The sequence below is a fragment of the Klebsiella sp. GG_Kp175 genome, from assembly GCF_040062325.1.
In the GTDB taxonomy this organism is placed as follows: domain Bacteria; phylum Pseudomonadota; class Gammaproteobacteria; order Enterobacterales; family Enterobacteriaceae; genus Klebsiella; species Klebsiella quasipneumoniae.
Genome location: NZ_JBEAFX010000036.1, coordinates 57,672 through 107,291, shown reverse-complemented (window position 1 = coordinate 107,291; position 49,620 = coordinate 57,672). Strand labels below are relative to the sequence as shown.

General features: G+C 57.7%; 50 protein-coding genes and 1 pseudogene (1 of these 51 cut by a window edge). 17 read left to right on the top strand and 34 right to left on the bottom strand.

The window, feature by feature from the left end; translation table 11 throughout:
• The 9 genes from ABLU73_RS25015 to fkpA all read right to left on the bottom strand — a co-directional run.
• The coding region (locus ABLU73_RS25015; RefSeq protein ID WP_074437493.1) for a GTP-binding protein at positions 1-142 on the bottom strand (142 nt) is incomplete at its 3' end.
• 69 nt (positions 143-211) lie between these two features.
• Positions 212-2,326: an elongation factor G gene (gene fusA, locus ABLU73_RS25010; protein ID WP_004202222.1), complete on the bottom strand. Its 2,115-nt coding sequence runs from the start codon at positions 2,324-2,326 to the stop codon at positions 212-214.
• A gap of 96 nt (positions 2,327-2,422) precedes the next feature.
• A complete protein-coding gene (rpsG, locus tag ABLU73_RS25005; protein ID WP_002920113.1) occupies positions 2,423-2,893 on the bottom strand; it encodes a 30S ribosomal protein S7 in 471 nt (156 codons plus the stop codon).
• Between the two features lie 96 nt (positions 2,894-2,989).
• Complete coding sequence (rpsL, locus tag ABLU73_RS25000; protein WP_002920115.1) at positions 2,990-3,364, bottom strand: 30S ribosomal protein S12; 375 nt, start codon at positions 3,362-3,364, stop codon at positions 2,990-2,992.
• Between the two features lie 124 nt (positions 3,365-3,488).
• Positions 3,489-3,776, bottom strand: coding sequence for a sulfurtransferase complex subunit TusB (tusB, locus tag ABLU73_RS24995; RefSeq protein WP_004202221.1), 288 nt, complete (start codon positions 3,774-3,776; stop codon positions 3,489-3,491).
• Positions 3,777-3,783: 7 nt separating this feature from the next.
• Positions 3,784-4,143, bottom strand: coding sequence for a sulfurtransferase complex subunit TusC (tusC, locus tag ABLU73_RS24990; RefSeq protein WP_004202220.1), 360 nt, complete (start codon positions 4,141-4,143; stop codon positions 3,784-3,786).
• The gene (gene tusD / locus ABLU73_RS24985) at positions 4,143-4,529 is read right to left on the bottom strand and encodes a sulfurtransferase complex subunit TusD (protein ID WP_004202218.1); all 387 of its coding nucleotides are present in this window, start codon (positions 4,527-4,529) and stop codon (positions 4,143-4,145) included. Before tusD ends, tusC begins: the two co-directional genes overlap by 1 nt.
• Positions 4,529-5,251, bottom strand: a complete 723-nt coding sequence (locus tag ABLU73_RS24980) for a transcriptional regulator (protein ID WP_002920130.1) — start codon at positions 5,249-5,251, stop codon at positions 4,529-4,531. The genes tusD and ABLU73_RS24980 overlap by 1 nt, the downstream gene beginning before the upstream one ends.
• A 168-nt stretch (positions 5,252-5,419) precedes the next feature.
• Positions 5,420-6,250 (bottom strand): FKBP-type peptidyl-prolyl cis-trans isomerase, encoded by an 831-nt coding sequence (gene fkpA / locus ABLU73_RS24975; protein WP_004202215.1) that lies wholly within the window; start codon positions 6,248-6,250, stop codon positions 5,420-5,422.
• A 222-nt stretch (positions 6,251-6,472) separates the two neighbouring features.
• Between fkpA and ABLU73_RS24970 the strand changes: the two genes are divergently transcribed.
• Entirely contained in the window at positions 6,473-6,691 is a 219-nt protein-coding gene (locus tag ABLU73_RS24970; RefSeq protein WP_002920136.1) for a protein SlyX, read from the top strand.
• Positions 6,692-6,748: 57 nt separating this feature from the next.
• On the opposite strand, the gene slyD is transcribed toward ABLU73_RS24970, so the two are convergent.
• The 4 genes from slyD to kefG all read right to left on the bottom strand — a co-directional run bounded on the left by slyD (position 6,749) and on the right by kefG (position 10,003).
• Positions 6,749-7,342 (bottom strand): peptidylprolyl isomerase, encoded by a 594-nt coding sequence (gene slyD / locus ABLU73_RS24965; RefSeq protein WP_004202213.1) that lies wholly within the window; start codon positions 7,340-7,342, stop codon positions 6,749-6,751.
• Between the two features lie 93 nt (positions 7,343-7,435).
• A complete protein-coding gene (locus ABLU73_RS24960; protein ID WP_002920143.1) occupies positions 7,436-7,636 on the bottom strand; it encodes a YheV family putative zinc ribbon protein in 201 nt (66 codons plus the stop codon).
• An 11-nt stretch (positions 7,637-7,647) separates the two neighbouring features.
• The gene (gene kefB / locus ABLU73_RS24955) at positions 7,648-9,453 is read right to left on the bottom strand and encodes a glutathione-regulated potassium-efflux system protein KefB (protein ID WP_004202210.1); all 1,806 of its coding nucleotides are present in this window, start codon (positions 9,451-9,453) and stop codon (positions 7,648-7,650) included.
• Entirely contained in the window at positions 9,440-10,003 is a 564-nt protein-coding gene (gene kefG, locus ABLU73_RS24950; protein WP_004202208.1) for a glutathione-regulated potassium-efflux system ancillary protein KefG, read from the bottom strand. The genes kefB and kefG overlap by 14 nt, the downstream gene beginning before the upstream one ends.
• A 173-nt stretch (positions 10,004-10,176) precedes the next feature.
• Between kefG and ABLU73_RS24945 the strand changes: the two genes are divergently transcribed.
• The 4 genes from ABLU73_RS24945 to ABLU73_RS24930 all read left to right on the top strand — a co-directional run bounded on the left by ABLU73_RS24945 (position 10,177) and on the right by ABLU73_RS24930 (position 14,427).
• Positions 10,177-12,081 carry an ABC transporter ATP-binding protein gene (locus tag ABLU73_RS24945; protein ID WP_017899944.1) on the top strand — a complete coding sequence of 635 codons (1,905 nt, stop codon included), beginning with the start codon at positions 10,177-10,179 and terminating at the stop codon, positions 12,079-12,081.
• A gap of 226 nt (positions 12,082-12,307) precedes the next feature.
• Positions 12,308-13,306 carry a hydrolase gene (locus tag ABLU73_RS24940; protein WP_072206932.1) on the top strand — a complete coding sequence of 333 codons (999 nt, stop codon included), beginning with the start codon at positions 12,308-12,310 and terminating at the stop codon, positions 13,304-13,306.
• Complete coding sequence (locus ABLU73_RS24935) at positions 13,303-13,521, top strand: YheU family protein (protein WP_002920151.1); 219 nt, start codon at positions 13,303-13,305, stop codon at positions 13,519-13,521. The genes ABLU73_RS24940 and ABLU73_RS24935 overlap by 4 nt, the downstream gene beginning before the upstream one ends.
• 36 nt (positions 13,522-13,557) lie before the next feature.
• On the top strand, positions 13,558-14,427 hold the full coding sequence (locus ABLU73_RS24930; protein ID WP_004202201.1) for a phosphoribulokinase: 870 nt from the start codon (positions 13,558-13,560) through the stop codon (positions 14,425-14,427).
• 55 nt (positions 14,428-14,482) lie between these two features.
• On the opposite strand, the gene ABLU73_RS24925 is transcribed toward ABLU73_RS24930, so the two are convergent.
• Positions 14,483-14,887 carry an OsmC family protein gene (locus tag ABLU73_RS24925; protein ID WP_004202200.1) on the bottom strand — a complete coding sequence of 135 codons (405 nt, stop codon included), beginning with the start codon at positions 14,885-14,887 and terminating at the stop codon, positions 14,483-14,485.
• Between the two features lie 306 nt (positions 14,888-15,193).
• On the opposite strand from ABLU73_RS24925, the gene crp reads away from it, so the two are divergent.
• Both crp and ABLU73_RS24915 read left to right on the top strand, forming a co-directional pair.
• On the top strand, positions 15,194-15,826 hold the full coding sequence (crp, locus tag ABLU73_RS24920) for a cAMP-activated global transcriptional regulator CRP (protein ID WP_000242758.1): 633 nt from the start codon (positions 15,194-15,196) through the stop codon (positions 15,824-15,826).
• A 51-nt stretch (positions 15,827-15,877) separates the two neighbouring features.
• The gene (locus ABLU73_RS24915) at positions 15,878-17,956 is read left to right on the top strand and encodes a YccS/YhfK family putative transporter (protein WP_032456678.1); all 2,079 of its coding nucleotides are present in this window, start codon (positions 15,878-15,880) and stop codon (positions 17,954-17,956) included.
• Here ABLU73_RS24915 and ABLU73_RS24910 read toward each other — a convergent pair.
• From ABLU73_RS24910 to ppiA, 5 genes are all read right to left on the bottom strand, one after another.
• Complete coding sequence (locus ABLU73_RS24910; protein ID WP_004202198.1) at positions 17,946-19,166, bottom strand: aspartate aminotransferase family protein; 1,221 nt, start codon at positions 19,164-19,166, stop codon at positions 17,946-17,948. The genes ABLU73_RS24915 and ABLU73_RS24910 overlap by 11 nt on opposite strands.
• Before the next feature lie 89 nt (positions 19,167-19,255).
• Positions 19,256-19,819, bottom strand: a complete 564-nt coding sequence (pabA, locus tag ABLU73_RS24905; RefSeq protein WP_065878821.1) for an aminodeoxychorismate synthase component 2 — start codon at positions 19,817-19,819, stop codon at positions 19,256-19,258.
• 31 nt (positions 19,820-19,850) lie between these two features.
• Positions 19,851-20,453 (bottom strand): putative adenosine monophosphate-protein transferase Fic, encoded by a 603-nt coding sequence (locus tag ABLU73_RS24900; RefSeq protein WP_049116368.1) that lies wholly within the window; start codon positions 20,451-20,453, stop codon positions 19,851-19,853.
• Entirely contained in the window at positions 20,443-20,610 is a 168-nt protein-coding gene (locus tag ABLU73_RS24895; protein WP_004202194.1) for a YhfG family protein, read from the bottom strand. The genes ABLU73_RS24900 and ABLU73_RS24895 overlap by 11 nt, the downstream gene beginning before the upstream one ends.
• 104 nt (positions 20,611-20,714) lie before the next feature.
• On the bottom strand, positions 20,715-21,284 hold the full coding sequence (ppiA, locus tag ABLU73_RS24890) for a peptidylprolyl isomerase A (RefSeq protein ID WP_002920238.1): 570 nt from the start codon (positions 21,282-21,284) through the stop codon (positions 20,715-20,717).
• 276 nt (positions 21,285-21,560) lie between these two features.
• Here ppiA and tsgA point away from each other — a divergent pair, with 276 nt between their 5' ends.
• On the top strand, positions 21,561-22,748 hold the full coding sequence (gene tsgA, locus ABLU73_RS24885; protein ID WP_004202192.1) for an MFS transporter TsgA: 1,188 nt from the start codon (positions 21,561-21,563) through the stop codon (positions 22,746-22,748).
• On the opposite strand, the gene ABLU73_RS24880 is transcribed toward tsgA, so the two are convergent.
• Positions 22,745-24,067, bottom strand: coding sequence for a cytosine deaminase (locus tag ABLU73_RS24880; RefSeq protein ID WP_264923654.1), 1,323 nt, complete (start codon positions 24,065-24,067; stop codon positions 22,745-22,747). The genes tsgA and ABLU73_RS24880 overlap by 4 nt on opposite strands.
• Positions 24,068-24,305: 238 nt before the next feature.
• Between ABLU73_RS24880 and nirB the strand changes: the two genes are divergently transcribed.
• The 3 genes from nirB (at position 24,306) to cysG (ending at position 28,699) form a co-directional block, all read left to right on the top strand.
• Entirely contained in the window at positions 24,306-26,849 is a 2,544-nt protein-coding gene (nirB, locus tag ABLU73_RS24875) for a nitrite reductase large subunit NirB (RefSeq protein WP_264923655.1), read from the top strand.
• Entirely contained in the window at positions 26,846-27,172 is a 327-nt protein-coding gene (gene nirD, locus ABLU73_RS24870) for a nitrite reductase small subunit NirD (protein WP_048295657.1), read from the top strand. Before nirB ends, nirD begins: the two co-directional genes overlap by 4 nt.
• Positions 27,173-27,325: 153 nt before the next feature.
• The gene (gene cysG, locus ABLU73_RS24865; protein WP_004202185.1) at positions 27,326-28,699 is read left to right on the top strand and encodes a siroheme synthase CysG; all 1,374 of its coding nucleotides are present in this window, start codon (positions 27,326-27,328) and stop codon (positions 28,697-28,699) included.
• A 74-nt stretch (positions 28,700-28,773) separates the two neighbouring features.
• Here cysG and trpS read toward each other — a convergent pair whose 3' ends face one another.
• The 12 genes and pseudogenes from trpS to ABLU73_RS24805 form a co-directional block, all read right to left on the bottom strand.
• Positions 28,774-29,778, bottom strand: coding sequence for a tryptophan--tRNA ligase (gene trpS / locus ABLU73_RS24860; protein WP_023319242.1), 1,005 nt, complete (start codon positions 29,776-29,778; stop codon positions 28,774-28,776).
• Positions 29,771-30,532, bottom strand: a complete 762-nt coding sequence (gph, locus tag ABLU73_RS24855) for a phosphoglycolate phosphatase (protein ID WP_004202180.1) — start codon at positions 30,530-30,532, stop codon at positions 29,771-29,773. The genes trpS and gph overlap by 8 nt, the downstream gene beginning before the upstream one ends.
• On the bottom strand, positions 30,525-31,202 hold the full coding sequence (gene rpe / locus ABLU73_RS24850; RefSeq protein ID WP_004202179.1) for a ribulose-phosphate 3-epimerase: 678 nt from the start codon (positions 31,200-31,202) through the stop codon (positions 30,525-30,527). Before rpe ends, gph begins: the two co-directional genes overlap by 8 nt.
• A gap of 17 nt (positions 31,203-31,219) precedes the next feature.
• A complete protein-coding gene (dam, locus tag ABLU73_RS24845) occupies positions 31,220-32,047 on the bottom strand; it encodes an adenine-specific DNA-methyltransferase (RefSeq protein WP_004202178.1) in 828 nt (275 codons plus the stop codon).
• Positions 32,048-32,125: 78 nt separating this feature from the next.
• Complete coding sequence (gene damX / locus ABLU73_RS24840) at positions 32,126-33,421, bottom strand: cell division protein DamX (protein WP_080841253.1); 1,296 nt, start codon at positions 33,419-33,421, stop codon at positions 32,126-32,128.
• An 84-nt stretch (positions 33,422-33,505) separates the two neighbouring features.
• Positions 33,506-34,600, bottom strand: coding sequence for a 3-dehydroquinate synthase (gene aroB / locus ABLU73_RS24835; protein ID WP_264923657.1), 1,095 nt, complete (start codon positions 34,598-34,600; stop codon positions 33,506-33,508).
• A 55-nt stretch (positions 34,601-34,655) separates the two neighbouring features.
• Entirely contained in the window at positions 34,656-35,177 is a 522-nt protein-coding gene (aroK, locus tag ABLU73_RS24830) for a shikimate kinase AroK (protein ID WP_002920267.1), read from the bottom strand.
• A 270-nt stretch (positions 35,178-35,447) separates the two neighbouring features.
• Positions 35,448-36,686 (bottom strand): DNA uptake porin HofQ, encoded by a 1,239-nt coding sequence (gene hofQ, locus ABLU73_RS24825; RefSeq protein ID WP_126494058.1) that lies wholly within the window; start codon positions 36,684-36,686, stop codon positions 35,448-35,450.
• Positions 36,625-37,002, bottom strand: a complete 378-nt coding sequence (locus tag ABLU73_RS24820; RefSeq protein WP_032456681.1) for a HofP DNA utilization family protein — start codon at positions 37,000-37,002, stop codon at positions 36,625-36,627. Before ABLU73_RS24820 ends, hofQ begins: the two co-directional genes overlap by 62 nt.
• Positions 36,992-37,420 (bottom strand): hypothetical protein, encoded by a 429-nt coding sequence (locus ABLU73_RS24815; RefSeq protein ID WP_064178584.1) that lies wholly within the window; start codon positions 37,418-37,420, stop codon positions 36,992-36,994. The genes ABLU73_RS24820 and ABLU73_RS24815 overlap by 11 nt, the downstream gene beginning before the upstream one ends.
• Positions 37,410-37,943 (bottom strand): PilN domain-containing protein, encoded by a 534-nt coding sequence (locus ABLU73_RS24810; protein WP_049004049.1) that lies wholly within the window; start codon positions 37,941-37,943, stop codon positions 37,410-37,412. Before ABLU73_RS24810 ends, ABLU73_RS24815 begins: the two co-directional genes overlap by 11 nt.
• Positions 37,927-38,728 (bottom strand): annotated as a pseudogene (locus tag ABLU73_RS24805) (pilus assembly protein). Before ABLU73_RS24805 ends, ABLU73_RS24810 begins: the two are co-directional and overlap by 17 nt.
• Before the next feature lie 118 nt (positions 38,729-38,846).
• On the opposite strand from ABLU73_RS24805, the gene mrcA reads away from it, so the two are divergent.
• A complete protein-coding gene (gene mrcA, locus ABLU73_RS24800) occupies positions 38,847-41,405 on the top strand; it encodes a peptidoglycan glycosyltransferase/peptidoglycan DD-transpeptidase MrcA (protein WP_023319249.1) in 2,559 nt (852 codons plus the stop codon).
• Between the two features lie 53 nt (positions 41,406-41,458).
• Here mrcA and nudE read toward each other — a convergent pair whose 3' ends face one another.
• Positions 41,459-42,019, bottom strand: coding sequence for an ADP compounds hydrolase NudE (gene nudE, locus ABLU73_RS24795; RefSeq protein WP_004202164.1), 561 nt, complete (start codon positions 42,017-42,019; stop codon positions 41,459-41,461).
• A 320-nt stretch (positions 42,020-42,339) separates the two neighbouring features.
• Between nudE and ABLU73_RS24790 the strand changes: the two genes are divergently transcribed.
• From ABLU73_RS24790 to pckA, 5 genes are all read left to right on the top strand, one after another.
• Complete coding sequence (locus ABLU73_RS24790; RefSeq protein WP_135730253.1) at positions 42,340-44,472, top strand: intracellular growth attenuator family protein; 2,133 nt, start codon at positions 42,340-42,342, stop codon at positions 44,470-44,472.
• Positions 44,473-44,532: 60 nt separating this feature from the next.
• A complete protein-coding gene (gene yrfG, locus ABLU73_RS24785; protein WP_004202162.1) occupies positions 44,533-45,216 on the top strand; it encodes a GMP/IMP nucleotidase in 684 nt (227 codons plus the stop codon).
• Positions 45,213-45,614 carry a ribosome-associated heat shock protein Hsp15 gene (gene hslR, locus ABLU73_RS24780; protein ID WP_017899959.1) on the top strand — a complete coding sequence of 134 codons (402 nt, stop codon included), beginning with the start codon at positions 45,213-45,215 and terminating at the stop codon, positions 45,612-45,614. Before yrfG ends, hslR begins: the two co-directional genes overlap by 4 nt.
• A gap of 18 nt (positions 45,615-45,632) precedes the next feature.
• Entirely contained in the window at positions 45,633-46,517 is an 885-nt protein-coding gene (gene hslO, locus ABLU73_RS24775; protein ID WP_017899960.1) for an Hsp33 family molecular chaperone HslO, read from the top strand.
• A gap of 359 nt (positions 46,518-46,876) precedes the next feature.
• The gene (gene pckA / locus ABLU73_RS24770; protein WP_004202159.1) at positions 46,877-48,499 is read left to right on the top strand and encodes a phosphoenolpyruvate carboxykinase (ATP); all 1,623 of its coding nucleotides are present in this window, start codon (positions 46,877-46,879) and stop codon (positions 48,497-48,499) included.
• 77 nt (positions 48,500-48,576) lie between these two features.
• On the opposite strand, the gene envZ is transcribed toward pckA, so the two are convergent.
• A protein-coding gene (gene envZ, locus ABLU73_RS24765; protein ID WP_004202158.1) for a two-component system sensor histidine kinase EnvZ crosses the window boundary here: on the bottom strand, positions 48,577-49,620 show its 3' portion. 312 nt of this gene lie beyond the right edge of the window; only the last 1,044 of its 1,356 coding nucleotides appear in the window; its start codon lies off the right edge, out of view; its stop codon occupies positions 48,577-48,579.

Sequence of the window (49,620 nt, the reverse complement as noted above, 5' to 3'; positions counted from 1 at the left end):
CGAATGCGCGAGCGGAACCACCGTAGGTTTTAGCCAGAACGGTAGTGATGGCAGCAGTCAGGGTAGTTTTACCATGGTCAACGTGGCCGATAGTACCAACGTTGACGTGCGGTTTTGTACGTTCAAATTTTTCTTTAGACACGGCTATATTCCTTACTATAGTGCTCTCCCCTTCGGAGAGAGCACGGGACTTAGGTTTTAATCCTGTGGATTATTTACCACGGGCTTCAATAACGGCCTGAGCAACGTTGTTCGGCGCATCATCATACTTCAGGAATTCCATGGTGTATGATGCACGACCTTTGGTCAGAGAACGCAGCTGAGTTGCATAACCGAACATTTCGGACAGCGGTACTTCAGCGTGGATCTTAACGCCGGTTACTTCGGATTCCTGACCGCGCAGCATACCGCGACGACGGCTCAAGTCACCGATAACGTCACCAGTGTTCTCTTCCGGAGTTTCTACTTCAACCTTCATGATCGGCTCAAGCAGAACTGGTTTTGCTTTCTTAAAGCCTTCTTTAAAGGCAATAGACGCAGCCAGTTTAAACGCCAGCTCAGAGGAGTCAACGTCGTGGTAAGAACCGAAGTGCAGACGGATACCCATATCAACTACCGGGTAACCTGCCAGCGGACCAGCTTTCAGCTGTTCCTGGATGCCTTTATCAACGGCCGGGATGTATTCGCCAGGAATTACACCACCTTTGATGTCGTTGATGAACTCGTAACCTTTCGGGTTAGAGCCCGGCTCCAGCGGGTACATGTCGATCACAACGTGACCGTACTGACCACGACCACCAGACTGCTTGGCGTGTTTACCTTCGATATCGGTAACTTTCGCGCGAATCGCTTCACGGTAAGCAACCTGAGGTTTACCGACGTTCGCTTCAACGTTGAACTCACGCTTCATACGGTCAACGATGATGTCGAGGTGCAGCTCACCCATACCGGCGATAATGGTCTGGTTAGACTCTTCGTCAGTCCATACGCGGAAAGACGGGTCTTCTTTAGCCAGACGACCCAGAGCCAGACCCATTTTTTCCTGGTCAGCTTTGGTTTTCGGCTCAACGGCGATGGAGATTACCGGCTCAGGGAATTCCATACGCTCCAGAATGATCGGCGCATCCGGGTCACACAGGGTGTCACCAGTAGTTACGTCTTTCAGACCGATTGCAGCAGCGATGTCGCCCGCGCGAACTTCTTTGATCTCTTCACGTTTGTTAGCGTGCATCTGTACGATACGACCGAAACGCTCACGTGCAGCTTTCACGGAGTTCAGTACGGTATCACCAGAGTTAACCACACCGGAGTACACGCGGAAGAAGGTCAGGTTGCCCACGAACGGGTCGGTAGCGATTTTGAACGCCAGTGCAGAGAACGGCTCGTCGTCGCTTGCGTGACGCTCAGCCGGAGTATCTTTACCGTCGTCCAGGATGCCGTTGATCGCCGGAACGTCAACCGGGGATGGCAGGTAGTCAACTACCGCATCCAGCATCGCCTGAACACCTTTGTTCTTGAACGCAGAACCACAGGTTACCAGGATGATTTCGTTGTTCAGAACGCGCTGACGCAGAGCTTTTTTGATCTCTTCTTCAGTCAGTTCTTCACCACCCAGGTATTTTTCCATCAGCTCTTCAGAAGCTTCAGCTGCGGACTCGATCAGGTTCTGGTGCCATTCGTCAGCCAGGTCCTGCATGTCAGCCGGGATATCTTCGTATTCGAAGGTTACGCCCTGGTCTGCATCGTTCCAGTTGATGGCTTTCATTTTCACCAGGTCAACAACGCCGGTGAAACCTTCTTCAGCACCAATTGCCAGCTGCAGCGGAACCGGGTTCGCGCCCAGACGGGTTTTGATCTGACCAACAACTTTCAGGAAGTTAGCGCCCATGCGGTCCATTTTGTTAACGAACGCGATGCGCGGAACTTTATATTTGTTTGCCTGACGCCATACGGTTTCAGACTGCGGCTGAACACCACCAACTGCGCAGTAAACCATTACCGCACCATCAAGAACACGCATGGAACGTTCTACTTCGATAGTGAAGTCAACGTGCCCCGGGGTGTCGATGATGTTTACACGGTGCGGTTCATACTGCTTAGCCATACCAGACCAGAATGCAGTAGTCGCAGCGGAAGTGATGGTGATACCACGTTCCTGCTCCTGCTCCATCCAGTCCATGGTAGCGGCGCCGTCATGAACTTCACCGATTTTGTGGTTTACACCGGTGTAGAACAGAATACGTTCGGTAGTAGTGGTTTTACCGGCGTCGATGTGCGCACTGATACCGATGTTACGGTAGCGTGCGATGGGTGTTGTACGAGCCATTTGATTCCTCGTTTATTTCTTTAGGCGTTCAGTTAAGTTATCCAGAGCGGGCGACTCATCTGAAGCGCCCGCCTGGTGACTATGACTCCGAAGGGATTACCAACGGTAGTGAGCGAACGCCTTGTTGGCTTCGGCCATACGGTGAACGTCTTCACGTTTCTTAACTGCAGTACCTTTGTTGTCTGCAGCATCAGTGAGTTCGTTCGCCAGGCGCAGAGCCATGGATTTATCACCGCGTTTACGAGCAGCTTCAACGATCCAACGCATTGCTAGGGCATTACGACGGACCGGACGAACTTCAACTGGAACCTGATAAGTAGAACCACCTACGCGGCGGGACTTAACTTCGACAGTCGGGCGCACGTTTTCGAGCGCAACTTCGAAGGCTTCCAGTTCAGATTTACCAGAACGCTGAGCCAGGGTCTCCAGCGCGCTGTATACGATAGTTTCTGCAGTAGATTTTTTACCATCTACCATCAGGATATTGACAAATTTAGCCAGCAGTTCTGATCCGAACTTCGGATCCGGCAGAATTTTACGCTGACCAATGACGCGACGACGTGGCATGGAAATACTCCGTTGTTAATTCAGGATTGTCCAAAACTCTAAGAGTTTAGTATGACATTAAGATAAATCAGTTTGGCCTTACTTAACGGAGAACCATTAAGCCTTAGGACGCTTCACGCCGTACTTGGAGCGAGCCTGCTTACGGTCTTTAACGCCGGAGCAGTCAAGCGCACCACGAACGGTGTGGTAACGAACACCCGGAAGGTCTTTAACACGACCGCCACGGATCAGGATCACGGAGTGCTCCTGCAGGTTGTGACCTTCACCACCGATGTAGGAGGTGACTTCGAAACCGTTAGTCAGACGCACACGGCAAACTTTACGCAGTGCGGAGTTCGGTTTCTTAGGAGTGGTGGTATATACGCGAGTACATACGCCACGTTTCTGCGGGCAGGCTTCCAGCGCTGGCACGTTGCTCTTTGCAACTTTGCGCGCGCGTGGTTTGCGTACCAGCTGGTTAATTGTTGCCATTAAATAGCTCCTGGTTTTAGCTTTTGCTTCGTAAACACGTAATAAATCGCCTCATATATTATGAGGACGCAGAATTTTAGGGCGGTGCCGAAAAGGTGTCAAGAAATATACAACGATCCCGCCATCACCAGGCCAACTGACCGGCATGTTTGACTGTGAGTCTGACGAAATCAGTATAGCTAACCCTGCCGACACTGTCCGCAATTTGACCAGTTAGCCCGCGGGCGTCAACGTCGTCTTGCAGCACGTAAAGGGTTATGGGGGCGGATTGCAGGATCTCAAGGAAGCGGCCGCCGGCGATAGCCGCCGCGACGCCATCAGACAGCAGTAACAGATCGTCACCTTGCTCCATCAAGCGAAGCATTGCTGCGATATCGGCATGCCAGGGAGAAACACTGAGCGTATGGAGCATGGGGGCCTCAGAAACGCAAAATCACATCAAATTCATGCAGACGGGCGCGCAGGGCATCCGGCGCCAGGCATTCGGCATCCACCACCCACGGGGTCGCGGGATCCAGGCCGCGCTCTCGCGCCGACTCGGCGCACAGCCAGCACTGGTCGATATCGTATAGCGACAGCAGTTTAAAGGTGGCGATGTAGTCGCGGGCCAGCACAGCACCAGGCCGCTGGGCGGGCAACAGCTGAAACACGCCGTCGCCTACGAAAAACACGCCAATCTCGTCGGTGAGGGCGGAGGTGGCTAATAAGGCATCGAGGCCTTCCCTGCCGGCGGCGCTGCCGTGCGGTGCGGAAGAAAAAACGAAAGCCACACGTTTCATCAGAACTGTACCATCCGATCGCAAGTGAGCGCCGCTTCCGCCAGCGCGCCAAGTCCGCTTAACGTAAAACCCGGCTGCAGATTATGGCCAGGCAGAGCGAGCTGTTGCGCTTCGCGTTCGTCCGTTACGCCACGACGCAGGGCGGCCGCCACGCAGATATGCAGCGCGACGCCGTGCTCATTGTGGAGGGATTGCCACCCGCGCACCAGATCGAACTCATCGCTGGCGGGCGCCGTCAACTGGTTAGCGTTAAGCACGCCTTCGCGATAGAAAAAAACGCACGCCAGCTCATGGCCTTCCTGCAGCACGGCCTGAGCAAATTGCCAGGCGCTGCTCGCCTGCTGCGTGCCATAGGCAGGTCCGGTCACCGTGAGGGCAAAACGCATTACTTATCCAGCCCCTGGAAATCACCGCTTTTGAACTGGCGAATATAGAGGTAGACGGTGTGCTTGGAGATATTCAGACGATCGGCCACCTGGTTAATGGCGTCTTTAATATCGAAGATCCCTTTCTCGTAGAGATTCAGCACGATTTGACGGTTTTTAGCATTGTTCGACACGCTGCGATCGGCATTCACCTCTTCGATGGTGAATTCCAGAGTCTGGGCGACCAGATCGTCAACCGAGGAAGCAAAGTTCACCGGCGAGTTAACCTCAGGCGTTTCTGGTGGAATAAAGGTGCTCATGATCTGCGAAAACGGCACATCCAGATTCATGTTGATGCACAACAGACCAATCACCCGGTGATCGCGGTTGCGGATGGCAATCGTCACCGACTTCATCAGGACGCCGCTTTTGGCGCGGGTAAAGTAGCATTTGGAAACGCTGCTATCGGCGCCCGTCATATCGTGCAGCATGCGCAGCGCAAGATCGGTAATCGGTGAACCGATTTGGCGGCCGGTATGTTCACCATTGGCGATACGGATGGCAGAGCATTTCAGATCCTGCAAAGAATGCAGCACGATTTCACAGTGCGAACCGATGAGCATCGCCAACCCGTCCACCACCGCTTCATAAGATTTAAGAATATCGAAATCGGTCTGGTCAAAGGGACGTTGATCCAGCAGGTCAAGCTCGCTGGTTTCGTTGGTTAAAAGCGACCTGGACATGAAAAAAAGCACTCCTTTTCAGGAGCCTGTCGTTATTGTCAGGGCAGGCTCATCATCATTATTAAGCTATCTAAAGTAATACAGCGCCTGAGGATCTTTCCAGTTTTAATTATATCTGCGCGCAATAAAAAAGCCGCCGCCTCTGACGAGACGGCGGCCTGAACCCGATTACTTCTTAGCGTCAGCTTTCGCGTCTGCGGCTTTCGCATCGCCAGCGGCTTCCGGCTGAGCATCTGCTTTCGGCGCCGGTTTGATATCCAGCAGCTCTACATCAAAGACCAGCGTGGAGTTGGCCGGGATCCCCGGGACGCCGGTTTTGCCGTAGGCCAGATCTGGCGGAATGACCAGCTTGATTTTGCCGCCTTTCTTGATGTTCTTCAGGCCTTCAGTCCAGCCCGGGATCACCCCGTCGAGACGGAAAGAGAGCGGCTCGCCGCGGGTATAAGAGTTATCAAACTCTTTGCCGTCGATCAGCGTACCTTTGTAGTTAACCACCACGGTGTCGCTGTCTTTAGGCGCATCGCCAGTGCCTTCTTTCTCGACTTTATACAGCAGGCCAGTCTTCGACGTTTTCACGCCCTTCTCTTTGGCAAAGCTGTCACGGAAAGCTTTACCTTTGGTTTCGTTCTCAGTAGCGTCTTTTTCCATTTTCTGCTGAGCTGCGGTCTTCACGCGCGTTTCAAAGGCCTGCAGAGTCTGTTCGATCTCCTGGTCGGACAGTTTGCTCTTATCGGCAAACGCGTCCTGTACGCCGGCGATCAGCTGGGCTTTATCCAGCTTAATGCCCAGTTTTTCTTGTTCTTTCAGGGAGTTTTCCATGTAACGCCCCAGGGACGCGCCCAGCGCATAGGCTGATTTCTGATCGTCATTTTTAAATGCCGATTTACTCTCAGCCGCCGGGGCTGCTTTCGCCGCGGTATCTGCAGCAAAGGTCAGCGGTGCATTCAGGGCGACGGCCATTGTGGTCGCCAGCAGCGTTACTTTAAACAGTGATTTCATCCATTTCTCCAGGGCCGGGGCCTCTCACCCCAGGGTTATCGTAAAAAGCAAAAAACGTACTATAGAACGTCGCCGTTAAAATCTACATACGGACGTTCCTGAATATCGCCTCTTTTAGGACTATTTTTGTATGAATAAGTTTCCTGTAGGACGCAGCGATGCTGCGCGCCGGGGGAAACTTAAGTAGAATCCGCCCGCAGGATCAGACTAAAGAGGTTACCCATGCACGATAGCACATTAGAAACGCGCCTTGCGGAGCTGGAAAGCCGGCTGGCGTTTCAGGAAATCACCATCGAAGACCTCAACAAAACCGTGACCGCCCACGAGATCGAGATGGCGAAGATGCGGGAGCATATGCGTCTGATGATCGAGAAGCTGAAGGCGACCCAACCCTCCCATATCGCCTCCCAGGCCGAAGAGACGCCACCGCCGCACTATTGAGGCGTAAAAAAAGCGGGTTTCCCCGCTTTTTGTCGTCTTCGTGCCGAGGCGCAAAGATTAGTGGCAGCCGCAGCCACCGTGGCCGCCGCAGCCGCCTTTACCATGGTCGTGGCCATGATCGTGGTCGTGACCGTGACCGCCGCAGCAGCCATCGTGACCATGATCGTGGTCGTGATCGTGACCATGCGCGCCGTGCACGTGACCGTGCTCCAGCTCTTCAGCGGTCGCTTCGCGGATGGCGACAACTTCCACATTGAATTTCAGGTTCTGGCCTGCCAGCATGTGGTTGCCATCAACCACAACGTGGTCGTCTTCAACTTCAGTGATTTCTACTGGTACCGGACCCTGATCGGTTTCCGCCAGGAAGCGCATGCCAACCTGCAGTTCATCAACGCCCATGAAGACGTCTTTCGGTACACGCTGCACCAGGTTTTCGTCATACTGACCGTAAGCGTCGTTAGCGCCGACGGCTACGTCAAATTTGTCGCCCACTTCGTGGCCATCCAGCGCGTTTTCCAGGCCGGAAATCAGGGAGCCGTGACCGTGCAGGTAATCCAGCGGCGCGCTTACCGGAGACTCATCAACCAACACACCGTCTTCTGTACGTACCTGATAGGCCAGGCTGACCACCAGGTCTTTTGCTACTTTCATGATATCTCCTGAGATGGGAAGAATAGTGGCGCAGATTGTAGCGGAATTCTGCTGCCGTGTACCCTTTAGCTTAAAAAAAGCCGACGGATAACGCTAGTCGGGATGAAAAATGCCAATCACCTGCTCCTCTTTGCGTACATGCTCACGGGCCTCTTTATCCGCCTCACGCATCTGATGACCGCACTTAACGCATTCAACAACATCGACATTATTCTCACGCCACATCGCCAGTGAATCCTGCGCCTGGCACGCCGGACATTTCGCCCCGGCAATAAAACGTTTACGCACTGCCATATGATTTACCTTTATTCAAACTCGTCCCAGCCGTCCAGCTGCCGGCTCTCTTTCTGCATTTCGCGCTGAAAAATCTCTTCCAGTTCGCGCCGGGCTTCCCGCACGCGTGATATCTGTACCGTATCAGTATGCACCGGCATTAACTCACGCAGCATTCGCATATCGAGGCGTCGGAAGTGCAGCTGCGCGCGCTGGGCCTGGTGAGGATGCATCCCCAGGGTAATGAGGGCTTTACGCCCCAGCTCAAGCGCACTGGAGAAAGTCTCACGAGAAAACTGCGTCACGCCGGCCTGCAGCAGCTCATGCGCCTCGACGCGCCCGCGAGCGCGGGCCAGGATGTGCAGATGTGGAAAGTGTTGTTGACACATCTCCACCAGCCGCATGGTGTCTTCCGGCTCATTACAGGTAATGACGATCGACTGCGCCTCCTCCGCCCCTGCCGAGCGCAGCAGCTCCAGCTGGGTAGCGTCGCCAAAATAGACTTTATAGCCATAGTTGCGCATCAGATTTACCGCGCTGATGTCTCGCTCCAGCACCGTAATACGCATCTTATTAGCCATCAGCAGGCGACCGATGACCTGGCCGAAACGGCCAAAGCCAACAATAATCACCTGCGGTTTATCGTCCTCTACCCACGGCGCTTCATCGGTATCCTCCGCTGGATTCAGGCGTCGCGACAGTATCTTATCGATCCCTTTCATCAGCAGCGGCGTGGTCATCATCGACAAGGTGACGGCCACCAGCAGCAGCGCCATCTGGTCGTGCTGGAACAACCGCTGCGAGGCGGGCAGCGAAAAGAGGACAAACGCGAACTCGCCGCCCTGGCTTAATACGCCCGCAAACTGCATACGTTCGGAACTCCGCAGGCCATAGAGACGGGCCAGCAGATAAAGCACCAGCATTTTTACCGCCACCAGCACCGCCACGCTCACCGCCACCCACAGCAGATGGGTGTACAGCACGCCAAGGTTAAGCGCCATCCCGACGGAGATAAAGAACAACCCAAGCAGCAGCCCCTTGAACGGATCGATGGCGATCTCCAGTTCATGGCGATACTCGCTTTCCGCCAGCAGCACGCCGGCGATAAAGGTACCCAGCGCCATCGACAGCCCCAGCGCCTCCATAAACAGGGCGGATCCGAGAACCAGCAGCAGCGTGGCGGCAGTGAACACTTCCCTGACCCCGGAGCTGGCGATAAAGCGGAATACCGGCCGCAGCAGATAGCGACCGCCAATCAGCATCCCGGCAAACGCCAGGACCTTCATGCCGACCGTCAGCCAGTTCACATGCTCATCCGCGGAACCAGCCAGCAGAGGCACCAGCGCCAGCGCCGGGATCACCGCCAGATCCTGAAACAGCAGGACCGAAAAGCCTAACTGCCCTGATTCGCTGCGGCTCATTCCCTTCTCGCGCATCAGCTGCAGTGCCATCGCGGTAGAGGACATCGCCAGGCCAATCCCGCCGACCACCGCCGCCTGCCATGAAAACCCTGTCGTCATCAACAGACCGCCGAGGATCGCCGCGCTGAGCATCACTTGCGCCGCGCCAACGCCGAAGATGGAGCTTCGCAGCCGCCATAGCTTAGCGGGATTGAGCTCCAGGCCGATGATAAACATCAGAAACACCACGCCGAGTTCAGAGAAATGGAGAATTTCATCCACATCGCTGATAAACCCGAGCCCCCAAGGGCCAATGGCGATCCCAGCCAGCAGATAGCCCAGCACCGCGCCAATCCCCAGTCTTGAAGCCAGAGGGACGGCGATGACGGCCGCGAACAAAAACAGCACCCCCGCCAGCAGCAGATCAAATCCCGCCATGGACACCTCCGGCGGCTAGGGGGTTGGCCAGCCAGTCCCGATAGGCCAGGGCGCGGCTGCGCAGCTCCTCTGGCTGCTGCCGCCGGGCCCAGTAGACGATAATGGGGCTCATCCAGTGCATACGGCACATACCGGCGGTCAGTTCAAAAGGACGCAGAATATCGTTCATCGGATAGCGATTTGCATCGCGACGGTAAGCGCTCTCTGGTTCGCCGGTGGTGATCACGCTGCGCCAGTACTTTCCCGCCAGTTCGTTCCCTCCGGCGCCGCTGGCGAAGCCGCGGCTTAAGACACGATCCAGCCATTCTTTGAGCAGCGCAGGACAGCTCCAGGTATATAAAGGATGCTGGAAAACAATCACCTCATGCTGGCGCAGCAGGTCCTGTTCGTGAGCAATATCGATAAAAAAATCCGGATAGTGCGCGTAGAGATCGTGCACGGTGACGTTCGGCAACTGTAAGGCGGGTTGTAATAAAACCCGGTTGGCCACGGAATCCTGAGATTCTGGGTGGGCATACAGCAGCAACACTTTCGCTGTCTGAGACATCATTCCCCTCCCGTAGGTCTTCTGGCGGCCTGCACAGCCCCGGCTTTTTGACACAGCCAGAATGACTTTGTGTATCGTCTTCGTTTTGGGCTACCATGGCGGCCCGGTGAAGCGATTCGCTTCCAAACTACATTATCATAATGACAAATTAACATAGTCTGAACATACGGCGCCTTATGATTGTTTTCTCCTCGTTACAAATTCGTCGCGGCGTACGCGTCCTGCTGGACAACGCCACCGCTACCATCAACCCTGGCCAGAAGGTCGGTCTGGTGGGGAAAAACGGCTGCGGGAAATCGACGCTGCTATCGCTTTTGAAAAACGAGATAAGCGCTGACGGCGGCAGTATGACCTTTCCTGGCAACTGGCAGCTGGCCTGGGTGAATCAGGAAACCCCGGCCCTGCCGCAGCCGGCAATCGATTATGTCATTGACGGCGATCGTGAATATCGCCAGCTGGAAGCCGCGCTCCAGCAGGCTAACGAGCGCAACGACGGCCATGCCATCGCCACCGTTCACGGCAAGCTGGACGCCATCGACGCCTGGACCATCCGCTCCCGCGCCGCCAGCCTGCTGCACGGCCTGGGTTTCAGCAATGAACAGCTTGAGCGGCCAGTCAGCGATTTTTCCGGCGGCTGGCGTATGCGCCTTAATCTCGCGCAGGCGCTGATCTGCCGCTCCGATCTGCTGCTGCTCGATGAACCGACTAACCACCTCGACCTTGATGCGGTGATCTGGCTGGAGAAGTGGCTGAAGGGCTACACGGGGACGCTGATCCTGATCTCCCACGATCGCGATTTCCTCGATCCTATCGTCGACAAAATTATCCACATCGAACAGCAGACGATGTTTGAGTACACCGGCAACTACAGTTCGTTTGAAGTGCAGCGCGCCACCCGGCTCGCTCAGCAGCAGGCGATGTACGAAAGCCAGCAGCAGCGTGTCGCGCATCTGCAAAGCTATATCGATCGCTTCCGCGCCAAAGCCACCAAAGCCAAGCAGGCGCAGAGCCGTATTAAAATGCTGGAGCGGATGGAGCTCATCGCCCCGGCGCACGTGGATAACCCGTTCCACTTCAGCTTCCGCCAGCCGGAGAGCCTGCCTAACCCGCTGCTGAAGATGGAGAAAGTCAGCGCCGGCTATGGCGAGCGTATTATCCTCGACTCCATCAAGCTCAATCTGGTGCCGGGGTCGCGTATCGGCCTGCTGGGCCGCAACGGCGCCGGGAAATCGACGCTGATTAAGCTCCTGGCTGGCGAACTCCAGCCCGTAAGCGGGGAGATCGGCCTCGCCAAAGGCATCAAGCTCGGCTACTTCGCCCAGCATCAGCTGGAGTTTCTGCGCGCCGATGAGTCGCCGCTGCAGCACCTGGCGCGCCTGGCGCCGCAGGAGCTGGAGCAGAAGCTGCGCGATTATCTGGGCGGCTTTGGTTTCCAGGGCGATAAGGTCAGCGAAGAGACCCGCCGCTTCTCCGGTGGAGAAAAGGCGCGTCTGGTGCTGGCCCTGATCGTCTGGCAGCGCCCTAACCTGCTGCTGCTCGACGAACCGACCAACCATCTCGACCTCGATATGCGTCAGGCTTTAACCGAAGCGCTGATCGACTTTGAAGGGGCGCTGGTGGTCGTATCGCACGATCGCCACCTGATCCGCTCCACCACCGACGATCTGTACCTTGTCCACGATGGCAAAGTCGAACCGTTCGACGGCGATCTGGAAGATTATCAGCAGTGGCTCAGCGACTCGCAAAAACAGGAGTCCCAGAGCGGCGACGCGCCAAAAGAGAGCGGCAACAGCGCGCAAGCGCGCAAAGACCAGAAGCGTCGGGAAGCGGAGCTACGCAGCCAGACCCAACCGCTGCGCAAAGAGATCGCCCGTCTGGAAAAAGAGATGGATAAGCTCAACGCGCAGCTGGCCAGTGCAGAAGAGAAACTTGGCGACAGCGAACTCTACGACGCCTCGCGTAAAGCAGAACTGACTGAATGCCTGCAGCAGCAGGCCAGCGCGAAATCCGGGCTGGAGGAGTGCGAAATGGCCTGGCTGGAGGCACAGGAGCAGCTGGAGCGCATGCTTCAGGAAGGCTAATCGCCGCGTCATCATTCTGCCTGCGCCTACTATGGCGCGGGCAGAGTGTATTTCTGCCCGCCCTCGCGGTCTGGCCATCAGTGCCATCAATGGTTTGTTGTGGTGTAACCTGGCGTCACTGGCCACAAGACCACATATTGGCTAACTCCTGCGCGCCCTGCGCGGTATAGTCATCATCACGTTTATTAATTATTCTGGTGCTATGGTTGAAATCATCCCCACAGACATGACGCCCCCCGAAAACGATTCGCGTGAGTTCCATCCCATGCGCGGCGCGGGCAATCGTCATCTGCAAACCATGCTGCCGCGGCTGATCCGCCGTAAATTGCGCTTTACCCCGCACTGGCAGCGCCTTGAGCTGCCAGACGGCGATTTTGTCGATCTCGCCTGGAGCGAAGACCCGCACCAGGCGTGCCACAAGCCGCGCCTCGTCGTCTTTCATGGTCTGGAAGGGAGTCTGCACAGCCCGTATGCCCATGGACTGATCCACGCGGCGATGCAGCGCGGCTGGCTTGGCGTAGTCATGCATTTTCGCGGCTGCAGCGGCGAACCTAACCGCAATCACCGCATCTATCACTCCGGCGAAACGGAAGATGGCACCTGGTTTCTGCACTGGCTGCAGCGCGAGTTTGGCCCCGCGCCGACCGCCGCCGTCGGCTATTCGCTGGGCGGCAATATGCTGGGCTGCCTGCTGGCAGAAGAAGGCGACCGCTGCCCGCTGGATGCGGCAGTGATCGTCTCCGCGCCTTTCATGCTGGAAGCCTGCAGCTATCATATGGATAAGGGCTTCTCGCGGGTTTATCAGCGCTACCTGCTCAATCTGTTAAAAGCCAACGCCTCACGCAAGCTGAAAGCGTATCCTGGCTCTCTGCCCGTCGATTTACGTCAGCTCAAAGGGATGCGCCGCATCCGGGAATTTGACGATATGATCACCGCCAAAATCCATGGCTTTGCCGATGCGCTGGATTATTACCGGCAATGCAGCGCCATGCCGCGGCTCAGCGATATCACTAAGCCGACGCTCATCATTCACGCGAAAGACGATCCGTTTATGGACCACCATTCCATTCCCCCGCAGGAACAACTGCCGGCGAACGTCGAGTATCAATTGACTGAACAAGGCGGCCACGTTGGCTTCGTCGGCGGCACCCTGCGTAAACCGGAGATGTGGCTGGAAAGACGCATTCCCGACTGGTTAAACCGCTGGCTGGAGGTTCCCGTATGATTATTCCCTGGCAGGATCTGGATCCCGAAACGCTGGATAACCTGATTGAAAGCTTTGTGTTACGTGAAGGCACCGATTATGGTGAACATGAACGTTCACTTGCCGATAAAGTCGCCGATGTAAAACAGCAGCTGAAACGCGGAGAGGCGGTCCTCGTGTGGTCGGAACTGCATGAGACGGTCAATATTATGCCGCGCGCCCTGTTTAACGGCTAAGGCGACGCCACTACATCGTTTAACCAGGGAGTTGTTATGTCTGCCAAACATCCGGTGATCGCCGTCACAGGCTCCAGCGGCGCGGGCACTACCACCACCAGCCTCGCCTTTCGCAAAATCTTCGCGCAGCTAAATCTGCACGCTGCGGAGGTGGAAGGCGACAGCTTTCATCGCTACACCCGCCCGGAAATGGACATGGCGATCCGCAAAGCGCGGGATCAGGGCAAACATATCAGCTACTTTGGCCCGGAGGCGAACGACTTCGGTCTGCTGGAACAGACCTTTGTCGACTATGGCCGCCATGGCAAAGGTCAGTCGCGTAAATACCTCCACACCTATGACGAAGCCGTGCCGTGGAATCAGGTGCCGGGAACCTTCACCCCGTGGCAGCCGCTGCCGGAGCCGACGGACGTGCTGTTCTATGAGGGGCTGCACGGCGGGGTTGTCACGCCGCAGCATGATGTCGCCAGCCATGTCGACCTGCTGGTCGGGGTCGTGCCTATCGTTAATCTCGAGTGGATACAGAAACTCATTCGCGACACCAGCGAGCGCGGCCACTCCCGGGAGGCGGTGATGGACTCCGTCGTCCGATCGATGGAAGATTACATCAACTTCATCACCCCGCAGTTTTCCCGCACCCACATCAACTTTCAGCGCGTGCCGACGGTGGACACCTCCAACCCGTTTGCCGCGAAAGCGATCCCCTCTCTGGACGAGAGCTTTGTGGTGATCCATTTCCGCAATCTGCAGAACATCGACTTCCCCTGGCTGCTGGCGATGCTACAGGGCTCGTTTATCTCGCACATGAACACTCTGGTGGTGCCGGGCGGTAAAATGGGGCTGGCGATGGAGCTTATTATGGCGCCGCTGGTCGAACGCCTGATGGAAGGCCGCAAGATCGGCTAACAGAAGAAACCCCGGCCAGGCCGGGGTTAAGAAAATTCACAACAGCAGGCGAAGACTACGCCTCGATCACTTCATAGGAATGGGTGATCTTCACCGCTTTTTCCAGCATCAGCGCCACCGAGCAGTATTTCTCTGCCGACAGATCCACCGCACGGGAGACCGCGGCATCTTTCAGCGCCTTACCGGTGACGATAAAGTGCAGATTAATATGCGTGAACAGGCGCGGCGCCTCTTCCCGGCGTTCAGAGGTCAGCTTCACTTCGCAGTTAGTCACCTCATGGCGACCTTTTTGCAAAATGGAGACCACATCGATCGCACTGCAACCGCCCGCCGCCATCAGCACCATTTCCATCGGACTGGGCGCCTTATCCCCGGAGTTGCCATCCATCAGAATCTGGTGTCCTGACGCGGACTCCCCGATAAAGGTTAACCCTTCAACCCATTTCACACGCGCTTGCATAAAATTTAACTCCAGTATCGCAATATTCTTGTCAGATTACGCGCACATAACAATTCTCGCAACGGAAGGCGACCTGCGTCATGCTGAAGCGAGACACCAGGAGACATGCGGCGAAAGCTATGCTAAAACAGTCTGGATGCTACAGTAATACATTGATGTACTGCATGTATGCAGAGGAGTTCACATTACGGGCTGTCGAAAAATCATCAGCCAGCTTCCCAGGTATAGGGAAACAATACGATTGCATGCCCGGACGCCGTGTAGTGTCGGCGCCCGGAGATAGCTTATAACAGAGGATAACCGCGCATGGTGCTTGGCAAACCGCAAACAGACCCTACCCTTGAATGGTTCTTGTCTCATTGCCACATTCATAAGTACCCATCAAAGAGCACGCTGATCCACCAGGGTGAGAAAGCAGAAACGCTGTACTACATCGTTAAAGGCTCCGTGGCTGTACTCATCAAGGATGAAGAAGGTAAAGAGATGATCCTCTCCTACCTCAACCAGGGCGATTTCATCGGTGAATTAGGCCTGTTTGAAGAGGGTCAGGAGCGTAGCGCCTGGGTACGGGCGAAAACCGCATGTGAAGTGGCCGAAATCTCTTATAAGAAATTCCGTCAGCTGATCCAGGTGAACCCGGACATTCTGATGCGTCTCTCTTCGCAAATGGCTCGCCGTCTGCAGGTGACGTCTGAGAAAGTGGGCAACCTCGCCTTCCTCGACGTGACGGGCCGTATCGCCCAGACGCTGCTGAACCTGGCGAAGCAACCCGATGCCATGACCCACCCGGACGGTATGCAAATTAAAATTACCCGTCAGGAAATTGGTCAGATCGTCGGCTGCTCTCGTGAAACCGTTGGCCGTATTTTGAAAATGCTGGAAGATCAGAACCTGATTTCCGCCCACGGTAAAACTATCGTCGTCTACGGTACCCGTTAAGTTGCTAAGCGGCGTATTGCTCCTGCAGTACGCCGTTTTTGTTTTTCCCTCATGTGGCGCAGGCTGATTTACCACCCGGAAGTTAACTATGCACTGCGGCAAACGCTGGTGCTGTGTCTGCCTGTGGCCATCGGTCTTCTGCTCGGCCATCTCCAGCAGGGGCTCCTGTTCTCCTTAGTCCCCGCCTGCTGCAACATCGCCGGCCTCGACACCCCGCATAAGCGCTTTTTTAAACGTCTGATTATCGGCGGCTGTCTGTTTGCCGGATGCAGCCTGGTGGTGCAGCTGCTGCTCGCCCAGGCGATTCCCCTGCCGCTTATTCTCAGCGGCCTGGCGCTATTGCTCGGCGTCACCGCGGAGATCAGTTCGCTGCACGCGCGCCTGCTGCCCGCGTCGCTGATCGCCGCCATTTTTACTCTCAGCCTGGCGGGCAATATGCCCATCTGGGAGCCGCTGCTGATCTACGCCTTCGGCACGCTATGGTACGGCGTGTTTAACTGGTTCTGGTTCTGGCTGTGGCGTGAACAGCCGCTGCGGGAGTCGCTCAGTTTGCTCTACCGGGAACTGGCCAATTATTGCGAAGCCAAATATAGCCTGTTGACCCAGCATACCGATCCCTCGACCGCCCTGCCGCCGCTGCTCATCCGCCAGCAGAAGGTGGTCGATTTAATCACCCAGTGCTATCAGCAGATGCATATGCTGGCCGCCAACCAACGTAACGACCACAAACGTCTTCTGCGGGCGTTCCAGATGGGGCTGGATCTACAGGAGCATATTTCGGTCAGCCTGCATCAGCCGGAAGAGGTGCAAAAACTGGTAGAACGCAGCCATGCCGAAGCGGTGATCCGCTGGAACGCGCAGACCGTCGCCGCCCGTCTGCGGGTGCTGGCGGATGACATGCTCTATCATCGCTTTCCGCAGCGCTTCCAGATGGATAAACAGATCGGCGCCCTGGAAAAGATCGCCCGCCAGCATCCGGACAACCCGGTCGGCCACTTCTGCGCCTGGCACTTCAGCCGCATCGCCCGGGTGCTGCATACCCAGCGCCCGCTGTATGCCCGGGATCTGATGGCTGACAAAGAGCGTCGTTTACCGCTGTTTCCCGCGCTAAAAAACTATCTTTCGCTGAAATCGCCCGCGCTGCGCAATGCCGCCCGCATCAGCGTGATGCTGAGCATCGCCAGCCTGATGGGCAACGCCCTGCATTTGCCGAAGCCCTACTGGATCCTGATGACGGTGCTCTTTGTTACCCAGAATGGCTATGGCGCCACGCGGGTTCGTATTGTCCACCGGGCGGCGGGGACGCTCGCCGGCCTGATCATCGCCGGGCTGACCTTGCACTTTCACGTTCCGGAGAGCTACACCCTGAGCGGGATGCTGCTGATCACACTGCTCAGCTATCTGATTATCCGCAAACACTATGGCTGGGCGATGGTGGGCTTTACGGTGACGGCGGTATATACCCTGCAGCTGCTGACGCTCAACGGCGAACAGTTTATTATCGCCCGGCTGATCGACACGCTGATCGGCTGCCTGATCGCCTTCGGCGGGATGGTCTGGCTGTGGCCGCAGTGGCAGAGCGGCCTGCTGAAAAAAAACGCCCACGATGCGCTGGAGGCCGACCAGCAGGCGATTCGCCTGATCCTCAGCCCCGATCCCAAAGCGCCCGCGCTGGCCTATCAACGTATGCGCGTTAATCAGGCGCACAACGCGCTCTACAACTCCCTGAATCAGGCGATGCAGGAGCCGGGGTTCAATACCCACTACCTGGAAGATATGAAGCTATGGGTGACGCACAGCCAGTTTATCGTCGAACATATCAACGCCATGACCACCCTGGCCCGGGAGCATACGATGCTCACCCCGGATCTTGCCCAGCGCTATCTCGAATCCTGTGAGATTGCCCTGCAGCGCTGTCAGCAGCGGCTGGACAGCGATGGCCCCGGCAGCACAGGGGATGTCAATATTATGGAGTCACCGGAAAGCGAGGTGCCGATCGGTCCGTTAAGCACCCTGGAGCAGCATCTGCAACGCATTCTGGGCCATCTGAACACCATGCACACTATCTCGTCTGTAGCATGGCGTCAGCGGCCGCATCATGGCATCTGGCTACGGAAGATCAGCCGTTAATCACCTTTGCCACTGCCTGGGCAAAGCGTGCCATCCCCTCGGCGATATCCTGCTCTTCGATGATCAGCGAGGGAACAAAACGCATCACGTCCGGCCCGGCGTTAAGCACCATGACGCCGGCTTCCGCAGCGGCATAGAGGAAATCGCGCGCGCGGCCCTTGTGCTGCGGCTTAAGTTCGGCGCCAATCAGCAGGCCCATCCCGCGAATATCACTGAACAGATCAAACTCGGCATCCAGCTGCTGCAGGTGTTTGACGAACAGTTCGCGTTTCGCGTTCACGCCATCCAGCACCGCCGGAGTATTGATCAGATCGAAAGCGGCGTTGGCGACCGCGCAGGCCAGCGGGTTGCCGCCGTAGGTTGACCCATGGGAACCGGCATGGAAGGCGCTGGCGATCTCGTGGGTGGTCAACATGGCGCTGACCGGGAAACCGCCGCCCAGCGCTTTCGCGCTGGTGAGAATATCCGGGGTTACGCCATAGTGCATATAGGCGAACAGCGATCCGGTACGCCCCATACCACACTGCACTTCATCAAAGACTAACAGCGCCTGGTGCTGATCGCACAGTTCGCGCAGTCCCTGCAGGAACGCCGGCGTTGCTGCCGTCACGCCGCCTTCGCCCTGAATCGGCTCCACCACCACCGCGCAGGTGTGGTCATCCATCACCGCTTTTACCGCCTGCAGGTCGTTGAAGGGAACATGGACAATATCCGCCGGTTTAGGGCCGAAACCATCGGAGTACTTCGGCTGCCCACCGACCGAGACGGTAAACAGAGAGCGGCCATGAAAGGCATTATGGAAGGCGATGATTTTGGTTTTATATGGGCTATGGCGGGTCACCGCATAGTGACGCGCCAGCTTAAAGGCTGTTTCATTGGCTTCGGTACCGGAGTTCATAAACACCACTCGCTCGGCGAAGGTGGCATCGACAAGCTTACGTCCCAGGCGCAGCGCTGGCTCATTGGTAAAGACGTTGCTGGTATGCCACAGCGTTTCGCCCTGCTCGTGAAGCGCCGCCACCAGCGCCGGGTGGCAATGGCCCAGCGCCGTCACCGCGATACCGCCGGCGAAATCAATATACTCTTTGCCCTGCTGATCCCAGACGCGGCTGCCTTTCCCCTTTACCGGGATGAATTCTGCCGGTGCATAAATTGGCAAAATAACTTCATCGAATGTGGCGCGGGTGATTGCCGGTTGTTCAGTTGCCATGTCTTGCCCATCCCTCTTCGTTATGCAGATATGATTATGATAATATAATCACAAAATATGCATAAAAAGTCAGTCAATGGCAACCGAAATCACCGCTTAATAAAGTTCGCCAGCAATTGATGGCCCTGTTCGCTAAGGATGCTTTCCGGATGGAACTGCACGCCCTCGAGATCCCAGTCGCGATGACGAATCCCCATAATCTCACCGCTGGCGCTGCGGGCGGTGACGATAAACTCAGGCGGCAGCGTCGGCGGGTCAATCACCAGCGAATGATAGCGGGTCACCGTCAGAGGATTATTCAGCTCCTGAAACACCCCTTCGCCGTTATGCTCGATAAGCGAAGTTTTTCCATGCATCACCTGCGCCGCCCGCACAATGGTCGCGCCAAACGCCTGGGCTATCGCCTGATGCCCGAGGCAGACGCCCAGCAGCGGCGTTTTCCCTGCATAGTGACGGATTACTGAGAGGGAAATCCCCGCTTCATCCGGCGTACAGGGACCGGGCGAAATCACCATCTTCTCCGGCGCCAGCGACGCTATCTCCTCCAGCGTCAACGCATCGTTGCGCTTGACCAGCACTTCCGCCCCCAGTTCGCAAAAGTACTGATACAGATTCCAGGTGAAAGAGTCATAGTTATCGATAAGCAGGATCATAGCGGCTCCGGAACAATCAAACCGGGCTATTCTACTCAGATTCCCGCGCTTCGCTTACCACTTTGCGAAAGATCGCCGCCAGCGGGTCCGGATCGCCCATCGCGCCCTGCTGGCAGGCGGTGCTCCAGGCGGCAGGATCGACGTCACGCCAGTCAAGAAGGTAGCCGGCATGTATCGCCAGCTGTTCAAAGAAAATGCGCTGGGTCAGGCCATTGCCGAGACGAAAAGGGTGCAGCACATTAATTTCACCATAGAACCAGCTCAGGCGTTCGATAAAGGTATCCCGCGGCAGGCCGCAGAGATAATCCTCCTGCTCCAGGGCCTGCATCAGGGCGTTCCCTTCCTCTTCGATGCGGGCAAAGTGACAGAACGGCGTATCACCCAGGTAGAGGTTCACTTCACGCAGCCTACCCGCCCAGTCAAACAGATCCTGATACAGCTGATGATGAATAGCGCACAGATAGGGTAAGCCGCGCACCCGCGGCCCCAGCGGCAGGGTAGCCGCCCGCAGCGACGTCATCTCCAGGGCAGCCTGCTGCAGAGTATTGGCCTGGCGGATGCCGAGGCGGTTGCGCAGGACGTTCAGGGCCGGATAGAGGTAAGGATCGCGTTCATCGCCAAATTTATCGCTCATACTCCCTCCGCAGCGTCGCGAGGCGCGCCTGCGCCTCCTCGGCAGTCAGCGTAACCAGTGGCACCGATACGCCTTCGAGGCGACGGCTGGCCTGAAAATTGCTATTACGTGTCTGTTCCCAGAGTCGGGATTTTTGCTTATCGGTGAGTGGACGCATCGTCGCCCCCTTATCGTCCCCTGTGTGCCACAAGTATAAGCAGCAATTACAGGTTATGCCGGGAGGCAACCGGCGCGGCGATAGACTACCGCGCCGTGGGAAGATTAGGGCAGCACTTTCGCAGAGAGGATAACGACCGGTTTAGTCGGCACATTCTGGTATGGGCCGACGTTATGGGTCTGAACCTGGGAGATCTTATCCGCAACGTCCATGCCTTTCACTACCTTGCCAAACACCGCATAGCCAAAGTCGCGCTGGCCATGGTCGAGGAAGGCGTTATCCGCCACGTTGATGAAGAACTGGCTGGTGGCGCTATCCTGATCGGCGGTACGCGCCATGGCGATGGTGCCGCGGGTGTTGCGCAAGCCGTTGTCTGCTTCATTTTTGATCGGCGGGTTAGGCTGTTTCTGCTGCATCTGCTCGTTAAAGCCGCCGCCCTGCACCATGAATCCCGGGATCACGCGATGGAAGGTAGTGTTGTTGTAGAAGCCGCTGTTAACGTACTTCAGGAAGTTATCCACGGAAATCGGGGCTTTCTGGCTGTTTAACTCAAGCTCAATGTTACCTGCCGAGGTGGTCAGCAGCACATGCGGATCGCCCTTTGCCGCCATGGCCGGGGAGAACGCTGAAATGGCGAAAACGGCAGCCATCGCCGCCAGTGTTGATTTGAGCATGGAAAATCCTTAACGGAGCAGAATAAAAGCGAGTGCCTTGATTCTAAAGAGCCTTTGCATCCTGGGCCAGCCTTTTACCAAATTTTACTTAGCTGTAATAATTGTAACCGCGCAAACGTTCTCCCTGGCGCCGAAAAAACGTGATTCAAGTCACATTAAAACATGCAAAAGATAACGTATTTCACAATAAACATTTAATTACATCACCTGAACGACTAAAATCTGTCCGCCCGGCGCGGCGTCAACGCGCTTTACCTTTCTATTCACAGGCCAGTCATGACTAACAGCAACCGTATTAAGCTCACATGGATCAGCTTCTTCTCCTACGCCCTGACCGGCGCGTTGGTGATCGTCACCGGGATGGTGATGGGTAACATTGCGGATTATTTCCATCTGCCCGTTTCCAGTATGAGCAACACCTTTACCTTTCTGAACGCCGGTATTCTGATCTCCATCTTCCTCAATGCCTGGCTGATGGAGATCGTGCCGCTGAAAACTCAGCTGCGTTTTGGCTTTATTTTGATGGTGCTGGCGGTGGCCGGCCTGATGCTCAGCCACAGCCTGGCGCTGTTCTCCGCATCAATGTTCGTTCTCGGCCTGGTGAGCGGGATCACCATGTCGATCGGGACCTTCCTGATCACCCATATGTATGAAGGCCGTCAGCGCGGGGCGCGTCTGCTGTTTACCGACTCCTTCTTTAGCATGGCGGGAATGATTTTCCCGATGGTCGCCGCGGTCCTGCTGGCGCGCAGCATCGAGTGGTACTGGGTCTACGCCTGTATCGGTCTGGTGTATGTCGCTATTTTCGTCCTGACATTCGGCTGTGACTTCCCGGTACTCGGCAAAAAAGCGCAGAGCGAAAACAGCCAGCCGGTGGTGAAAGAGAAGTGGGGCATCGGCGTGCTGTTCCTCTCCGTCGCGGCGCTGTGCTATATCCTCGGTCAGCTGGGCTTTATCTCCTGGGTACCGGAATATGCCAAGAGCCTTGGCATGAGCCTCGGCGATGCCGGCAAGCTGGTGAGCGATTTCTGGATGTCCTACATGATCGGCATGTGGTCATTCAGCTTTATCCTGCGCTTCTTCGACCTGCAGCGCATCTTAACCGTCCTCGCCGGCCTCGCGACGGTGCTGATGTACCTGTTTATCAATGGTTCGCCGGAGCATATGCCGTGGTTTATTCTGACCCTGGGCTTCTTCTCCAGCGCCATCTACACCTCGATCATTACGCTCGGTTCGCAGCAAACTAAAGTCGCTTCACCAAAGCTGGTGAACTTTATCCTCACCTGCGGCACCATCGGCACCATGCTGACTTTCGTGGTCACCGGCCCGATTGTGGCGGCCAGCGGTCCGCTGGCCGCGCTGCACACCGCTAACGGCCTCTACGCCGTGGTGTTCGTGATGTGCTTTATCCTCGGCTTCGTCTCCCGTCACCGCCAGAACAACGCTCAGGCGGCGTCTCACTAAGCCTTCGGCCCCTTTGCGTCCGCAAGGGGGCTGTTTCTCATAAAAGAAAGCTCCTCGCCACCGCGGTCGGTCTGGATCCAGGTTTGCGCCAGTTGGGTGGTCGCAATCACCCTTCCCTCGCGAATTGACCAGCGCACCGGCACCTGGCAGCGTACCGCCTCAAAGCCATTCTCCGCCGGCAGAATGATCAGGTTAGCCGGATTGCCGCTGACGATGCCGTAATCCGTCAGGCCAAACGTGCGGGCGCTGTTGTCGGTGACAAGCTGCAGGCCGTCGTTAATTTGCTGGTAGCCCATCAGCTGGCAAACGTGGAGCCCCATATGCAGGACCTGCAGCATATTACCGGTCCCCAGCGGGTACCACGGGTCAAAGACATCATCATGACCAAAGCAAACGTTGATCCCCGCCGCCATCAGCTCCTTCACCCGGGTAATGCCTCGTCGCTTCGGGTAGTCGTCAAACCGGCCCTGCAGATGAATATTGACCAGCGGATTGGCGACAAAATTGATGCCGGAGAGCTTAAGCAGGCGGAACAAGCGCGAGGTATAAGCGCCATTATAGGAGTGCATGGCGGTGGTATGGCTGGCCGTCACCCGCGGCCCTATTCCCGCTTTTAACGCCAGCGCGGCAACGGTTTCCACAAAGCGCGACTGTTCATCGTCAATTTCATCGCAGTGAATATCCAGCGGGCGGTCATATTTCCGCGCCAGCCGGAAAGCGATATGCAGCGATTCCACCCCATATTCACGGGTGAACTCAAAGTGCGGGATCGCCCCGACGACATCCGCCCCCAGCTTCAGGGCCTCTTCCAGCAGCGCCTCGCCGTTGGGGTAAGAGAGGATCCCCTCCTGCGGAAAAGCGACAATCTGCAGCTCGACCCATGGCGCCACCTCCTGTTTGACCTCCAGCATCGCCTTCAGCGCCGTCAACGTCGGATCGGAGACATCGACATGGGTACGGACAAACTGCACGCCATTGGCGATCTGCCACTTGAGGGTTTTCCACGCCCGGGCTTTAACGTCTTCATGGCTGAGCAGCGCTTTCCGCTCCGCCCAGCGCTCAATCCCCTCAAACAGAGTGCCGGACTGGTTCCAGTTTGGCTCGCCGGCCGTCTGGGTGGTATCCAGATGGATATGCGGCTCAATAAAAGGCGGGCTCGCCAGCCCGCCGCGAGCGTTCAACACCTCGTAGCTTTCGTCCTGCGCCTCCCCCATCGGCGTGATCTCGCCAAAGCGCCCCTTATCTATCGCTATCTGCCACAGGCCGTCGCGGTCTGCCAGGCGTACGTTCTGAATCAACCAAAGCGGCGCTGCTGTCATATCAACCTCTCCATTCAATACGGCTTGTTTTCTACTCAACCCCAATCGCGACCCACCCAATTCTTGTACACAAAATCAGCAAAAAGGAAAAGTCAGCGTTTTCCACAACTTAGAAAAATACAGACAAATCAATTATATACCCATTAAGTGGTAGGTGAAGTTGTCATTGATTTGCATCAATAAGCCTGATGGCTGAATCGTTAAGGTAGGCGGTAATAGAAAAGAAATCGAGGCAAAAATGAGCAAAGTCAGAATCGCTATTATCGGTAACGGCATGGTTGGCCATCGCTTTATCGAAGAGCTTCTTGATAAGGCGCCTGCCGGACAATTCGACATTACCGTGTTCTGTGAAGAGCCGCGTATCGCCTACGACCGTGTCCACCTGTCGTCTTATTTCTCCCACCATACCGCAGAAGAGCTGTCGCTGGTCCGCGAAGGCTTCTATGAGAAACACGGCGTCAAGGTGCTGGTCGGCGAAAGGGCCATCACCATCAACCGCCAGGAGAAGGTGATCCACTCCAGCGCCGGGCGCACAGTGTTCTACGACAAGCTGATCATGGCGACCGGCTCATACCCCTGGATCCCGCCGATTAAAGGCGCGGAAACCCAGGATTGCTTTGTCTATCGCACCATTGAAGATCTCAACGCCATTGAATCCTGCGCCCGTCGCAGTAAACGCGGCGCGGTGGTCGGCGGCGGTCTGCTCGGCCTCGAAGCCGCAGGCGCGCTGAAAAACCTCGGCGTGGAAACCCATGTTATCGAGTTCGCGCCGATGCTGATGGCCGAGCAGCTCGACCATATGGGCGGCGAGCAGCTGCGGCGCAAAATTGAAAGCATGGGCGTGAAAGTTCACACCAGTAAAAACACCAAAGAGATCGTTCAGCAGGGCATCGAGGCGCGCAAAACCATGCGCTTCGCCGACGGTAGCGAGCTGCAGGTCGATTTCATCGTCTTCTCTACCGGGATCCGCCCGCGCGATAAACTGGCCACCCAGTGTGGGCTGGCGGTTGCCCAGCGCGGCGGCATCATGGTCAACGATAGCTGCCAGACCTCCGACCCGGATATCTATGCCATCGGCGAATGCGCCAGCTGGAACAACCGCGTGTATGGCCTCGTCGCGCCGGGTTATAAAATGGCCCAGGTGGCCGTCGATCACCTCCTCGGCAGTGAAAACAGCTTCACCGGCGCCGACCTCAGCGCCAAGCTGAAGCTGCTGGGCGTGGACGTGGGCGGCATCGGCGATGCCCACGGCCGCACGCCGGGCGCCCGCAGCTACGTCTATCTTGACGAAAGCAAAGAAGTCTATAAGCGTCTGATCGTCAGCGCCGACAACAAAACCCTGCTCGGCGCGGTGCTGGTCGGCGACACCAGCGACTACGGCAACCTGCTGCAGCTGGTGCTCAACGCCATCGAGCTGCCGGAGAATCCGGATTCGCTGATCCTCCCGGCCCACGCCGGCAGCGGCAAGCCGTCGATCGGCGTCGATAAACTGCCGGACAGCGCGCAAATCTGCTCCTGCTTCGACGTCAGCAAAGGCGACCTGATCGCCGCCATCAACAAAGGCTGCCATACCGTCGCGGCGCTGAAAGCGGAAACCAAGGCCGGTACCGGCTGCGGCGGCTGTATCCCGCTGGTCACCCAGGTGCTCAACGCCGAGCTGGCGAAACAGGGCATCGAGGTCAACAACAACCTGTGCGAGCACTTCGCTTACTCCCGCCAGGAGCTGTTCCACCTGATCCGCGTGGAAGGCATCAAAACCTTCGACGAACTGCTGGCCAAACACGGCCAGGGCTACGGCTGTGAAGTTTGTAAACCGACCGTCGGCTCCCTGCTGGCTTCCTGCTGGAATGAGTACATCCTCAAGCCTCAGCACACGCCGCTGCAGGACACCAACGACAACTTCCTCGCCAACATCCAGAAAGATGGCACCTACTCGGTCATTCCGCGCTCCGCGGGCGGCGAAATCACCCCGGAAGGGCTGGTCGCCGTGGGCCGTATCGCTCGTGAATTCAATCTGTACACCAAAATCACCGGCTCCCAGCGCATCGGCCTGTTTGGCGCGCAGAAAGACGACCTGCCGGAGATCTGGCGGCAGCTGATTGAAGCGGGCTTCGAAACCGGCCACGCCTACGCCAAAGCGCTGCGGATGGCGAAAACCTGCGTCGGCAGCACCTGGTGCCGCTACGGGGTCGGCGACAGCGTCGGCTTCGGCGTCGAACTGGAAAACCGCTACAAAGGCATCCGCACCCCGCACAAAATGAAGTTCGGCGTCTCCGGCTGCACCCGCGAATGCGCGGAAGCCCAGGGCAAAGACGTCGGGATCATCGCCACCGAGAAAGGCTGGAACCTGTACGTATGCGGTAACGGGGGGATGAAGCCGCGCCACGCCGATCTGCTGGCCGCGGACCTCGATCGCGAGACGCTGATTACGTATCTCGACCGCTTTATGATGTTCTACATCCGCACCGCCGATAAGCTGACCCGCACCGCGCCGTGGCTGGACAACATGGAAGGCGGGATCGACTATCTGCGCAGCGTGATCATTGATGACAAGCTCGGTCTGAACGACCATCTGGAAGAGGAGCTGGCTCGCCTGCGCGCCGCCTTCGCCTGCGAGTGGACCGAGACCGTCAATAACCCGGCGGCGCAGACTCGCTTCAAACACTTTATCAACAGCGACCAGCGCGACCCGAACGTTCAGGTGGTGCCGGAACGTGACCAGCATCGCCCGGCCACGCCGTATGAGCGTATCCCGGTTACTCTGGTGGAGGAAAAAGCATGAGCCAGTGGGTAAACATCTGCAAAATTGACGACATCCTGCCCGCCACCGGCGTCTGCGCCCTGCTCGGTCAGCAGCAGGTGGCGATCTTCCGTCCCTATCATGACGACAGGGTGTTCGCCATCAGCAACATTGATCCGTTCTTTAACGCCAGCGTACTGTCTCGCGGAATTATCGCCGAGCATGACGGCGCCCTGTGGGTTGCCAGTCCGCTGAAAAAGCAGCGCTTTCGCCTGAGCGACGGGCTGTGCATGGAAGATGAGAGCCACTCCATCGCCCGTTTCGACGCCCGGGTAAAAGACGGCCACGTTCAGCTTAAAGCGTGAGTCCCGCTTCCTCCCCCCGGTCACGGGGGGAGATATAAGTAACACTTCTGACCGACAGCGCATGAGTGCGGGATATGTCGCATGTTTTGTATTACCTTTGCTGCTATTCTACGACCACTCACTTTCTACCCCTTATTTTTATGAGGTTATTCTGTGGATCACTTACCCATATTCTGCCAGTTACGCCAGCGGGATTGTTTACTGGTTGGCGGCGGGGATGTCGCCGAACGCAAGGCCCGTCTGCTGCTGGATGCTGGCGCAAACGTCACGGTCAATGCGCTCGACTTTACCCCTCAGTTTCAGGTGTGGGCCGATTCACAGATGCTGACCCTGGTGCAGGGGGAGTTTATCCCCTCGCTGCTGGACAACTGCTGGCTGGCCATCGCCGCTACCGATAATGAAACGGTGAACCAGCAGGTCAGCGACGCGGCCGAAGCGCGGCGTATTTTCTGTAACGTGGTGGATGCCCCGCGCCAGGCCAGCTTTATCATGCCGTCGATCATCGACCGCTCGCCGCTGATGGTCGCCGTCTCCTCGGGCGGGACATCACCGGTGCTGGCGCGCCTGCTGCGCGAGAAGCTGGAGTCAATCTTACCCCTGCATCTTGGTCAGCTGGCCCGCTACGCCGGCCATCTGCGCGCTCGCGTCAAGCAGCAGTTTGCCACCGTAGGCGAACGCCGACGCTTCTGGGAGAAGCTGTTCGTTAACGACCGCCTGGCGCAGTCGCTGGCCAATGATGATCGGCAGGCGGTGGCGGATACCACCGAGCAACTGCTGACCGAGCCGTTAGAGCATCGCGGCGAGGTCGTCCTGGTTGGCGCCGGCCCCGGTGACGCCGGGCTGCTCACGCTCAAAGGCCTGCAGCAGATCCAGCAGGCCGACGTGGTGGTCTATGACCGACTGGTCTCCGACGACATCATGAATCTGGTGCGCCGCGATGCCGACCGGGTGTTCGTTGGCAAGCGCTCAGGCTATCACTGCGTGCCTCAGGAGGAGATCAACCAGATCCTGCTGCGCGAAGCGCAAAAAGGAAGACGCGTGGTCCGGCTGAAAGGCGGCGATCCCTTTATCTTTGGCCGCGGCGGAGAGGAGCTGGAGACCCTCTGCGAGGCGGGCATCCCCTTCTCGGTTGTGCCAGGCATCACCGCCGCCTCCGGCTGCTCCGCCTACTCGGGGATCCCGTTGACCCATCGCGATTTCGCCCAGGGCGTGCGCCTGGTCACCGGCCATCTGAAAACCGGCGGCGAGCTGGACTGGGCGAACCTGGCGGTGGAGAAGCAGACTCTGGTGTTCTACATGGGTCTGAACCAGGCGCCGGCGATCCGCGAGAAGCTTATCGCCCACGGCATGGCGGAAGATATGCCTGCCGCCATCGTCGAGAACGGCACCGCCGTGACGCAAAAAGTGGTCAGCGGCACCTTAGGACAGCTGGATATTCTGGCGCAGCAGATGGCCAGCCCGGCGCTGATCATTGTCGGCCGGGTGGTCGGCCTGCGGGATAAACTGAACTGGTTCTCGAACCACTAACCTTCGCCTCGCGGCGTGAACGACAGGCATAAAAAAGGGCGGGATAATCCCGCCCTGTTTACCTGTTGCGTCGCTTACGGCTTGGCGACAAAGCCAATCGCTTCGTATACCGCTTTCAGGGTTTGAGAAGCCCGCGCGCTGGCCTTTTCTGCGCCGTCTTTCATCACCTGATTGAGAAACGCTTCGTCGTTACGGAAACGGTGATAGCGCTCCTGCAGGTCAATCAGCATGCCCGATACCGCGTCGGCGACTTCGCCTTTCAGGTGGCCATACATTTTGCCTTCGAAGTGCTGCTCCAGCTCAGGAATGGTTTTCCCGGTGACCGCGGAGAGGATATCCAGCAGGTTGGAGACGCCCGCTTTCTCTTTCAGGTCGTAGCGCACCACCGGCGGCTCGTCGGAATCGGTGACCGCACGTTTGATCTTCTTGACCACCGATTTCGGGTCTTCCAGCAGGCCGATGACGTTGTTGCGGTTGTCGTCGGACTTGGACATCTTTTTCGTCGGCTCCAGCAGCGACATCACGCGCGCGCCGGATTTAGGGATAAACGGCTCAGGCACTTTAAAAATATCGCCGTAGATGGCGTTAAAACGCTGGGCGATATCGCGACTCAGTTCAAGGTGCTGTTTCTGATCTTCGCCCACCGGAACCTGGTTGGTCTGGTACAGCAGGATGTCAGCGGCCATCAGTACCGGATAATCAAACAGACCGGCGTTGATGTTCTCCGCGTAGCGCGCGGACTTGTCTTTAAACTGGGTCATGCGGCTCAGTTCGCCGAAATAGGTGTAGCAGTTCAACGCCCAGCCTAACTGGGCGTGTTCCGGCACGTGCGACTGAACGAAGATAGTGCTTTTCTGCGGGTCGATGCCGCAGGCCAGATACAGCGCCAGGGTGTCCAGCGTCGCCTTACGCAGCTGCTGCGGATCCTGGCGCACGGTGATGGCGTGCTGATCCACGATGCAATAGATGCAGTGGTAATCGTCCTGCATGTTTACCCACTGACGCAGCGCACCCATGTAGTTGCCAATGGTCAGTTCACCTGAGGGCTGTGCGCCACTAAAAACGATGGGCTTAGTCATGTTTCAATTCCTGAGTTTCACTGTGCGGTAACCCGAGAGCGGGTAAGAGTTCATTAAACTGGTCGAAGAGATAGTCCGGCTCGCTCAGCGCAAGCGGTTCGCCATAGTTATAACCGTAGGTCAGGCCAACCGAGCAGCAGCCAGCCGCTTTGGCCGCCTGAATATCATTACGTGAATCGCCGACGAACAGCAGCGCCTCCGGCGTCAGGCCGAGCTTTTGCGCTACCAGCAGCAGCGGTTCCGGATGCGGCTTTTTGTTCTGGACGTCATCGCCGCCGATCACCACGGTAAAATATTTCGCAATATCGAGCGCGTCCAGCAGCGGGGCGACGAACGGCGTCGGCTTATTGGTCACCAACGCCAGCGGCAGACCTTTGCCCTGCAGCGCGCCGAGCGTATCGGCCACTGCCGGAAACAGGAAACTGCCCTCTTCCGCCGCTTCGGCGTAATAGCGGTCAAACAGTTTACGCAAAATGCGCAGCTGTTCGTCTTGCGGAATATCATGATCGTCGACGGAAGGCTTGCCCATCGCCGCACGTAACGTGGCACGCTCCTGGCGAGCCCAGCTCAGCGCCCGCTCCATCAGGACATCGGCGCCGTTGCCGATCCAGGTTACGACGCGCTCTTCTCCCGCCACCGGCAGTTCCAGGGCGTAGAGGGCGTTATCAACGGCGGCGGTCAGACCCGGCGCGCTGTCCACTAGCGTGCCGTCGAGATCAAACGCGATGCCGCGGATCGCCTGTAATTTATCCATGACTCACCTTCGCTAATTCACTACGCATTTGATCAATCACTTTCTTGTAGTCCGGCTGGCCGAAGATCGCCGAACCGGCAACGAACATATCCGCGCCCGCCGCGGCGATTTCGCCGATATTGCTCGCTTTCACCCCGCCATCCACTTCCAGACGGATGTCGTAGCCGGACGCATCGATGCGCTGGCGCACTTCACGTAGTTTATCCAGCGTCTGGGGAATAAAGGACTGGCCGCCAAACCCCGGGTTAACCGACATCAGCAGGATGACGTCCAGCTTATCCATCACATAATCGAGATAGCTCAGCGGCGTCGCGGGGTTAAACACCAGGCCCGCTTTACAGCCGTGCTCTTTGATAAGCTGCAGGCTGCGGTCGACGTGTTCGGAGGCTTCCGGGTGGAAGGTGATGATGCTGGCGCCAGCTTCGGCAAAATCAGGAATGATGCGGTCGACCGGCTTCACCATCAGGTGGACGTCGATCGGCGCGGTAATACCGTAGTTACGCAGCGACTTCAGCACCATCGGGCCAATCGTCAGGTTCGGCACGTAGTGGTTGTCCATGACGTCGAAGTGCACGACATCCGCACCCGCCGCCAGCGCCTTCGCGGTATCCTCACCCAGACGGGCAAAATCAGCCGACAGAATCGAAGGGGCAATCAAATACTGCTTCATCCGCATCTCCTTGAAATTTATTTGGTCTTAGGCGGACGGTAGAGCGCTAAGAGCTCGTCCACCTTTTTACGCGTACCACCGTTGCTGCTGATGCTGCGCCGAACCTTCACAATATGCGTTTCTGCCGCGTTTTTATACCACTCCTGCGTCAACGGCGTGCGGTGGTTGGAAATCAGCACCGGGATCCGTTTCTTCATCAGCGATTCCGCCTTTTGCGCCAGCAGCACCTGTTGCTCCAGGTTGAAACTGTTGGTGTGGTAGGCGGTAAAGTTCGCCGTCGCCGTCAACGGCGCATAGGGCGGATCGCAATACACCACCGTGCGGCTATCCGCACGCTGCATGCACTCTTCATAAGATTCGCAGTAAAACTCAGCGTTTTGCGCCTTGTCGGCAAAATGATAGAGCTCAGCCTCGGGGAAATAGGGCTTCTTATAGCGGCCAAACGGCACATTGAACTCGCCGCGCAAATTGTAGCGACACAGGCCGTTGTAACCGTGACGGTTCAGATACAGGAACAGCACCGCGCGACGCAGCGGGTCCTGGCTCTGATTGAACTCATCACGGTACTGGTAGTAGCGCTCAGCGACGTTATTTTCCGGGGTAAACATCTCGCGGGCGGCAGCGACATACTCGTCGGTGCGCAATTTGACGATGTTGTACAGGCCGATTAAATCACTGTTGATATCCGCGAGGATATAACGAGAAAAGTCGGTATTGAGAAATACCGACCCGGCGCCCACAAAGGGCTCGATTAAGCACTCACCTTCCGGCAAATGCTTTTTAATATCGTCAAGCAGGGGGTACTTCCCCCCTGCCCACTTTAGAAAAGCGCGATTCTTTTTCATGCTGCCTAACTAATTACACGTTCTCCGGCTGTGGAGAAAGCTCCGACAGCATCCTGCGCTTAAGACTACCCCACGGCATTATTTCAGATCAGCCTGAACCTGATGCAGTGGTTTTGCCCATGGATTTTTCGCCTGCACGTCCGGCGGCAGCGAGGTGACCGCGCGTTTCGCTTCATCTTTCGATGAATAGATACCGCTCACCAGCACGTACCACGGTTGGCCGTTACGCGATGTTTCATAGACAACATATCTGTCCAGCTTCTCTTTCTTCGCCCAGTTGTTCAGGTTTTCATAGTTAGAGGAGCTGCTGAGCTGCAGGGTATAGTTACCCGACGGCGCAGATTTCATCGAGCTGACGTCGCCTGCCGTTTTACCGCTCTTCGCCGCCGGCGCTGCCGCGGCCGCCGTTGCGGCTGGCGCAGCAGTGGTCGTGGTTGCTGGTGCTGCAGGTTTACTCTGCGCGGTGGCTACCGGTTTGCTTTCCGCGACGGTCGTTTTCGCCGGGGCAGTGGTCACCGCGCTTTCAACATGCTTCGGCTGAACCGACTTCGTTTCTACCGGCGCTTTTGCCACCGCCTGTGGTTTCGGCTGCGGCTTCGCTTCGATGACGGTGTGCTTACGCTCAGCAGGACGCGGCGTTGCCGCCGTCTGACGTTCGGTCGTCTGGCGCGGCGCCGCGGTGCCACTGGCGCCATTACGGATCGGCGCGACGGTTGCCGGTTCAGTTGGCAGCGTCGAGTTAGCTACGGCGCCGTCCAGCTGGCCCTGCTGCTGGGTCAACGCATTATTCAGATCGCCCTGAACTTCAACGCGCTGCTGGCCCTGCGGCTCTGCCGCGGCCTGGCCCTGGGTCGGGTTCGCGGCAATAGGCGGTACCGTGACGTCCTGCTGTGTGGTGGTATTGGCGGCAGTCTGATCCTGGCCGGCAGCTGGCGTGCTGGTGGACTGGTCGTCAGACAGATTAATGCTCTTCTCGCCGGAAGCGGTCTGCTGGCTGGAAGAAGATGGCGATTTCAGCGCGGAACCGATACCCACGATTAACAGCAACAGTACCAGAATGCCCACGCCCATCATGATGTACTGGCGGGAAGCGGGTTTCGCCGGCGCTTTTTTACGCTTACGCGGACGACGCTCTACAGGCTGCTCTTCGAGCATCTCCTCATCTTCCGCATCCAGTTCTTCTTCGAATTCTTCCTCTTCACGCTCACGACGGGCCTTGCCGGCGCGCGTCGGACGGCCTTCATCGGCATCAAGATCGACATCGTCAAAATTGATCTGCGGATCGGCATCACGCTCGGAAGACTGACGGGAACGACCAGCACGACGATCGTTGCGATCGGCTTTCATATCGTCTTCTGGTTTGAAATCATCCATTTAACACCCCACTAAAAGGCTTATGCTCACGATTATTGCACATCACCCGAAATGATAACGCCGCGCGAACGCGGCCAGACCTTCTTATTGTTGCGCCTGCTGAGTGTCAGCAATCGCGCCAAGAACCACATCGTGCGGCACTCCGCCGCGCAGCTCGCTGCTTCCTATTGCGAGCGGGAGCACCAGCCGCATTTCGCCAGCCAGTACTTTCTTATCGCGCATCATATGGGGCAAATACGCCTGCGCACGCATTTCCTGCGGGCCGCGTACCGGTAAGCCTGCACACTTGAGCAGATCGATAAGGCGCTGAGTATCCTGCTCGCGGAACTGCCCCAGCCGTTCGGACGTATGCGCCGCCATCACCATACCTGCCGCCACCGCTTCGCCGTGCAGCCAGTTACCGTAGCCCATTTCCGCTTCGATAGCATGGCCGAAGGTATGTCCAAGATTGAGTAAAGCACGTAACCCGGTTTCACGCTCGTCGGCAGCCACAACTTCCGCTTTCAGCTCACAGCAGCGGCGAATGCAGTACGCCATGGCCTTTTCATCCAACGCCAGCAAGGCATCAATGTTGTTTTCCAGCCAGCTGAAGAAGGCGCCGTCGAGGATCACCCCATACTTGATGACCTCAGCCAGTCCGGAAGCGAGTTCGCGCTTCGGCAGCGTCTTCAGACAGTTAAGATCAACCACCACGGAAACCGGCTGCCAGAAGGCGCCAATCATGTTTTTGCCGAGAGGGTGGTTCACTGCGGTTTTGCCGCCGACCGACGAGTCGACCTGCGACAGCAGGGTGGTAGGGACCTGGATAAAACGCACGCCGCGCTGATAGCTTGCCGCGGCGAAACCGGTTAAATCACCGACAACACCGCCGCCGAGCGCCACCAGCGTGGTGTCGCGGCCATGGGGTTTTTGCAACAGCGCGGTAAATACGGTATCCATTACCGCCAGGCTTTTATACTGCTCGCCGTCGGGCAGGACTACGCTGTCAACGTTGACCCCTGCCTGCTCAAGCGCAGAGCGGACGGTATCCAGATAAAGCGGCGCCAGCGTTTCGTTGGTGACCAGCATAGCCTGGTCGCCCGACTTAAGTGGCAGGAAGGAAGCTGGATCGTTGAACAAACCAGCCGCGATGGTAATCGGGTAACTACGTTCCCCGAGGGTAACAGTAAGCCTCTCCATAACGCGACATCCACCTCAGTGACTTTTACTCTGACGCACTTTTATTAAGCCAGAATCAGTTGCTTTCCAGCATATGAATAATCTGGTTCGCGACGACTTTCGCACTCTGATCGTCTGTGCGGATAGTCACATCGGCGATCTCTTCATACAGCGGGTTACGCTCGTCAGCCAGCGCTTCCAGTACTTCACGAGGCGGCGCATCGACTTGTAGCAAAGGACGCTTTTTATCGCGCTGCGTACGGGCCAACTGCTTCTCGATCGTTGTTTCCAGGTAGACCACCACGCCGCGGGCGGAGAGACGGTTACGCGTTTCACGGGATTTTACAGAGCCGCCGCCAGTCGCCAGCACAATTCCCTGTTTTTCCGTCAACTCATTGATAATTTTTTCTTCACGGTCGCGGAAGCCTTCTTCGCCTTCAACATCGAAGACCCAGCCCACATCAGCGCCAGTGCGTTTCTCAATCTCTTGATCGGAATCGTAAAATTCCATGTTGAGCTGTTGGGCTAACTGGCGCCCAATAGTGCTTTTGCCGGCACCCATGGGCCCAACCAGAAAGATATTGCGTTTCTCTGCCATTTTTTCGGTACTACTAAGACTATTCGTTAATGATAAACCCGCTTCGCAGACACCCAGCGCCGCAGGGCATGAACTGAAACCTCATATGCAATAGAGCGAGAGTCAGACTAAAAATTATCTCAATACTCCGGCTGGTTTGGCAACTGAATAAAATCGCCGGACAATAAAGGGAGGATTGATGTCGTACCCGACTCTCAAATCGGTACCCCTTGTATGCTAAATCCGTCCTCACGTCAAACACCTGAAACGTGTTTAGCATGAAAAACCTGCTTAACGTACTGCCAGAATCCGTGGCGTAATAAAGACAACCAGTTCACGGCGTTCATTATCTTTCCCGTCGCGGCGAAACAGACGCCCCAGCACCGGGATATCGCCAAGCAGCGGGACGCTGTCGCGGGCGGTTTTGTTTTTCTGCGAAAAGATGCCGCCCAACGCCAGGGTCTCGCCGCTGCGGACTTCCACCAGGGTCTCGATCTCCTGTTTATCAATGGCCAGCGCCTCGCCGTTATCCTGCTTCAGCACCTGGCCTGGCGTGTTCTCGCTTATTCGCAGCTTCAACCGCACTCTCCCCTGCTGCAGCACCGTCGGCGTCACCTCCATGCCCAGCACCGCCTCTTTAAACTCCACCGACGTGGCGCCGCTTTCACCGCTGGAGACCTGATAGGGGATCTCGCTCCCCTGCTTGATACTGGCGGGCTGCATATGAGAGGCGAGCAAACGAGGACTGGCGATAATCTCGACCTGCTGCTTGCGCTCCAGCGCGGAAAGCTCCAGCTCAAGCAAGCGCCCGTTAATTTTGCCGATGTTAAAGCCTGCGCGGGTGCTGGCGTCGTTGACTGACAGATCGCTGCTTAGGGTGGTGATGTGCCCGGATCCCGGCGTGCTTTCAGCCTCCGCCAGCCGCCATTTCACCCCCAGTTCACGCAGGCTGGTTTCGCTCATTGACACGATATGGGCGGCCAGCTCCACCTGTCCGACCGGCAGATCCATCTCCTGCGCCCAGGCCTTCAGCGCCGGCAGATGGCGGGCATCATCGCGGATCAGCAGCCGATTGGTCCGCTTGTCCGCCATCAGGTTTCCCCGGGCGCTAAGCAACTTACCGCCGCTTTTAGCCAGCTCCTCGGCATCGGCATAGTGCAGGGTCACGCTCTCCGCCCACAGCGGCAGGTTCTGCAGACGTTTCTCCTGTTCCGCTTCGCGCTGCGCCAGGTTGGCCTTTTGCCAGGCCTGCGTATGTGCGTAGATGACCGTTCCCTGCTGTTGCAAAGAGAGGCCTGCGCTATCCGCCACTGCCCGCAGCGCCTGGGTCCAGGGAACCTTCTGCAGGCGCAGGGAGAGCGTGCCGCTGACGTCCGGTGCGACAACGAGATTCTTCTGGTTCATTTCGGCCAGGGCTTGCAGCACCTGGGCCACTGGCGCGTCGTCAACGACCAGCGAAACCGGCTTATCATTTCGCGCGGCGACCACCGCCAGCGGTAGCAGCAAAAGCAGGCTTATCCATCGCATCATCTTGTTTTCCTTTACGTTGCCAGCGCCACGCTGGCGGTTCACATCCCGGAGGCGTGACGATGTCCAGTTCACTGTCCGTCAGCCGGTTCACCCGCCAGCCCGTGGGCAATTGGTCATCCAGGCGCACCCGTCGCCACGTGCCGCTTCCGTCCTGCAAAAAACCCATCCAGCCTGCACCATCGCCGGCCGCGCCGCCATAACGCCATTGCGACAGCTGCGCCGCGCGGCAGGGATCCTCAACCGGCTGAAAAGGATCGCGCTCGGCCGCCAGCAGCGACAGCGGCAACCACAGCAAAACCCAGCATTTACCGACCATCTTCCGCCTCCAGCTGCAGCCGCATGCGCAGCGCCTGCCCCTCGCGCTCCAGCGAGAACGAACGCGGGTTCATCCCGCTGCGCGCCAGCCATGAAAACAGAGCGGGTACCGTCGGCCAGGAGAGAGCCAGCTCCATCTCTCCGCCGCTCCCCTGCGGATGCCAGGCGATTAGCTTCGCCCCGGCGAGCGGAATGGCTATGGGCGAGAACGGCTGCTTGTCGATGCGCTCCCCGGATCTTTCACCGTCAGGGATGCGCAGCGCCATGATCCGCCGCCACTGCGTTTGCAGAGCGCCATCGCGGGACAGCGCCGCCAGCGGCGGCCGGGCATCGCGCCAAAGCGCCACGCCGCCCCCCGTCAGCCCCATCGCGAGCAGGATCAGCAGCCCCGCCCGGGTGCGCAGGGTATTAATCCTCATCGGCGCGCGCTCCCGACAGGGTGAAACTGAACCGCCAGCGCCCCTCGGCGTCGCGCTGCGTTCCGCCGGCTTTAGCCGGTGCGAATCCCGTGACGCTGGCCAGAGAAGCCTCCACTCCGGCCAGCGCCTGCAAATTGAGGGCCAGGCCATCCAGCGTCAGGCGCGCCCCCTGGTACTCCAGCCGCGTCAGCCATGCCTGAGCGGGCAGGTCCGCCGCGAGCGCCATTAGTCGGGGTTGCCAGGCAGCGATCGTCGATCTGCGCTGGAGCTGCTGGCGCTGGCGTTGATGCTGCTGCCACGCTTCGCGCATCGCCTGTTCACGTTGTTTGAGCGAGGCGAGCAGCGCTGCGTCGGCCGTCGCGTGGAGCCTCGCCAGGGCGTCGCGCTGTAGACCAGCCGTTCGCCCCACCAGCAGGATCATCCCCGCCAGCAGCACGATACCGATGGCTAACAACAGGGTGTAGCGCAGGCGCTGGCGGCGACGCAGGTCACGCCAGGGGAGAAGATTAACGACATGCGTCATGGCGCCCGCCCCCCCAGCGCCAGCCCAAGGGCAATGGCGTAGCGATCGCCATCGGCTGGCAGCGGAGGCTGCCGGCGGTGAACCACCTGCCAGACATCAAAACGACTGGCCTCGTCGCCCGCGTCAGCGCACAAGCGCAGAGGAACCTGAAGCTGCCCCGCCAGCTGGCTCAAGGACCCTATCGCATCGCAGGCGTCACAGCCCCAGGCCTCATGGGTCGCCCATAGCCAGTGCTTTTCATCCCGCCACGCCAGGCCTTGCTCTGCTGCCGTCACCCAGGGGAAAAAAGCGCCGAGCGCGCTGGCATCCGGTACGATGGCAGCTACCCGCAGCCGCAACCGCCCTGCCAGCTCCCGCAGAACATTGATATCCAGCCGCTGCGCCGCCGTAACCTGCCAGCCGTCATTTCGCGAGGTGGGCGCATAATCAATACAGAGAGAGGAGGCGGGCATCGCCAGCTGCTGGGTCATGGCGCTGGCTATCCACGTCGCCTGTTCCCGCTCTCGCAGGGCGAACTGGGGATAAGGCACGCGTTTTTGCAGCGTGCGAGCCGCGGGAAAGGCGATATTGATCTGATGCTGTACCGGTAGCTCCCGCCGCCAGGCTGCCAGCCGTGAGCCGAGGGCGCTGACGTCCGCCACCATCCCCTGCCGCACCAGGCCTGGCGGCAGCGGAATGCGCCACCAGCGGCGCAGCGCCCAGTGTGAGCGCTCAAACAGTAGCGCGACAATGGCAATGCTATCTTGTTGGATATGCATTCCGATCCGCCAGTTTCTGAAAGCCATGCTTACGATCTCCTTATCCGGCAAAACTGTCCGGCTATATCAATGCACCTGGCTTGCCTTTATACTACCGCGCGTTTGTTTATAAACTGCCCAAATAAAACTAAATGGGAAAACACCGGTGAAGTTCGTAAAGTATCTATTGATCCTTGCAGTCTGTTGCGTACTGCTGGGAGCAGGCTCGATTTTTGGCCTCTACAAATACATAGAGCCGCAACTCCCCGACGTCGCAACCCTGAAGGATGTGCGTTTGCAGATCCCGATGCAGGTCTATAGCGCCGACGGTGAGCTTATTGCGCAGTACGGCGAAAAGCGCCGTATCCCTGTCACGTTGCAGCAAATTCCCCCCGAGCTGGTGAAAGCGTTTATCGCTACCGAAGACAGTCGTTTCTATGAGCATCACGGCGTCGATCCGGTGGGTATTTTCCGCGCCGCCAGCGTGGCGATGTTTTCAGGCCACGCCTCGCAGGGCGCCAGCACCATCACCCAGCAGTTAGCGCGTAACTTCTTCCTCAGCCCCGAGAAGACGTTGATGCGTAAGATTAAAGAGGCCTTTCTGGCTATCCGCATCGAGCAGCTGCTGAACAAAGATGAAATCCTTGAGCTGTACCTGAACAAGATTTACCTCGGCTACCGCGCCTATGGCGTCGGCGCCGCGGCGCAGGTCTATTTTGGCAAACCTATCGACCAGCTGACCCTCAGCGAAATGGCGGTGATTGCCGGTCTGCCGAAAGCCCCGTCCACTTTTAACCCGCTCTATTCGATGGATCGCGCCACAGCCCGGCGCAACGTGGTGCTGTCGCGTATGCTGAGCGAGGGGTACATCACCCAGGCGCAATACGATGAGGCGCGCAGCGAACCCATCGACGCCAGCTACCACGCGCCAAAAATCGCCTTCTCCGCGCCCTATCTGAGCGAAATGGTGCGCCAGGAGATGGTGAATCGCTACGGCGAGCAGGCCTACGAAGATGGCTACCGGGTGTACACCACGATTACCCGCAAAAACCAGCAGGCGGCCCAGCAGGCGGTCCGCAATAACGTGCTGGATTACGATATGCGTCACGGCTACCGCGGCCCGGCCAGCGTGCTGTGGAAGGTCGGCGAAACGCCGTGGGAGGCGAAAAAGATCGTTGACGCCCTGAAGCGCCAGCCTGGCTTTGGCCCGCTTTCTCCTGCGGTGGTCACCTCCGCGAATGCCCAGGAGGCCGTCGCGCTGTTGGCTAACGGCGACTCCGTTTCGCTGACGATGGACGGCGTGCGCTGGGCTCGCCGCTTTATCTCCGATACGCAGCAGGGGGCGACCCCGCGTAAAGTCAACGACGTCGTGCAGGCCGGGCAGCAGATCTGGGTTCGCAAAGTGGGAGACAGCTGGTGGCTGTCGCAGGTCCCGGACGTCAACTCGGCATTGGTCTCCATTAACCCGCAAAACGGCGCGATTATCGCCCTTGTCGGTGGGTTTGACTTTAACCAGAGCAAGTTCAACCGCGCCACTCAGGCGCTGCGCCAGGTCGGCTCCAACATCAAGCCATTCCTCTACACGGCTGCGATGGATAAAGGCTTAACTCTGGCAAGCATGCTCAACGATGTGCCAATCTCGCGCTGGGACGCCGGAGCCGGTTCCGACTGGCGGCCGAAAAACTCGCCGCCGCAGTATGCTGGTCCGATTCGTTTACGCCAGGGCCTGGGGCAGTCGAAAAACGTGGTCATGGTGCGCGCCATGCGCGCCATGGGCGTTGACTATGCCGCCGAGTATTTGCAGCGCTTTGGCTTCCCGGCGCAAAACATTGTCCACACCGAATCGCTGGCGCTGGGCTCCGCCTCCTTTACGCCTCTGCAGGTCGCCCGCGGTTATTCGGTGATGGCCAACGGCGGCTTCCTGGTGAACCCGTTCTTTATCAGTAAGATTGAGAACGATCAGGGCGGGGTCCTCTTCGAAGAGCGTCCGAAAATCGCCTGCCCGCAGTGTGATTTACCGGTGATTTACGGCGATACGCCAAAATCCAACGTGCTGGAAAACAAAGATGTGGAAGATGTCGCCACCTCGACGGAACCGCAGAATGGCACCGTGCCGCCGCAGCCGCAGCTGGAGCAGGCCAATCAGTCACTGGTGGCGCAGAGCGGCGCCCAGGAATACGCGCCGCATGTGATCAACACCCCGCTGGCCTTCCTGATCAAGAGCGCGCTGAACAGCAACATCTTTGGCGAACCGGGCTGGATGGGAACCGGCTGGCGCGCCGGACGTGACCTTCAGCGGCATGACATCGGCGGCAAAACCGGGACCACCAACAGCTCGAAGGACGCCTGGTTCTCAGGCTACGGACCGGGCGTGGTGACCTCGGTTTGGATCGGCTTTGACGATCATCGTCGCGATCTTGGCCGGACCACCGCATCGGGGGCGATTAAAGATCAGATCTCCGGCTACGAAGGCGGCGCCAAAAGCGCCCAGCCGGCCTGGGACAGCTTTATGAAGAGCGTGCTGGAAGGCGTTCCGGAAGAGCCATTAACGCCGCCGCCGGGTATCGTCACGGTGAATATTGACCGCAGCACCGGTCAGTTGGCGAACGGTGGCAACAGCCGGGCGGAATACTTTATTGAGGGTACCCAGCCCACGCAGCAGGCGGTCCATGAGGTGGGCACCACCCTGACTGACGGCGGCGGTGAAACCCACGAGCTGTTCTGACAAAAAAAGCGCCTGCGGGCGCTTTTTTATTGCTGCTTAGCGTAAACGCTCGTTCAGAGTCGGCCCTGGGCCTGCAACCATTCCCGCACTAAAAACAGCGCACTAACGTTGCGGGCCTCGTTAAAATCTTCTTCATCCAGCAGCGACATCAACTGCGCCAGCGGCCAGCGCACCTGCGGCAGCGGCTCGGGCTCATCGCCCGGCAGCGACTCCGGATAGAGATCTTCCGCCACCAGGATGTTCATTTTGCTGGAGAAGTAAGAGGGAGCCATACTGAGCTTCTTCAGAAACGTCAGCTTATTGGCGCCGAAGCCAACCTCTTCTTTCAGCTCGCGATTGGCCGCTTCATCCACGGTTTCACCCGGATCAATCAGCCCTTTGGAGAAGCCCAGCTCGTAGGATTCCGTCCCGACGGCATACTCGCGAATCAAAATAATATGATCATCAACAATCGGCACAATCATCACCGCTTCGCGGGTGGAAGGCCGCATACGTTCATAAACGCGACGCACACCGTTGCTGAATTCCAGATCGACGCTTTCGACATTAAAGAGGCGCGAACGGGCGACAGTTTCAACATTGAGAATGGTGGGTTTTTGTAATGATTTGCTCATTGTCATCGGTCTATGCTGTGATTAAGCAGTCATTGTGCGATACGCAACACGCTTTCGGCAATCCAAATCGCTACTTATTTACAGAGTTGTAACCTTTTCCCTGCAAAGGGAAAAGTAATAAAGATAAAAAAGTCAATAGCTTGAATTCTCTTTGAGAATTTACCGATTTCTGGCCTTTAACGTTTTTGGTAAGCTAATACGCTGCTGCATGACATATTTACTACCCTGCAAGCAGGTGCGCCGCTAACACTGCAGCTTGACGTTAGTCTTCACGTTCACCGACGATTTCGTAAGAAAAATATAACTATGATGGGATGGGCATGGGCACCTTTCTGATATTCCTTACAGCTCTGCTAATCTGCGTATTGCTCATTGGATGGTGGTATCGCACGCACGCCAGACGCCGCCGGCTCCCTCTACTGCACGCCTTTAGCGATGCCACCACGCGGCCGATCGCGGCCGATGAGCGCCAGGCCATCGAAAAGTATCTTGCCGAACTGAGCCGCGCCCAGCAGGTTCCCGCGTCCGGCGCCACCAGCGCGCCCGTCGCTCTGGCGCTAAACGAACAGAGCGATACCGTCTATGGGGTGACGCGAGCCATCACCCGCTACGGGATCACTACCGACGCGCCGAATAAATGGCGCTATTTTCTCGATTCGGTGGAGGTACATCTGCCGCCGTTCTGGGAACAGCATATCAACGATGAAAACAGCGTCGAGCTGATCCCCACCGACAGCCTGCCGCTGGTTATCACCCTTAACGGCCATACCCTGAGCGACTATCGTCAGGAAGCGCAAAGCTACGCGCTGGAACGCGCCTCGGCCACCCAGGCCTCAATTCGCGGCGAAGAGAGCGAACAGGTAGAGTTGCGGCAGATCCGTCGGGAAAGCCCGGAAGAACACGCCCTGAACCGCCCGGATGGTCTGCGCGAAGCGATCCTGATCGTCGCCTCTTTCCTGTTCTTTTATTTCAGTCTGATTGGGCCTGCCGTCTTTACCCCATGGCTGGTGGCTGCCGGTTTGCTGCTGCTCGCCGCCGGCCTATTGGGGATCTATGCCCCGCCGCGCCGCGCCTCGCTGCGCGAAATCCATTGCCTGCGCGGCGTCCCTAAGCGCTGGGGGCTGTTTGGCGAAAACGATCAGGAGCATATCAATAATATCTCGCTGGGCATTATCGATCTCATCTATCCGCGCCACTGGCAGCCCTGGATCGCCCAGGACCTCGGACAGCAGACCGATATTGATATCTATCTCAACCGCCATGTAGCCCGTCAGGGACGCTACTTGTCGCTTCATGATGAAGTGAAAAACTTCCCGCTGCAGTACTGGCTGCGCAGCGCGATTATCGCCGCCGGCGCCCTGGTGGTGGTAATCATGCTATGGGCCAGCGTACCGCTGAATATGCCGTTTAAGTTCACCCTGTCGTGGCTGAAGGGGGCGCAGACCATTGAAGCCACGACCGTCAGCCAGCTGGAAAAGGCCCATGTGCGCATTGGCGATACGCTGCGCCTGACCGGCACCGGGATGTGCAACATCCGCACGCCGGGCAGCTGGACGGCCAAAGAGGATTCGCCGTTCCTGCCTTTCGATTGTTCGCAGATTGTGTGGAACGATGCCCCTCCTCTGCCGCTGCCGGAGTCTGACATTGTCAGCAAAGCGACTGCTCTGATGCAGTCCGTCCAGCGTCAGCTGCACCCGGAAACCGACGACGACTCCCGCGTCAGCCCGGCGCTGCGCTCCGCCATTCAGAAATCTGGCATGGTGCTACTGGATGATTTCGGCGATATCGTTCAGAAAACCAACGATCTCTGTTCCGCTGCCGATGATTGCCTGCGGCTGAAGAATGCGCTGGTTAATCTCGGCAATACCCGTAACTGGGAGACGTTAACTAAGCGTGCGTCCGCCGGGAAACTGGATGGCGTGAACGTGCTGCTGCGGCCAGTCAGCGCCGAGTCGCTGGAGAATCTGGTGACCACCTCAACCGCCCCCTTTGTCATGCGTGAAACCTCGCGGGCGGCGCAGGCGCTCAACAGCCCGGCCCCGGGCGGCTTCCTCATCGCCAGCGACGAGGGCAGCGTGCTGGTCAATCAGCCGTGGCCGGCGGTGAGCCTGTATGATTACCCGGCGCATGAGCAGTGGGGGGAACTGCGGCGGCTGGCCGGTATGCTGATGCATACCCCCTTCCATGCCGAAGGGATAGTCACCAATCTGTTTACTGACGCCAACGGCACTCAGCATATCAACCTGCACCGCATTCCTGACCGCAGCGGCCTGTGGCGCTATCTGGGCATCACCCTGCTGCTGCTGTCGATGGTGGGATGCATGGCTTACCACGGGGTGCAGGCGCTGCGTCGTTATCAACGCCATCGCCAGCGTATGGAAGAGATTCAGAAATATTACGAAAGCTGCCTGAACCCGGTGCTGCTCCCCTCGTCGTCTGACCCGCAAGATTAATTTTCCCGGCGACAGGGTGTGATACCCTGTCGCCCATTTCCCGCTCGCTGGAGAGTCATCATGCATTTTGATATCGCCTGGCAGGAGGTCGATACCGTTCTGCTGGATATGGACGGCACGCTCCTGGATCTCGCTTTCGACAACTATTTCTGGCAAACGCTGGTGCCGGAAACCTGGGGGGCCGCCCGCGGCCTCAATCTGCAACAGGCGAAAGAGGCCATGCACCAGGAGTATCACGCCGTGCAGCATACGCTAAACTGGTACTGTCTGGATTACTGGAGCGAGCGCCTGGGTTTGGATATTTGTGCGATGACCAGCGAACAGGGTCCGCGCGCCACGCTGCGTGAGGATACCGTGCCGTTCCTTGATGCGCTCAAGGCCAGCGGTAAGCGACGTATTCTGTTGACCAATGCCCATCCCCACAATCTGGCGGTGAAACTCAAACACACCGGCCTGGATGCGCACCTTGATTTATTACTTTCCACCCACACATTTGGTTATCCGAAAGAGGATCAGCGTCTGTGGCGCGCCGTGGCGGAGGAAACCGGCCTTGAGGCGCATAAAACGCTGTTTGTCGACGACAGCGAGGCAATTCTGGATGCCGCGAGGGAGTTTGGCATTCGTTACTGCCTGGGCATTACCAATCCCGACTCCGGGCTGGCGGAAAAGCAGTATCTGCGCCATCCGGGGCTGAATGATTACCGACGACTGATCCCTTCGCTTACCCCGAAGGAGAGGCGATGAAAGAGAAGCCTACCGAAACCGTCAGATTGGACAAATGGCTTTGGGCCGCCCGCTTTTACAAGACCCGCGCGCTGGCGCGAGAGATGATTGAAGGCGGCAAGGTGCATTACAACGGACAACGCAGCAAGCCCGGGAAAATCGTCGAACTGGACGCCATGCTAACGCTGCGTCAGGGCAACGACGAGCGGACGGTGCGCATCGTCGGTATCACCGAACAGCGCCGCCCGGCAAGCGAAGCCGTCACCCTGTATGAAGAGACGGCTGAGAGTATCGAGAAGCGTGAAAAAATGGCCCTGGCGCGCAAAATGAACGCCCTGACCATGCCGCACCCTGACAGACGTCCGGACAAGAAAGAGCGCCGCGACCTGATGAGATTTAAACACGGCGAGAGTGAGTAACTCGCGCCAGAAAGAGAGATGATTATGACTCAACACGATCAATTACATCGTTATCTGTTTGAAAACTATGCCGTGCGCGGTGAGCTGGTGACGGTGTCGGAAACCCTGGAACAGATTCTGGCGAATCACACTTATCCCCAGCCGGTGAAAACGGTGCTGGCGGAGCTGCTGGTCGCCACCAGTCTGCTGACTGCGACGCTGAAATTTGCCGGCGACATCACCGTGCAGCTGCAGGGCGATGGGCCTTTACAGCTGGCGGTCATCAATGGCAATAACCAGCAGCAGCTGCGCGGCGTCGCGCGCGTGCAGGGCGAGATTGCGGACGATGCGGATCTGAAAGCGATGGTCGGCAACGGCTATCTGGTCATCACCATCTCCCCGGAAGAGGGTGAGCGTTATCAGGGCGTGGTCGGTCTGGAAGGCGATACGCTGGCCGCCTGCCTGGAAGATTACTTCCAGCGTTCAGAGCAGCTGCCGACGCGCCTTATTATCCGCACCGGCGAACATGAAGGTCAGCCGATGGCGGGCGGGATGCTGCTGCAGGTGATGCCGGCGCAGGATGCCCAGACTGCCGACTTTGAGCACTTGGCGACGCTCACCGAGACCATCAAGGCTGAAGAGCTGTTCACCCTGCCGGCGAACGATGTGCTGTGGCGTCTGTACCATGAAGAAGAAGTCACGGTCTACGATCCGCAGAGCGTGGAGTTCAAGTGCACCTGCTCCCGCGAACGCTGCGCCGGCGCGCTGAAAACCCTGCCGGACGAAGAGATAGATAGCATCCTTGCCGACGAAGGCGAGATTGATATGCACTGCGACTACTGCGGTAACCACTATATCTTCAACGCCATGGACATCGCCGAGATCCGTAATAACGCCTCTCCGGCCGATCCGCAGGTCCATTAATCCTCACTTCTTCTTCAGGCACCGGGCGGCGATGTGGTTTGTCGCCCGGTGTCTGACTTTTATTTATTCACGAGTTGAATCGATTTTCGCTGAAAGAGTTACGTAATTTTATTCCAGGAAAGCGATTACATTCACATTTCAGTAGTTTTTTTAATTACTTTTTAACCATTGAGAAACATCTAACCCCACCATCCAGCCATTTCCTGAGATAATCCACTTCACTTCGTGACAGGAGTCACCGTTTTTTTCGTCATTCTGAAGAATGTCGAGATACGTAAATCTATGAGCCTGGTCGCGGTCAATACCCGGTAATAAACCCTACAATTTACAGCAGTACATCTTGGCTAAGGAGCAGTGACATGCGCGTTAATCATGGTTTAACCCCGCAGGATCTCAAGGCTTATGGTATCAATGACGTTCAGGATATCGTCCACAATCCCAGCTACGACATGTTGTTTCAGGAAGAGCTCGACCCCAACCTGGAAGGCTACGAACGTGGCGTATTAACCAGTCTCGGTGCTATCGCCGTCGACACGGGCATTTTTACCGGTCGTTCTCCGAAAGATAAGTACCTCGTGCGCGACGACACCACCCGCGATACCGTCTGGTGGTCCGATAAAGGCAAGGGTAAAAACGACAACAAGCCGCTTTCGCAGGAAACCTGGCAGCATCTGAAAGGGCTGGTAACACAGCAGCTGTCCGGTAAACGCCTGTTTATCGTCGACGCCTTCTGCGGCGCTAACGCCGATACCCGTCTCAGCGTACGTTTCATTACCGAAGTGGCCTGGCAGGCGCACTTCGTTAAAAACATGTTCATCCGCCCGAGCGACGAAGAGCTGGCGGAATTCACGCCCGACTTCATCGTGATGAACGGCGCGAAGTGCACCAACCCGCAGTGGAAAGAGCAGGGCCTGAACTCGGAAAACTTCATCGCTTTCAACCTCACCGAGCGCATTCAGTTGATCGGCGGCACCTGGTACGGCGGCGAGATGAAGAAAGGGATGTTCTCGATCATGAACTACCTGCTGCCGCTGAAGGGCATCGCCTCCATGCACTGTTCTGCCAACGTGGGCGAGAAAGGCGATGTCGCCATTTTCTTCGGCCTCTCAGGCACCGGCAAAACCACCCTCTCCACCGACCCGAAACGCCGCCTGATTGGCGATGACGAACATGGCTGGGATGACGACGGGGTGTTTAACTTCGAAGGGGGCTGCTACGCCAAGACCATCAAGCTCTCTGAAGCGGCCGAGCCGGATATCTATCACGCCATTCGCCGCAACGCCCTGCTGGAAAACGTGGTGGTGCGCGCCGACGGGACAATCGATTTCGATGACGGCTCAAAGACCGAAAACACCCGCGTCTCCTACCCCATCGACCATATCGATAATATCGTCAAACCGGTCTCCAAAGCGGGTCACGCCACCAAAGTGATCTTCCTGACGGCCGATGCGTTCGGCGTACTGCCGCCGGTCTCCCGCCTGACCGCCGATCAGACGCAGTACCATTTCCTGTCCGGGTTTACCGCCAAACTGGCCGGCACCGAGCGCGGCGTGACCGAACCCACGCCAACTTTTTCCGCCTGCTTCGGCGCCGCCTTCCTGTCGTTGCACCCGACACAGTACGCCGAAGTGCTGGTCAAACGCATGCAGGCGGCCGGCGCGCAGGCTTATCTGGTCAATACCGGCTGGAACGGCACCGGCAAGCGCATCTCGATTAAAGATACCCGCGCCATCATCGACGCCATCCTCAATGGCTCGCTGGACAACGCGGAGACCTTTACCCTGCCGATGTTTAACCTGCAGATCCCGACGGCCCTCCCGGGCGTGGATCCCCAGATCCTCGATCCGCGCAGCACCTATGGTTCCCCGGAGCAGTGGCAGGAAAAAGCCGATCAGCTGGCGAAGCTGTTTATTGAGAACTTTGAGAAGTATACCGATACGCCAGCGGGCGCCGCGCTGGTGGCGGCAGGGCCGCAGCGCTAACGGGCACAAAGATGAAAAAGCCGGGCTTGCCCGGCTTTTTATTGTGCAACGTTCTGACCAACCAACCGCGGGCGCGATCAGCTCTCTTTGGCCGGTTTCATCGGCGCCAGTACCCGGTGCACCGGCAGCCAGGCGCGGATCAGTAACCCGCCGCGTTCGCTGGAGCCAATCTCCAGCCGCCCGTTGTGATTATCGATAATACGCTGAACAATCGCCAACCCCAGCCCGGTGCCGCTGGTGCTGCGGGCGCTGTCGCCGCGTACAAACGGCTGAAACAGGTGCTCTCGCTGCTCAGGTTTAATCCCCGGTCCGTCATCTTCTACCTGGAACCAGGCCCGGCTCGCTTCGCTGCCGCTGCTGACCTTGATCCAGCCATTGCCATAGCGGGCCGCGTTGACCACCATATTCGCCAGCGCGCGCTTGATAGACAGAGGATGCATGCGTACCGGAATTTCGCCGGCCTGCAGGGCGGTAGCGATCTCCCGCTCATAACCGCTCTCCGCAGCGATCACTTCCCCCAGCACCGCATTCAGATCCGCCAGCTCCATCGGCATCTCCTGCCCGGTGCGCAGATAGTCGATAAACTGCTCGATGATGGCGTTGCACTCTTCGATATCTTTGTTGATCGACTCCGCGAGATAGCCGTCCTGCTCGCCCATCATCTCGGTGGCCAGACGAATGCGGGTCAGCGGAGTCCGTAAATCATGGCTGACCCCAGCCATCAGCAGCGTACGGTCGTCGGCCAGCTGCTTCACGCCCGCGGCCATGTGGTTGAAGGCGCGCGTCACCGAACGCACTTCGGAGGCGCCATACTCGCGCAGCGGCGGCGGAATAATGCCGCGCCCGACCTGCAGCGCCGCATGCTCCAGATCCACCAGCGGGCGGTTCTGAATACGGATAAACAGCCAGGCGCCGCCTATCGCCAGCAGCATGATCGCCAGGGTATAGCGGAACAGCGGCGAGAAGTCGCCCTGATGGATCTCGGTCAGCGGCACCCGCACCCAAATATTGGGCGACAGCCAGGTCTTCAGCCACACCACGGGGGAGCTTTTATTGACCTCCACCCGCACCTCAGTGGGGCCGCCAAGCTGATGAGCCATCTGCTGGCTCAAGAATTCATA

What these genes read in the sequence shown, in the direction of transcription:
- fusA (WP_004202222.1), bottom strand. Translation starts at nt 2,326, where the DNA reads ATGGCTCGTACAACACCCATCGCACGCTACCGTAACATCGGTATCAGT.
- rpsG (WP_002920113.1), bottom strand. Translation starts at nt 2,893, where the DNA reads ATGCCACGTCGTCGCGTCATTGGTCAGCGTAAAATTCTGCCGGATCCG.
- rpsL (WP_002920115.1), bottom strand. Translation starts at nt 3,364, where the DNA reads ATGGCAACAATTAACCAGCTGGTACGCAAACCACGCGCGCGCAAAGTT.
- tusB (WP_004202221.1), bottom strand. Translation starts at nt 3,776, where the DNA reads ATGCTCCATACGCTCAGTGTTTCTCCCTGGCATGCCGATATCGCAGCA.
- tusC (WP_004202220.1), bottom strand. Translation starts at nt 4,143, where the DNA reads ATGAAACGTGTGGCTTTCGTTTTTTCTTCCGCACCGCACGGCAGCGCC.
- tusD (WP_004202218.1), bottom strand. Translation starts at nt 4,529, where the DNA reads ATGCGTTTTGCCCTCACGGTGACCGGACCTGCCTATGGCACGCAGCAG.
- ABLU73_RS24980 (WP_002920130.1), bottom strand. Translation starts at nt 5,251, where the DNA reads ATGTCCAGGTCGCTTTTAACCAACGAAACCAGCGAGCTTGACCTGCTG.
- fkpA (WP_004202215.1), bottom strand. Translation starts at nt 6,250, where the DNA reads ATGAAATCACTGTTTAAAGTAACGCTGCTGGCGACCACAATGGCCGTC.
- ABLU73_RS24970 (WP_002920136.1), top strand. Translation starts at nt 6,473, where the DNA reads ATGCACGATAGCACATTAGAAACGCGCCTTGCGGAGCTGGAAAGCCGG.
- slyD (WP_004202213.1), bottom strand. Translation starts at nt 7,342, where the DNA reads ATGAAAGTAGCAAAAGACCTGGTGGTCAGCCTGGCCTATCAGGTACGT.
- ABLU73_RS24960 (WP_002920143.1), bottom strand. Translation starts at nt 7,636, where the DNA reads ATGGCAGTGCGTAAACGTTTTATTGCCGGGGCGAAATGTCCGGCGTGC.
- kefB (WP_004202210.1), bottom strand. Translation starts at nt 9,453, where the DNA reads ATGGCGGGATTTGATCTGCTGCTGGCGGGGGTGCTGTTTTTGTTCGCG.
- kefG (WP_004202208.1), bottom strand. Translation starts at nt 10,003, where the DNA reads ATGATGTCTCAGACAGCGAAAGTGTTGCTGCTGTATGCCCACCCAGAA.
- ABLU73_RS24945 (WP_017899944.1), top strand. Translation starts at nt 10,177, where the DNA reads ATGATTGTTTTCTCCTCGTTACAAATTCGTCGCGGCGTACGCGTCCTG.
- ABLU73_RS24940 (WP_072206932.1), top strand. Translation starts at nt 12,308, where the DNA reads ATGACGCCCCCCGAAAACGATTCGCGTGAGTTCCATCCCATGCGCGGC.
- ABLU73_RS24935 (WP_002920151.1), top strand. Translation starts at nt 13,303, where the DNA reads ATGATTATTCCCTGGCAGGATCTGGATCCCGAAACGCTGGATAACCTG.
- ABLU73_RS24930 (WP_004202201.1), top strand. Translation starts at nt 13,558, where the DNA reads ATGTCTGCCAAACATCCGGTGATCGCCGTCACAGGCTCCAGCGGCGCG.
- ABLU73_RS24925 (WP_004202200.1), bottom strand. Translation starts at nt 14,887, where the DNA reads ATGCAAGCGCGTGTGAAATGGGTTGAAGGGTTAACCTTTATCGGGGAG.
- crp (WP_000242758.1), top strand. Translation starts at nt 15,194, where the DNA reads ATGGTGCTTGGCAAACCGCAAACAGACCCTACCCTTGAATGGTTCTTG.
- ABLU73_RS24915 (WP_032456678.1), top strand. Translation starts at nt 15,878, where the DNA reads ATGTGGCGCAGGCTGATTTACCACCCGGAAGTTAACTATGCACTGCGG.
- ABLU73_RS24910 (WP_004202198.1), bottom strand. Translation starts at nt 19,166, where the DNA reads ATGGCAACTGAACAACCGGCAATCACCCGCGCCACATTCGATGAAGTT.
- pabA (WP_065878821.1), bottom strand. Translation starts at nt 19,819, where the DNA reads ATGATCCTGCTTATCGATAACTATGACTCTTTCACCTGGAATCTGTAT.
- ABLU73_RS24900 (WP_049116368.1), bottom strand. Translation starts at nt 20,453, where the DNA reads ATGAGCGATAAATTTGGCGATGAACGCGATCCTTACCTCTATCCGGCC.
- ABLU73_RS24895 (WP_004202194.1), bottom strand. Translation starts at nt 20,610, where the DNA reads ATGCGTCCACTCACCGATAAGCAAAAATCCCGACTCTGGGAACAGACA.
- ppiA (WP_002920238.1), bottom strand. Translation starts at nt 21,284, where the DNA reads ATGCTCAAATCAACACTGGCGGCGATGGCTGCCGTTTTCGCCATTTCA.
- tsgA (WP_004202192.1), top strand. Translation starts at nt 21,561, where the DNA reads ATGACTAACAGCAACCGTATTAAGCTCACATGGATCAGCTTCTTCTCC.
- ABLU73_RS24880 (WP_264923654.1), bottom strand. Translation starts at nt 24,067, where the DNA reads ATGACAGCAGCGCCGCTTTGGTTGATTCAGAACGTACGCCTGGCAGAC.
- nirB (WP_264923655.1), top strand. Translation starts at nt 24,306, where the DNA reads ATGAGCAAAGTCAGAATCGCTATTATCGGTAACGGCATGGTTGGCCAT.
- nirD (WP_048295657.1), top strand. Translation starts at nt 26,846, where the DNA reads ATGAGCCAGTGGGTAAACATCTGCAAAATTGACGACATCCTGCCCGCC.
- trpS (WP_023319242.1), bottom strand. Translation starts at nt 29,778, where the DNA reads ATGACTAAGCCCATCGTTTTTAGTGGCGCACAGCCCTCAGGTGAACTG.
- gph (WP_004202180.1), bottom strand. Translation starts at nt 30,532, where the DNA reads ATGGATAAATTACAGGCGATCCGCGGCATCGCGTTTGATCTCGACGGC.
- rpe (WP_004202179.1), bottom strand. Translation starts at nt 31,202, where the DNA reads ATGAAGCAGTATTTGATTGCCCCTTCGATTCTGTCGGCTGATTTTGCC.
- dam (WP_004202178.1), bottom strand. Translation starts at nt 32,047, where the DNA reads ATGAAAAAGAATCGCGCTTTTCTAAAGTGGGCAGGGGGGAAGTACCCC.
- damX (WP_080841253.1), bottom strand. Translation starts at nt 33,421, where the DNA reads ATGGATGATTTCAAACCAGAAGACGATATGAAAGCCGATCGCAACGAT.
- aroB (WP_264923657.1), bottom strand. Translation starts at nt 34,600, where the DNA reads ATGGAGAGGCTTACTGTTACCCTCGGGGAACGTAGTTACCCGATTACC.
- aroK (WP_002920267.1), bottom strand. Translation starts at nt 35,177, where the DNA reads ATGGCAGAGAAACGCAATATCTTTCTGGTTGGGCCCATGGGTGCCGGC.
- hofQ (WP_126494058.1), bottom strand. Translation starts at nt 36,686, where the DNA reads ATGATGCGATGGATAAGCCTGCTTTTGCTGCTACCGCTGGCGGTGGTC.
- ABLU73_RS24820 (WP_032456681.1), bottom strand. Translation starts at nt 37,002, where the DNA reads ATGGTCGGTAAATGCTGGGTTTTGCTGTGGTTGCCGCTGTCGCTGCTG.
- ABLU73_RS24815 (WP_064178584.1), bottom strand. Translation starts at nt 37,420, where the DNA reads ATGAGGATTAATACCCTGCGCACCCGGGCGGGGCTGCTGATCCTGCTC.
- ABLU73_RS24810 (WP_049004049.1), bottom strand. Translation starts at nt 37,943, where the DNA reads ATGACGCATGTCGTTAATCTTCTCCCCTGGCGTGACCTGCGTCGCCGC.
- nudE (WP_004202164.1), bottom strand. Translation starts at nt 42,019, where the DNA reads ATGAGCAAATCATTACAAAAACCCACCATTCTCAATGTTGAAACTGTC.
- ABLU73_RS24790 (WP_135730253.1), top strand. Translation starts at nt 42,340, where the DNA reads ATGGGCACCTTTCTGATATTCCTTACAGCTCTGCTAATCTGCGTATTG.
- yrfG (WP_004202162.1), top strand. Translation starts at nt 44,533, where the DNA reads ATGCATTTTGATATCGCCTGGCAGGAGGTCGATACCGTTCTGCTGGAT.
- hslR (WP_017899959.1), top strand. Translation starts at nt 45,213, where the DNA reads ATGAAAGAGAAGCCTACCGAAACCGTCAGATTGGACAAATGGCTTTGG.
- hslO (WP_017899960.1), top strand. Translation starts at nt 45,633, where the DNA reads ATGATTATGACTCAACACGATCAATTACATCGTTATCTGTTTGAAAAC.
- pckA (WP_004202159.1), top strand. Translation starts at nt 46,877, where the DNA reads ATGCGCGTTAATCATGGTTTAACCCCGCAGGATCTCAAGGCTTATGGT.